Origin of the sequence: Cupriavidus malaysiensis (genome assembly GCF_001854325.1) — a bacterium.
GTDB lineage: Bacteria > Pseudomonadota > Gammaproteobacteria > Burkholderiales > Burkholderiaceae > Cupriavidus > Cupriavidus malaysiensis.
In genome coordinates this window covers 2,779,129-2,834,804 of sequence record NZ_CP017754.1, presented here as the reverse complement: position 1 = coordinate 2,834,804, position 55,676 = coordinate 2,779,129, and the positions used below count along the sequence as shown (strand labels likewise).

56 protein-coding genes and 2 pseudogenes (2 of these 58 only partly in view) are annotated in these 55,676 nt (G+C 63.6%); 28 read left to right on the top strand and 30 right to left on the bottom strand.

The features are described 5' to 3' along the window. Window positions 1-550, top strand: partial view of a hypothetical protein gene (locus BKK80_RS12500; RefSeq protein ID WP_157903215.1) — the 3' portion only. Its footprint begins 74 nt before the window's first position; the window shows 550 of its 624 coding nt (coding positions 75-624); its start codon lies off the left edge, out of view; it ends in the stop codon at window positions 548-550. A gap of 20 nt (window positions 551-570) precedes the next feature. Here the strand turns inward: BKK80_RS12500 and BKK80_RS35585 are convergent. After that, a pseudogene (locus BKK80_RS35585) lies at window positions 571-1,808 on the bottom strand (DNA cytosine methyltransferase); the annotation flags it as partial. Here BKK80_RS35585 and BKK80_RS12490 point away from each other — a divergent pair. The 14 genes from BKK80_RS12490 to BKK80_RS12435 all read left to right on the top strand — a co-directional run bounded on the left by BKK80_RS12490 (window position 1,716) and on the right by BKK80_RS12435 (window position 12,789). Then, entirely contained in the window at window positions 1,716-2,786 is a 1,071-nt protein-coding gene (locus tag BKK80_RS12490) for a baseplate J/gp47 family protein (RefSeq protein WP_205683726.1), read from the top strand. The pseudogene BKK80_RS35585 and the gene BKK80_RS12490 overlap by 93 nt on opposite strands. 1 nt (window position 2,787) lies before the next feature. Beyond that, window positions 2,788-3,447, top strand: coding sequence for a DUF2612 domain-containing protein (locus BKK80_RS12485; protein ID WP_071069661.1), 660 nt, complete (start codon window positions 2,788-2,790; stop codon window positions 3,445-3,447). Between the two features lie 57 nt (window positions 3,448-3,504). After that, on the top strand, window positions 3,505-4,878 hold the full coding sequence (locus BKK80_RS36435; protein ID WP_157903214.1) for a hypothetical protein: 1,374 nt from the start codon (window positions 3,505-3,507) through the stop codon (window positions 4,876-4,878). A 53-nt stretch (window positions 4,879-4,931) separates the two neighbouring features. Then, window positions 4,932-5,114 carry a hypothetical protein gene (locus BKK80_RS12475; protein ID WP_071069659.1) on the top strand — a complete coding sequence of 61 codons (183 nt, stop codon included), beginning with the start codon at window positions 4,932-4,934 and terminating at the stop codon, window positions 5,112-5,114. Between the two features lie 56 nt (window positions 5,115-5,170). After that, entirely contained in the window at window positions 5,171-7,399 is a 2,229-nt protein-coding gene (locus tag BKK80_RS37195) for a hypothetical protein (RefSeq protein WP_205683696.1), read from the top strand. Between the two features lie 87 nt (window positions 7,400-7,486). After that, window positions 7,487-8,821, top strand: coding sequence for an O-antigen polymerase (locus tag BKK80_RS35575; protein ID WP_084545574.1), 1,335 nt, complete (start codon window positions 7,487-7,489; stop codon window positions 8,819-8,821). Between the two features lie 2 nt (window positions 8,822-8,823). Continuing rightward, window positions 8,824-10,167, top strand: a complete 1,344-nt coding sequence (locus tag BKK80_RS36425) for a hypothetical protein (RefSeq protein WP_157903212.1) — start codon at window positions 8,824-8,826, stop codon at window positions 10,165-10,167. Window positions 10,168-10,280: 113 nt separating this feature from the next. After that, complete coding sequence (locus tag BKK80_RS12460) at window positions 10,281-10,712, top strand: hypothetical protein (RefSeq protein WP_071069653.1); 432 nt, start codon at window positions 10,281-10,283, stop codon at window positions 10,710-10,712. Continuing rightward, on the top strand, window positions 10,709-10,984 hold the full coding sequence (locus BKK80_RS37405) for a hypothetical protein (RefSeq protein WP_236903672.1): 276 nt from the start codon (window positions 10,709-10,711) through the stop codon (window positions 10,982-10,984). The genes BKK80_RS12460 and BKK80_RS37405 overlap by 4 nt, the downstream gene beginning before the upstream one ends. After that, window positions 10,969-11,259 (top strand): hypothetical protein, encoded by a 291-nt coding sequence (locus tag BKK80_RS37400; protein WP_236903671.1) that lies wholly within the window; start codon window positions 10,969-10,971, stop codon window positions 11,257-11,259. Before BKK80_RS37405 ends, BKK80_RS37400 begins: the two co-directional genes overlap by 16 nt. Before the next feature lie 89 nt (window positions 11,260-11,348). Beyond that, complete coding sequence (locus tag BKK80_RS12450; RefSeq protein WP_071069651.1) at window positions 11,349-11,699, top strand: HNH endonuclease; 351 nt, start codon at window positions 11,349-11,351, stop codon at window positions 11,697-11,699. Next, window positions 11,696-11,896 carry a hypothetical protein gene (locus BKK80_RS12445; protein ID WP_071069649.1) on the top strand — a complete coding sequence of 67 codons (201 nt, stop codon included), beginning with the start codon at window positions 11,696-11,698 and terminating at the stop codon, window positions 11,894-11,896. Before BKK80_RS12450 ends, BKK80_RS12445 begins: the two co-directional genes overlap by 4 nt. Window positions 11,897-11,947: 51 nt before the next feature. Continuing rightward, complete coding sequence (locus BKK80_RS12440) at window positions 11,948-12,412, top strand: hypothetical protein (protein WP_071069646.1); 465 nt, start codon at window positions 11,948-11,950, stop codon at window positions 12,410-12,412. Then, complete coding sequence (locus tag BKK80_RS12435; protein WP_205683695.1) at window positions 12,409-12,789, top strand: DUF1353 domain-containing protein; 381 nt, start codon at window positions 12,409-12,411, stop codon at window positions 12,787-12,789. The genes BKK80_RS12440 and BKK80_RS12435 overlap by 4 nt, the downstream gene beginning before the upstream one ends. Here BKK80_RS12435 and BKK80_RS12430 read toward each other — a convergent pair. Genes BKK80_RS12430 through BKK80_RS12420 form a run of 3 tightly spaced genes read right to left on the bottom strand, consistent with a single transcriptional unit; the run spans window position 12,786 to window position 15,531 of the window. Then, on the bottom strand, window positions 12,786-14,492 hold the full coding sequence (locus BKK80_RS12430; protein WP_071069644.1) for a diguanylate cyclase domain-containing protein: 1,707 nt from the start codon (window positions 14,490-14,492) through the stop codon (window positions 12,786-12,788). The genes BKK80_RS12435 and BKK80_RS12430 overlap by 4 nt on opposite strands. Before the next feature lie 48 nt (window positions 14,493-14,540). Then, entirely contained in the window at window positions 14,541-14,741 is a 201-nt protein-coding gene (locus tag BKK80_RS12425) for a hypothetical protein (protein ID WP_071013168.1), read from the bottom strand. A gap of 13 nt (window positions 14,742-14,754) precedes the next feature. After that, window positions 14,755-15,531 carry a transcriptional regulator gene (locus BKK80_RS12420; protein WP_156811264.1) on the bottom strand — a complete coding sequence of 259 codons (777 nt, stop codon included), beginning with the start codon at window positions 15,529-15,531 and terminating at the stop codon, window positions 14,755-14,757. A 1,015-nt stretch (window positions 15,532-16,546) separates the two neighbouring features. On the opposite strand from BKK80_RS12420, the gene BKK80_RS12415 reads away from it, so the two are divergent. Then, window positions 16,547-17,254 (top strand): hypothetical protein, encoded by a 708-nt coding sequence (locus tag BKK80_RS12415; protein ID WP_071069642.1) that lies wholly within the window; start codon window positions 16,547-16,549, stop codon window positions 17,252-17,254. A gap of 100 nt (window positions 17,255-17,354) precedes the next feature. Here the strand turns inward: BKK80_RS12415 and BKK80_RS37025 are convergent, their stop codons facing one another. Together BKK80_RS37025 and BKK80_RS12405 are read right to left on the bottom strand one after the other, a co-directional pair. Beyond that, a complete protein-coding gene (locus BKK80_RS37025) occupies window positions 17,355-17,945 on the bottom strand; it encodes a helix-turn-helix domain-containing protein (RefSeq protein ID WP_232346237.1) in 591 nt (196 codons plus the stop codon). A gap of 584 nt (window positions 17,946-18,529) precedes the next feature. After that, on the bottom strand, window positions 18,530-19,045 hold the full coding sequence (locus BKK80_RS12405; protein WP_071069638.1) for an outer membrane protein: 516 nt from the start codon (window positions 19,043-19,045) through the stop codon (window positions 18,530-18,532). 1,370 nt (window positions 19,046-20,415) lie between these two features. Here BKK80_RS12405 and BKK80_RS12400 point away from each other — a divergent pair. Continuing rightward, the gene (locus BKK80_RS12400; RefSeq protein ID WP_071013152.1) at window positions 20,416-21,009 is read left to right on the top strand and encodes an excisionase family DNA-binding protein; all 594 of its coding nucleotides are present in this window, start codon (window positions 20,416-20,418) and stop codon (window positions 21,007-21,009) included. A gap of 278 nt (window positions 21,010-21,287) precedes the next feature. Here BKK80_RS12400 and BKK80_RS12395 read toward each other — a convergent pair whose 3' ends face one another. The 4 genes from BKK80_RS12395 to BKK80_RS12380 form a co-directional block, all read right to left on the bottom strand. After that, entirely contained in the window at window positions 21,288-21,776 is a 489-nt protein-coding gene (locus BKK80_RS12395; protein ID WP_071013149.1) for a VOC family protein, read from the bottom strand. A 298-nt stretch (window positions 21,777-22,074) separates the two neighbouring features. Further along, window positions 22,075-22,383 (bottom strand): pentapeptide MXKDX repeat protein, encoded by a 309-nt coding sequence (locus BKK80_RS12390; RefSeq protein WP_071013146.1) that lies wholly within the window; start codon window positions 22,381-22,383, stop codon window positions 22,075-22,077. Between the two features lie 64 nt (window positions 22,384-22,447). After that, window positions 22,448-23,221, bottom strand: coding sequence for a molybdopterin-dependent oxidoreductase (locus tag BKK80_RS12385; RefSeq protein WP_071069636.1), 774 nt, complete (start codon window positions 23,219-23,221; stop codon window positions 22,448-22,450). Window positions 23,222-23,258: 37 nt separating this feature from the next. Further along, a complete protein-coding gene (locus BKK80_RS12380; protein WP_071036678.1) occupies window positions 23,259-23,897 on the bottom strand; it encodes a cytochrome b/b6 domain-containing protein in 639 nt (212 codons plus the stop codon). 687 nt (window positions 23,898-24,584) lie between these two features. Between BKK80_RS12380 and BKK80_RS12375 the strand changes: the two genes are divergently transcribed. Both BKK80_RS12375 and BKK80_RS12370 read left to right on the top strand, forming a co-directional pair. After that, the gene (locus BKK80_RS12375) at window positions 24,585-25,937 is read left to right on the top strand and encodes a porin (protein WP_236903670.1); all 1,353 of its coding nucleotides are present in this window, start codon (window positions 24,585-24,587) and stop codon (window positions 25,935-25,937) included. Window positions 25,938-25,960: 23 nt separating this feature from the next. After that, window positions 25,961-27,622, top strand: a complete 1,662-nt coding sequence (locus BKK80_RS12370; protein WP_084545571.1) for a sulfatase-like hydrolase/transferase — start codon at window positions 25,961-25,963, stop codon at window positions 27,620-27,622. A gap of 118 nt (window positions 27,623-27,740) precedes the next feature. Here the strand turns inward: BKK80_RS12370 and BKK80_RS12365 are convergent, their stop codons facing one another. Then, window positions 27,741-28,688: a LysR family transcriptional regulator gene (locus BKK80_RS12365; RefSeq protein ID WP_084545570.1), complete on the bottom strand. Its 948-nt coding sequence runs from the start codon at window positions 28,686-28,688 to the stop codon at window positions 27,741-27,743. Window positions 28,689-28,831: 143 nt separating this feature from the next. Between BKK80_RS12365 and BKK80_RS12360 the strand changes: the two genes are divergently transcribed. Both BKK80_RS12360 and BKK80_RS12355 read left to right on the top strand, forming a co-directional pair. Further along, window positions 28,832-29,806, top strand: a complete 975-nt coding sequence (locus BKK80_RS12360; RefSeq protein WP_236903669.1) for a Bug family tripartite tricarboxylate transporter substrate binding protein — start codon at window positions 28,832-28,834, stop codon at window positions 29,804-29,806. A gap of 85 nt (window positions 29,807-29,891) precedes the next feature. After that, window positions 29,892-31,079: a M20 aminoacylase family protein gene (locus BKK80_RS12355; protein ID WP_071070818.1), complete on the top strand. Its 1,188-nt coding sequence runs from the start codon at window positions 29,892-29,894 to the stop codon at window positions 31,077-31,079. A gap of 141 nt (window positions 31,080-31,220) precedes the next feature. Here BKK80_RS12355 and ilvD read toward each other — a convergent pair whose 3' ends face one another. From ilvD to BKK80_RS12310, 9 genes are all read right to left on the bottom strand, one after another. Beyond that, window positions 31,221-33,083, bottom strand: coding sequence for a dihydroxy-acid dehydratase (gene ilvD, locus BKK80_RS12350; protein ID WP_071036680.1), 1,863 nt, complete (start codon window positions 33,081-33,083; stop codon window positions 31,221-31,223). 314 nt (window positions 33,084-33,397) lie between these two features. After that, window positions 33,398-34,042, bottom strand: a complete 645-nt coding sequence (locus tag BKK80_RS12345) for a trimeric intracellular cation channel family protein (protein ID WP_071070816.1) — start codon at window positions 34,040-34,042, stop codon at window positions 33,398-33,400. An 11-nt stretch (window positions 34,043-34,053) separates the two neighbouring features. Next, window positions 34,054-35,307 carry a M20 family metallopeptidase gene (locus BKK80_RS12340; protein ID WP_071013127.1) on the bottom strand — a complete coding sequence of 418 codons (1,254 nt, stop codon included), beginning with the start codon at window positions 35,305-35,307 and terminating at the stop codon, window positions 34,054-34,056. 55 nt (window positions 35,308-35,362) lie between these two features. Further along, window positions 35,363-35,809, bottom strand: coding sequence for a MarR family winged helix-turn-helix transcriptional regulator (locus BKK80_RS12335; RefSeq protein WP_071013125.1), 447 nt, complete (start codon window positions 35,807-35,809; stop codon window positions 35,363-35,365). A 132-nt stretch (window positions 35,810-35,941) separates the two neighbouring features. Beyond that, window positions 35,942-36,412 (bottom strand): DUF2269 family protein, encoded by a 471-nt coding sequence (locus tag BKK80_RS12330; protein WP_071013122.1) that lies wholly within the window; start codon window positions 36,410-36,412, stop codon window positions 35,942-35,944. Then, the gene (locus tag BKK80_RS12325) at window positions 36,409-37,659 is read right to left on the bottom strand and encodes an SDR family oxidoreductase (protein ID WP_071069632.1); all 1,251 of its coding nucleotides are present in this window, start codon (window positions 37,657-37,659) and stop codon (window positions 36,409-36,411) included. The genes BKK80_RS12330 and BKK80_RS12325 overlap by 4 nt, the downstream gene beginning before the upstream one ends. Further along, the gene (locus BKK80_RS12320) at window positions 37,656-38,066 is read right to left on the bottom strand and encodes a hypothetical protein (protein WP_071069629.1); all 411 of its coding nucleotides are present in this window, start codon (window positions 38,064-38,066) and stop codon (window positions 37,656-37,658) included. Before BKK80_RS12320 ends, BKK80_RS12325 begins: the two co-directional genes overlap by 4 nt. An 82-nt stretch (window positions 38,067-38,148) precedes the next feature. Next, window positions 38,149-38,679 carry a GbsR/MarR family transcriptional regulator gene (locus BKK80_RS12315; RefSeq protein ID WP_071013115.1) on the bottom strand — a complete coding sequence of 177 codons (531 nt, stop codon included), beginning with the start codon at window positions 38,677-38,679 and terminating at the stop codon, window positions 38,149-38,151. A gap of 125 nt (window positions 38,680-38,804) precedes the next feature. Next, a complete protein-coding gene (locus BKK80_RS12310) occupies window positions 38,805-39,272 on the bottom strand; it encodes a cupin domain-containing protein (RefSeq protein ID WP_071013113.1) in 468 nt (155 codons plus the stop codon). Between the two features lie 362 nt (window positions 39,273-39,634). Here BKK80_RS12310 and BKK80_RS12305 point away from each other — a divergent pair, with 362 nt between their 5' ends. Then, on the top strand, window positions 39,635-39,976 hold the full coding sequence (locus BKK80_RS12305) for a zinc ribbon domain-containing protein YjdM (RefSeq protein WP_071013110.1): 342 nt from the start codon (window positions 39,635-39,637) through the stop codon (window positions 39,974-39,976). Between the two features lie 149 nt (window positions 39,977-40,125). Continuing rightward, the gene (locus tag BKK80_RS12300; protein WP_071013106.1) at window positions 40,126-40,797 is read left to right on the top strand and encodes an NAD(P)H-binding protein; all 672 of its coding nucleotides are present in this window, start codon (window positions 40,126-40,128) and stop codon (window positions 40,795-40,797) included. Between the two features lie 232 nt (window positions 40,798-41,029). Here BKK80_RS12300 and BKK80_RS12295 read toward each other — a convergent pair. Further along, window positions 41,030-41,403, bottom strand: a pseudogene (locus BKK80_RS12295) (aminoacyl-tRNA deacylase); the annotation flags it as partial. Window positions 41,404-41,659: 256 nt separating this feature from the next. On the opposite strand from BKK80_RS12295, the gene katG reads away from it, so the two are divergent. Then, on the top strand, window positions 41,660-43,840 hold the full coding sequence (katG, locus tag BKK80_RS12290) for a catalase/peroxidase HPI (protein WP_071069627.1): 2,181 nt from the start codon (window positions 41,660-41,662) through the stop codon (window positions 43,838-43,840). A 277-nt stretch (window positions 43,841-44,117) separates the two neighbouring features. Here the strand turns inward: katG and BKK80_RS12285 are convergent, their stop codons facing one another. From BKK80_RS12285 to BKK80_RS12275, 3 genes are all read right to left on the bottom strand, one after another. Beyond that, the gene (locus BKK80_RS12285) at window positions 44,118-44,717 is read right to left on the bottom strand and encodes a TMEM175 family protein (RefSeq protein ID WP_071013100.1); all 600 of its coding nucleotides are present in this window, start codon (window positions 44,715-44,717) and stop codon (window positions 44,118-44,120) included. Window positions 44,718-44,729: 12 nt separating this feature from the next. Continuing rightward, on the bottom strand, window positions 44,730-45,449 hold the full coding sequence (locus tag BKK80_RS12280; RefSeq protein ID WP_071036694.1) for a YoaK family protein: 720 nt from the start codon (window positions 45,447-45,449) through the stop codon (window positions 44,730-44,732). 326 nt (window positions 45,450-45,775) lie between these two features. Further along, window positions 45,776-46,474, bottom strand: a complete 699-nt coding sequence (locus BKK80_RS12275; RefSeq protein WP_071069625.1) for a hydrolase — start codon at window positions 46,472-46,474, stop codon at window positions 45,776-45,778. A 360-nt stretch (window positions 46,475-46,834) separates the two neighbouring features. Here BKK80_RS12275 and BKK80_RS12270 point away from each other — a divergent pair, with 360 nt between their 5' ends. Then, window positions 46,835-47,854: an FUSC family protein gene (locus BKK80_RS12270; RefSeq protein WP_071069623.1), complete on the top strand. Its 1,020-nt coding sequence runs from the start codon at window positions 46,835-46,837 to the stop codon at window positions 47,852-47,854. On the opposite strand, the gene BKK80_RS12265 is transcribed toward BKK80_RS12270, so the two are convergent. Next, a complete protein-coding gene (locus tag BKK80_RS12265) occupies window positions 47,851-48,423 on the bottom strand; it encodes a TetR/AcrR family transcriptional regulator (protein WP_157903211.1) in 573 nt (190 codons plus the stop codon). The two genes, BKK80_RS12270 and BKK80_RS12265, sit on opposite strands and share 4 nt — an antisense overlap. Before the next feature lie 168 nt (window positions 48,424-48,591). Between BKK80_RS12265 and BKK80_RS12260 the strand changes: the two genes are divergently transcribed. After that, window positions 48,592-50,007: a DUF1254 domain-containing protein gene (locus tag BKK80_RS12260; RefSeq protein ID WP_071069621.1), complete on the top strand. Its 1,416-nt coding sequence runs from the start codon at window positions 48,592-48,594 to the stop codon at window positions 50,005-50,007. Window positions 50,008-50,087: 80 nt separating this feature from the next. Here BKK80_RS12260 and BKK80_RS12255 read toward each other — a convergent pair whose 3' ends face one another. Further along, on the bottom strand, window positions 50,088-50,465 hold the full coding sequence (locus tag BKK80_RS12255) for a RidA family protein (protein ID WP_071013082.1): 378 nt from the start codon (window positions 50,463-50,465) through the stop codon (window positions 50,088-50,090). Between the two features lie 636 nt (window positions 50,466-51,101). On the opposite strand from BKK80_RS12255, the gene BKK80_RS12250 reads away from it, so the two are divergent. Together BKK80_RS12250 and BKK80_RS12245 are read left to right on the top strand one after the other, a co-directional pair. Beyond that, window positions 51,102-51,413, top strand: coding sequence for a hypothetical protein (locus BKK80_RS12250; protein ID WP_071069618.1), 312 nt, complete (start codon window positions 51,102-51,104; stop codon window positions 51,411-51,413). A 125-nt stretch (window positions 51,414-51,538) separates the two neighbouring features. Further along, window positions 51,539-52,216, top strand: coding sequence for a nitroreductase (locus BKK80_RS12245; protein WP_071069616.1), 678 nt, complete (start codon window positions 51,539-51,541; stop codon window positions 52,214-52,216). Between the two features lie 162 nt (window positions 52,217-52,378). On the opposite strand, the gene BKK80_RS12240 is transcribed toward BKK80_RS12245, so the two are convergent. The 4 genes from BKK80_RS12240 to BKK80_RS12220 all read right to left on the bottom strand — a co-directional run. After that, window positions 52,379-53,566 (bottom strand): hypothetical protein, encoded by a 1,188-nt coding sequence (locus tag BKK80_RS12240; protein ID WP_071069614.1) that lies wholly within the window; start codon window positions 53,564-53,566, stop codon window positions 52,379-52,381. A 68-nt stretch (window positions 53,567-53,634) separates the two neighbouring features. Beyond that, window positions 53,635-53,895 (bottom strand): hypothetical protein, encoded by a 261-nt coding sequence (locus BKK80_RS12235; protein WP_071069612.1) that lies wholly within the window; start codon window positions 53,893-53,895, stop codon window positions 53,635-53,637. Next, window positions 53,892-55,076 (bottom strand): hypothetical protein, encoded by a 1,185-nt coding sequence (locus BKK80_RS12230; RefSeq protein WP_071069610.1) that lies wholly within the window; start codon window positions 55,074-55,076, stop codon window positions 53,892-53,894. The genes BKK80_RS12235 and BKK80_RS12230 overlap by 4 nt, the downstream gene beginning before the upstream one ends. A 328-nt stretch (window positions 55,077-55,404) precedes the next feature. Continuing rightward, window positions 55,405-55,676, bottom strand: the 3' portion of a protein-coding gene (locus BKK80_RS12220; protein WP_071069608.1) for a hypothetical protein. It continues 919 nt past the right edge of the window; the window shows 272 of its 1,191 coding nt (coding positions 920-1,191); its start codon lies off the right edge, out of view; the stop codon is at window positions 55,405-55,407.

Here is a 55,676-nt window from a genome sequence, read left to right as displayed (position 1 = left end):
GATTTTTCCGCCCAAGAGTGCATCGGACTGGGCTGCTTGGATTCAGGCAGTAGGTTCGATTGGCGCAATCGTTGGCGCATACACAATTGGCCAACGGCAGGCGCGCGCCTCCCTCGATCAGGCAATTCACTTGCGTGACATGGAGATCAAAGCAAAAGGACAGGCCATGACTGCCGTGGTTGAAGCGGCCACTAAGCACGCTGCCTCGATCCGGGGATTGGCCGAGCGTATGCCCTTCGTGCCGTTCTACGGATACTGGCGACTTCTTGGAAAGGAAGAGACGGAGGCGGTGATTCGGTCTATCGAAGCGCTTCCGCTTCATGAACTTGCTAGTGCCGATAAGGTGATTGCCGTAACTGGCATAAGAAGCTCTCTCGCGCGCGTACGTAGCGAATGCGCAAAGCTTGACGAGATGGAAAACAGCCCACTCCTCCAGCTTGGATACCAGAAGCTTGCGGAGAGCCTTGCTGCGGAAGGGAAGTTTGTGGAATTCCATATGAACAAGTACAGGGGCGAGGTTCCTCCGGCTCACAGCGCATCTTCCGCCTAGCATCATTCTTGGGGAGTTGCTCATACGGCCTCCATTTGCTGCGTGACCGTCAGCGCAATCGCCACTGGCCGCACCCATACCGGCGTGTCCGACAGTTGGAACGTCTCGCCAGTCTCGGCCAGCAGCAGCGTGGTGCCCATCACTTCAGCGATCGCTTGAGCGGCATCCGGTGGTACCGCGTTGCCGATGCGCTCGCGCCAGGCCTGGTCGCTCTCGCCGTCCAACTTGAAGGCCTTGGGGCCAAGCAGGGCGGCGCGGTTGTGCGAGTCGAAGGTATCGATTTCCCGCTGTACCTTCGGATCAGGCGACCACATCTCCTCCGGATCGATAAGGCTTTGCAGGGCCGCCAGCTCCAGCGTGGTGAAGGGGCGGTGCCAGGTTCCATCCAGGGCACGGATGACGGCTACCAGCTTGTCGTTGGCCAGGGGCAACCGCGGGTCAGCGACCGACCATCGCCCGTTGTCATGACCGGCAGCTGCCGAAACAGCGCCGCTGTGCTGATCCCAGCCGACCACGCCGTAGTGACCGCCGGTCAGGTAGGCATCGCCGCGCTCGCGGCGCATGCCCGGGCGCGGGTCGGCCCCAGCAAATGCACCCTGGCCGGTGTCGCTGCGCGCGATGACCGTGCCGGCCGGCTCGCCGTAGCCGGTGACTCGGTACTTGCCAGCGCCTTCGAAGCCGGTCGAAGCGCGCGGATCCTGGACGCACTGCCCGGTGCCGTGTGCACTGGTAACGGCGCCAGCAGCCTGCTGCCAAGGCACGATCCGGAATTCGTTCTTCGGTGTGCCGCCATGGCGCGGATCCGCGACGCTGAACGTGCCCTGACCGGGATTGGTGCCAGCCGTGATGGCACCGGACGCTTCACCCCAGCGGAGAACCTGTTCAGGCTGCGCCAGTCGCTGCCGGCCTCGACAAAGGCCAAGCGCACCCACGTCTTCCACTGCAACGCTGGCACGCGGTGCATCGGGCCGCCGGCGGTCGCACCGGGCAGCGGCATGTGGCCCAGCACAGTACCTACGCCCTGCAGGCGTCGCACAGGTGGCTCGTACAGGAACGCCTGCACCTTCGCGGTGTGCCGTGCGACCAGGAGGAACCGCTTGCGGCTCTGCGCCAGCCCGCCGATCACACCACAGTCGTGCGTGGTCTCGTTCACCACGTAGCCGTAGTGCCTCAGGATCTGGCCAATCTGGTCGAGCAGGTGCCGGCCGCGCGTGGCCAACCGTGGCACGTTCTCGAAGACGATCAGCTCGGGCGGGTCGACGACGCCTTCTCGCCGGCCACGGCGCAGGGCGCGAACCTGTCCAGCGTAGTCAAGATCAACGGCCTGCGGCGCAATACGCCGAGCAACTCGACGGTCGACCAGATCATCGTCGGCGTGGCGGGCACCGTGATCACCAATGGCGTGACGCAAGACGCCAATGGCAACAAGTGGGCGCTGCCGACGGCGGTCACGATCCCGCCGAGCGGCACCATCACCGTGACGGCGACCTGCCAGACGGCCGGCGCGGTGCAGGCTGGGGTCGGCGCGGTCAACCAGATCGCGACGCCGACACTGGGTTGGCAGTCGGTCACCAACGCGAGTGCCGCCCAAGCCGGCGAGCCAGTCGAAACCGATTCCCAGCTGAAGGCGCGACAGGCCACGTCGACGGCGCTGCCGTCGCGGACGGTCCTGGAGGGGACGGTCGGGGCGGTGTGGGCGGTGCCAGGCGTGACCCGCATGACGCCCTATGAGAACGACACGAGCGTCGTCGATGCCAATGGCATCCCCGCCAACAAGATCTACCTGGTGGTGGAGGGCGGCGACGCCACGGCAATCGCCCAGGCCATCGCCGCCAAGAAGGGGCCTGGCTGTGGCACCTACGGTACGACGACCATCTACGTGACGGATGCCTACGGCATCGCCCACCCGATCAGCTTCTACCGGCCGACGTACGACGCCATCACCTGCGCGATCACGTTGAAGGCGCTGGCCGGCTACACGTCGACCGTCGGCGCGGCGATCCAGGCCGCGGTGGCCGCATACATCAACTCGGTGGTGATCGGCAGCGCGCCAAGTGGCTTCGTCGAATGGGATTCCGCTCTGGCGGCCGCGAAGACCGTGGCTGGCAGCAGCACGTTCCGCATCACGTCGCTGACGCTGAGCGGGCCCGGCGGCGTCGGCGCGCCGGACGTGCCGCTGGCCTTCAACCACGCCGGCCAGGCGACACCTGCGAGCGCGACGATCACGGCGACATGACATGGCACAGGCATCCGACTACACCGCGCTGATCACCACGCAGCACGCGGACAAGCCGAAGTTCATGGCCATGGTGGCCGTGGTCGCGCAGTGCTTTTCCGACCAGATCAATGTCATGCAGTCGATCCCGGCAGCGTTTGACCTGGACAACGCCGTTGGCGTGCAGCTCGACGCCGTCGGCCTGTGGGCCGGCATCAGGCGGCAGGTCCGGACGCCGCTGAACGTCTACTTCTCGCTCGACACCGTCGGCCTCGGTTTCGACCAGGGAAATTGGCAGGGGCCGTTCGATCCCAGCACCGGCCTGACGTCGCTCGACGACGGGACGTACAGGACGCTGATCCGCGCCAAGATCGCGGCGAATAGCTGGGACGGAACGGTGCCCGGCGCCGCTGGCGCCTACGCGAACCTGTTCGCTGGGTCGGCCAGCAACATCTTCATCCAGGACAACCAGGACATGACGATGACGGTGGGTGTGTCGGGGGAGATCCCGAGCGCGCTGCTGCGCGCACTGTTCTCCGGCGGCTACCTACCGCTCAAGCCGGAAGGGGTGCTTGCCAACTACGTCGTGCCATCGGTCAACAACACGCCGCTCTTCGGATTCGACGTCTCCAACCAGTACATCGCCGGCCTCGACGCCGGCTCGTGGGCGGTCCCCGCCTGATCCTTCGCACTTCGCCACAGGCCGCCTTCGCGCGGCTTTTCTCTTTTCGGAACACCCATGCCCATCCAGAACGACTTCCTGACCTTCGCTGCCGGGTCGGGTGCCAACGTGCTGACGCAAGCCCAGTATGCAGCACTGACGTCGCTGCTCGCCAATGGCTTTTCTGCCGGCGTTGCGCCGTCGGCGCAGCTCAACAAGGTCTGGCGCCAGAGCAGCATCATGACGGCGGTCCTGGCGCAGTTCATCGTTGCCAACACCGGCCAGACGGCCATCGACGATGGCACGACCGCGACGCTGCTGGCCAATCTGGCGACGGCGATCTCGGTGACCGCGCGCCAGAATCCAGTTCTGGCCGACACCGGCGCCGCGAACGCCTATGTGGTGGCCAACTTGGCCGCCTTCGGGGCCTACCCGACGGTGTCTGGTCTGACGCTGGATGTGGCGATAGCCAACACCAATACCGGCGCGTCGACGCTCAACGTCGACGGACTGGGCACGAAGCCGATTCTGGGGCTCGGTCTGCAGCCACTTCAGGGCGGCGAGCTGCCTGCGAAGGGCGTCGCATGCCTGCTGTACGTCGTCGCGTCGACCGTCAATGGTGGGAACGGCGCCTGGGTCGTGATGGAGTGCACGGGCGGCGCGCAACAGGTGGCCCAGGGGACGCAGAGTAATCACGCTGTGACCGTGGCGCAAGCGGCCGGCGTCGTTGGCCAGGCGCGCAATCTGAAGGTGAACAATGCCGTGGCCTCTGCGACGGCGGCGCTCACGGCCGACGAGATCATCGTCGAGACCGCACTCGGCGGCGCGCGCTACTGCCTGCCGAACTTCAATAAGACCATCAACCTAGCCGCCACCGGCGCCGGCGGCATGGACACTGGCACTGCGCCGGCCAATGGGTACGTGGCGCTCTACGCGATCTACAACCCCGCGACGGGAGGTAGCGCGCTGCTGGCGAGCAATGCTACGGCCGCTGCCGCCCCCAATGTCTACGGGGGTGCCAACATGCCCGCCGGATACACGGCATCGGCGCTGGTATCCGTTTGGCCGACGAACGCGGGCGGACAGTTCGCAGCCGCTGCACAGATAGATCGCAGCGTGTATTTCGCGCCGATCCAGGTGCTCAGCACGACTGCGACCGTGTCGACGCCTGCCGCGCTGAACATTGCCGCGGCAGTCCCTGCGAATGCACGTACTTGGACGGGTACTGGAACGACTTCCAATGTGACTGCTGGGGTCGGTTCATTCCTTACTGTCGCTGCCAATACCGGACAAGTTGGGCAACGTTTCATCAGTCAGACGTCGCCGGCAAACGGCGCCGGAATTAACGTGTCACTTAGCGACGTGCTCATTCAGACTCCTCAGACCACCTATTACACCAATACTGGAAGCGGTGCGATTGGCGCGGTCAACATCACGCAGTACACCTTCTGATTATGAGCACATCAAATGAGACTGCGGCCACATCTGCCGCAAATGGGGCAGCCATGCTCAACGTCCAGTTCTCCGACAGCACTCAGTTGACGATCGTGTCTTACTTCGCGTCCCCGCAAGCCGATTCGGTGTTCGCCAACCTGGGCGAGATCGATGAGAGCGACGCGCGGTGGGCCGCATTCTACGAGTCGCTGCCAGAGTTGGCGCGGTCTGGGATGCCGGTGCCGACCAAGTAGCCAGCGGATTCGAACAACACAAGCCGCCTCCGGGCGGCTTTTTCTTTGCCTGAGATATGACCTACGCTAGCCTTGCAGAAGCGGTAGACGGGTTCAAGCAGGATGCTGATCGCACACGCACGTTCAGTAACGGCGGCCCGACCGACACCTATACGACGGTGGATGGCACTCAGGTGCCGTCCGTGCAGAAGTTCCTGGCAGACAAGGATGCGGAGATCAACGTTGCGGCAAACGGCATCCTGGCGCAGGCGACCACTCAGGCTGGCATTGCCACCACGGAGGCGGGGAATGCTGCGGACAGCGCTAACAGCGCATCGACCTATGCAACAACCGCATCTACCAGCGCAACCAACGCATCGGACAGCGCCGCCGCCGCAGCAACGAGCGCCTCAAATGCAGCCGCTACGCTGGCAGGAGCGGCAAAGAGTGCGGACCTTGCGAATAACAGAGACACCGCGAAAGGGGCCGCACTGATCGGATCAGCCATACCGCAAAGCAGTAGCGGTATTACGCTGCCGTCATCTTTTGATGTGCTGATTAAGTCAGCGCCAATCAATCTGCTGCGGGCTCTCCCTGGTGGATATGTTGCTGATGGAAGTGTCGACTACTCGTCATATGTACAGCGCGTTTACGACTACCTGCGCGATTTCGGAGGTGGTGAGGTTATCGTGCCGCACAACATGTCGATTCTGGTAGGCAATCTAGTAACTTATCAGAATATCCATACTCGGGGATATGATCCGTCCGCAGTGCTGCTGGTGAAGCCCGGCTCATATGGCATCAGCCTCAACCCGGGCAGCGGCGGATCATCGGACCCGAGCACGAACGCACGAAATGTTCGCTTCAGCGGGTTCACTCTGCAGGGGCAAGTTGCTACCGCAGGGTTCTCCGAGCAAGTTCACCTTCTGAATTTGAATGCGTTCTCGTATCTCGAAATGGAAGACCTGATCATTGCCGGCTTTCAGGGTGATGGCGTCTACTGCGGCAGTTCCAATGTAGCAGCTACCGAGCGTCATAATCTCCGTTTTTCTGCTACCCGCGTGCTGTTCAACGGGGTCAACAATCAGAACCGAAATGGCATATCATTCATCGACATTGACGGCGCCCTGGTAGACGACTGCGAGTTTCAAAACTGCACGCGCTACAATATGCCTGGCGCAATCGATATGGAGCCAAACGGAGATGCATGGGGAATTATTCGAAATGTGACGATCCGAAAGAGAAAATTCCTCAATAATGGGGGAAATGTAGGAGAGGTTAGTGTTCTGGTGCCCGCAACTGTAACGAGTGCACCAAAGAATGTAACGATGGAGGACTGCACCTCGTACAATTATGTGGGTACAGGGTCTGTCTTTTCATTCGTAGCTAATAGGCAGCCTACATCCACAAGCGAGGATGCAAGCTTTTCCGTGATTCGTGTCACGGGGAAGACCGGGTATCAGCCATACTCGATTATGGGCGCAAAGCGTGGGCGGATACAGGGCTGCGATTTCACTGACTATACGCAGTCGGCGATCATGGGTTACACAACGGCAGTGCAGGGGGTTCGTGATATTGAGTCGGAATGTAATAGGCTAACCAGGGTTGGTTCTGTGCAAGGAACAGGTTTGCGTGTTGGTTATGCCGACTATTTTCGTTCGACACGGGACAAGCTGATCGACTGCGGGACTGGAACTGCCGGCTTGTCGAACGGTATCGACTTTATCAGTGGGTTATCTTCCTATGTATCATTTGATGGGCTGGAGGTCTCGGCGCCCACTGGGAAAACCCTTGTGGCAATTCAGAAGGAGGCGGCCCACGCGTTCAGCGCGAACACCAACCGGCTGATGGCGGCAAATCTGAACTCTCTGGCGAGCAACTTCCAGGCGGAAGAGTCGGACCTGTACGTCAGCGCCTATCTGCCTGTGGTGGTTGGCGCAAGCACGGCTGGGGCTGGCACCTATACCGTGCAGAACGGGCGCTACTACCGCATCAGCAAGCGAGTTTTCTTTAAGGTGAGGCTCTCTGTAGCGGCGGGACACACTGGGACTGGGCTGATCCAGGTTAGCCTACCGTTGCCGGCTGCAGCGGTTGGTGGTGACAACATCGTTACTCTCGGAGCAACCACGGTGAATGGCCTATCGGTCAGCGGCGGCTGTACAGCAAGACTCAACTCCGCGGCCACTGCCAACGGAGTCCAGGGCGCCGCGCGCATCTACTATGGGGCGACGGGGAGCTATGCGCAAGCTACGATCCCTGCGACAGCCTTTGAGGTCGAGTTCTCCGGGGAGTACACGACAACCTAAGACGGGCGTAAGGCAAGTGTCCAGGCACCCCGCCTTGTTGGGGAAGGGGGGCGATTCATCCTCGTGATAGAATGCCGAATTTGGTGTATGTGTCAGATTTGGCAATTTGTCAAGTCGCGCAGCAACAGACGTCTATGCGAGGGTGAATTGCTATTTTTATGCGTGCTGATAAATATAGCTGGAATTGCTATTAGCTTCTCTCCAAAGATGGGGCCGGGAAACCCATTTCAGGTTTTCTTCCCTATTTGGTTGGTTATATGTACTGGTCTTCTGACGCTCGGATCGTTCTTCTACCCGACGTCCGTTGAGTATGATTTGATGGTGCTTGCATACTGTATCGTGTACTTTGCGGTTGCTGTTTGCATGTGGGTAACTCCAGATTCTATGAGGATGCGTGGAATTAGGACCATGCACGTCATGGAGTACAGAAAGAAGCCGCTTATGTTAGCGCAAATTGCTTGTGTATTGATTATTCCATTGGTCTACAAGCAGGCTAATTCTCTCGCGGATGGTAATATTTTCTCGGTAACTGGTTACGTTGCCCTAAGGCGCGCAATGACCGAGGATATGACAGGCTATGGTGCGCTATCGTATTTTTTGCCGATTTCATATGTTTTGACGGCTATAAATACATCAAGGTTTCTTAGCGGTCAGATAGGATTTCTGCATTTTGCTGTCTCGGTTGGTGTCTCGTGTTCTTTCGCTTATCTTTCTACTGGAAGAACATTCTTTTTGATGCTGGCCTGCATGGTCATGTTCCCGCTCATTGTGACGAAGCAGATTAGGCTAAAAGGCTTCATAATTTTCAGCATTATTGTTGCATGCGCATTCGCTCTTGTTGCAACGATGACGGCGAAAGGGGTTAGCGCTGAGGCTAGTAGTTCTGATAACCTCACTTCTGCGCTAAGAGAATTGAGAATATATATATTCTCCCCGGCCGTGGCCATGAGTTATCTTATCGAAACACTAAGGCAGCACACGTTCGGCGACTATACATTTCGTTTTATTTTTGCCGCAATGAATAAGGTCGGCTTCGATCTAAAAGTGCATCCATTAATTCGGGATTTTGTTTCTATTCCAGAGCCAACAAACGTCTTTACCGTGATGGACCCATATTATCGTGATTTTTCAGGTTATGGGGTTATGGTGTTTGCGGTTGTGTCCTCTGTTCTTCATGCCTATCTATATATTAAGATGCGTAAGAAGAGCGGGGCATATGTGTACATATATTCTGCGTTTATGTTTGCCCTGGTTATGCAGTTCTTCCAGGATATGTACATGTCTCTTCTTTCGACGTGGCTGCAGATAACGTTCTGGTATTGGTTCTTCGTAAAAAGGGGATTCGTTGCGTACTATGTCCCAAATACGAGGAGAAGAAAGAGGTTCGTGTTCCGCAGAAGAACGATCGTCGCCCATAGGTAATCATGAGTGATCGTAGGCGAAGTTTCATTGCCGGCGCAGCGTCAAGCGCAAGCGCTTTGTTCGCTGCACTAATCTCTGGCAGGGTGGCTGGACAGACCTCTGCCCCGGCGCAGGAAAGTAGCGGCGAGATAGTTAGCGCAAAAAAACTTGGCGCAAAGGTCGATGGCGTTTCCGATGATTCCGATGCCATCCAGCGTGCGCGCAGAGCTGTGGCAGCCGCTGGTGGCGCCGTTACATATGGCGGGAAAGCGCGTGCGAGCGGGAAATGGGAAAATTTGACGCCCCTTGGTCAGGAATGGATCAAGGGGCTACCGTCTGCCTACGCGACAGATATGGTGCCCAACCATCCTGTTGTAGGTGGAAAGCTGTTCAATGGGACCCTGCAGGGCGGTGCAGGATATGCGGCATACTTGACTCGTTACGACGCCTTCACAAAAGCTGGGGTGGATGTCGGAAGTACTGTGGCTGGCATCTTTACGATGCAATCGTCGTCGACTAATTCATCCGGCAAGAATTTCAACAATACCAATCAGGTAGCGCTCGTCGCGAATGCCTCCGCAATGGACGAGGGATCGTCGGCGTCTGTAGAGGCGATCAATGCTATAGCCGCAACGGCATATACTGGCCCATTGGCACAAATTGTGGCTGGTGTCGAGGCAGATCTTGTGCTGTCCGGTCGCGGCGCCGGTTGGTACGGTGAGGCTGGCAAGAACTATGGGATCGGCTTCTCGGCTGTCATTAGCGGAGTTAGCGCTGGGGATGGTACCGTCGCCTTCACTTGCGACTCGTCGCATCAACAAAATACATGGCTGCACGGCGCTGTTTTATCCGGCACAAGTAAAACCGGCCTTACGGTAGCTAGGCGGCAGACTATGAGGCCAGAGACTGCCGTATGGATCTCCGCGGCAAAGTCTTTCGGGCTATACGTGGGCAGCAAACCAAAGCATCCACTAAACCCAGGTCGTGGTGCAGACTTTTCCTATCGCCCAGAGGTGGGAGTTTGTCTTGGGCAGGAGGGGCAGAGAAATTCTCCTAGCCATAGAATCCGTTTTGTCTCGACGGACAAGATGGGGGCTGAGGTAGCAGTGGACGTCTATGCGAATGCAGCTGGCGCTATTGTGATAAGTTTCAATGGGGTTGAGAAAGTCAAAATAGACCCTTCAAGTGGCGCGATTCTAGTGCAGGATCGCCAAGTCCTCGGGGCGCGCGATACGGGCTGGGGTCAAAATTCTGGGGCAACATCAAAATCTGGATTCAACACTGAGACTGTCACTCTTCAGCAACTTGCGCAGAATGTCGCTGCATTGCAGCAGGCGCTGAAAGGTCACGGACTGATTGGATCCTGAGTTGCTACTGCCAAGTCGGTAAGGCGCCCTAATTAGGTTGCAAAGAGTAAAGCCCGCCCGCGCGGGTTTTTTTATGCCCGCCTCGCGCGGGCTTTTTCATTTCCGGGGGTCAAATGTCCGAACCAATTAGCGGCAGCGCCGCAGCGGGAGCCGCCGGCACGGCGATCGCAAAGTACTTCGGCGTTCAGTTGGGTGCCGGTGCGATCGCTGCGGCGCTCGGCTTCATGGTGCTGTGGCCGAAGACAAAGCGGGAAGGGTTCGCCCGCCTCGCGTCCTCGATCATGGCGTCGATCGTCTTCGGGCCGGCGGTTGTTGCATTCGCTCATGCTCGGATGCCCGATATGTTCAATTCCGCCCGGGCAATGGGGGCCTCCCTGGGGATGGCGCCGGAGTTCGGGATGCTCTACGCGAGTGCGCCGTTCCTGGTCATCGCCGGCCTGCCGGCCTGGTGGGTGATCGGCGCCGTCGTGCGGTGGTTCGAGAAGCGCCGGGGCAAGGACATCGCCGAGTTGATGGCTGATGCCAAGAAGGGGCTTACGCCATGATCACGCCCGCGATCATCCGCGCGGTTATGCCGGCGGCCGGCCGGCGCGCCGACATCTACGGTCTGCTGTTGGCCGACGCAGCGGCGCGGTTCGACATCGGCACGCCGGTGCGCGCGGCCGCATACCTGGCCCAGGTCGCGCACGAGTCCGGCCAGCTCGCGTACACGCGCGAGGTCTGGGGCCCGCGCCAGCGCAGTTGCGGTACGAGGGCAGGGCGGATCTTGGGAATACCCAGGCCGGCGACGGGAAGCGGTTCATGGGGCGCGGGCTGATCCAGATCACCGGCCGCAAGAACTACCTGCTGTGCGGGTTCGACCTGCACCTGGATCTGATCGCCATGCCCGGGTTACTCGAGCAGCCGGAAGCTGCGGCGGCCTCGGCCGGCTGGTACTGGCACACGAAGAGCCTGAACCGGTTCGCGGATGCCGGCGACTTCCTGGGCCTGAGTATCGCCATCAATGGGAAGAACAAGGACACCGGTCTGCCGAATGGGTGGGCCGACCGGCAGGAATTCTGGGCGCGCGCCAAGGCGGCGCTCGGCGCCTGACCTGCGCCACCTGCAGGTTTTCGCCGGACCTGCACCACCTGCACCCCAGGGCCCCGCCGCGCGCGGGGCTTTGCATTTCTGGAGGGCCTATGCCGATAGTCCAACACCTCATCGACGCCGCGAAGGGCAAGCACCCCATCTCAGCCGCGCGCTCTGGCCACTGGCCGGCGGTGCGCGAGCAGCACCTGAAGGCGCAGCCGGCCTGCGCGGTGTGCGGCGGAAAGACGAAGCTGCAGGTGCATCACATCCGGCCGTTCCACCTGCATCCGGATCTGGAGCTCGACCCGAGCAACCTGATCACGCTCTGCGAGTCGGGGGAGGGCGGCGTCTCCTGCCACCTGCACTTCGGCCACCTCGGGAACTTCCGCAGCTTCAACGTGGACGTGGTGACCGACTCGGCCGAGTGGCGCGACAAGATCCAGCATCGCCCGCGGCCATGATCCGGGCCGCCGCGCTCGCCGTCCTGCTGCTGCCCGGCTGCGCGGTAGTCGAGCACGTCCAAGTCGTGCCGCTGGTCGACCAGAGCCTGCACGTCAGCTGCTGCCGCGCCTTCGTCGAGATCCCGCCCTCCACCCAGATCACTGCCACCTTCGACCGCGCCGGCCGCCTCATGGTCGGCGCCAGCTGGAATTTCTGAGCAGTCCCATCCCGCCGCGTCCGCGGCATTCATCCGTAAGAGGAACGTCACATGAAGAAGCTGATGCTGCTGTGCGCGGCAGGTATCGTCGCGCTCGTCTCCCTGGCCGGCTGCTCCGGCGTGCCCCAGGCCGCCACCACCTTCCAGGCTCAGGTCGTGAAGGCCTGCGCGGTCGTGCAGCCGACCCTGCAGTCGGTCCAGGCCATGACGGTCGACGACCCGGCCAAGCAGGCCATCCTGGCGCAGCTGGTGAAGGACAATGGCGCCGTGTGTGCCGCCGGCGCGTCGGTCGACGCCTCGAGCGTGCAATCGCTGGTGAACACGTCGGTGCCGGCCGCCATCCAGGTAGTGGGCCTGCTGCCGCTCGACCCGGCTGCGCGCAGCGGCGTGCAGATCGGGCTGATGGCGTTCCAGGTGGCCCTGGCTGCCGCGCTCGCGCAGTACGCTGCGCCGGCGGAGAGTTCGACCCCGGTGCCGGCCAGTGCTCCGGCCGTGGCCGGCGGGGCGACGTCGTGAGCCAGTTCCTGACCAGGCTGGTCATGGAGAACGCCACGGGCCAGGACGATGGCCTGTGGCGGCTGGTCGAGCCACTGGTCTACCAGTCGGACGTGGCCGGGCAGACCTTCGTGGTGCCGCCCGGGTTCGAAACCGACCTGGCATCGGTGCCGCGGCTGCCGGTGGTCTTCCTGCTGGCCGGCGGGACGTCCAACGAAGCGGCCGTGGTGCACGACTTCCTGTACACCAGGCACACGGTGTCGCGCGCCGTGGCAGATGCCGTGCTGCGTGAGGCCTCGTCCGTCACTGGTGTGCCGGCCTGGCGGCGGTGGCTGATATACTGGGGCGTGCGGCTGGGCGGTGGGTCGCACTGGCGGCCGGACCAGGCGCGGGCCTAGGGCTCAGGACGCATCTTCCGGTACGGTAGCACGCGCCGCGCCTTTTCCAGCACGCGCCGGTGCTTGTCCTGGGCCTCTTCCCAGGTGGGCGAGCAGAGAATCCTCAGGTCGGTGCCTTGCTGAATGCAGGTCCAGAACTGTGGTGGCCCGGGCTGCATGGGCGACGGATGCATACCGTGACGCGATGAGGTGCCGGAGCCGAAATCGTCGAGGGCGACGCCGCATCCCCGTTGCCGCACCTGGTCGATGAAGGCGGTGGCATCGGCCAGGTTGGTAATGGCGGCGGTCTCGGTGATCTCGAAGCAGAGGCGCCGGCTGATCTGCGGGCCGGCACTGTCGAGCAGTTCCAGGGCCTCGCGGTGGAAGGCGCGGTCGCCGATCGACTGCCCGGAGAGGTTCACGTGGAGAATGCTGCGCGGCGCTGCGTGCGCGAACGTCGCGAGTGCTTCGATGGCGAGCCGCAGCACGCGGCGGTCGATGCGGCAGGCGATCTGGAAGCGCTCGGCCGCCGGCAGGAAGGCGCCCGGCAGCACGATGGCGCCGTCGCGTTCGATCAACCTGACCAGGACTTCGATCTGCGTTGTCCTGGCATGGGCCTGCAGGTCGTCGTCGATCGGGACGATGCGCTGTCCGTAAAGCACCAGCCGGCGGTCGTCCAGTGCGTGTTCGAGCCGCGCCGCCCATTGCATGTCGCCGCGGCGAGCGTGCAGCGCTTTGTCCGAATCGAGCCAGACGTGGACCCGGTTGCGCCCGGCTTCCTTGGCGGCATAGCAGCTGGCATCCGCGGCCTGCAGGACGGTGGCCAGGTCGTACGAATCGCGATCGATCGGCACCAGCCCTATGCTGGCGCCGATACGAAAGCGCCGTTCCTCGTGCAGGAAGCGGAAAGTGTCCATGCTGGCGCAGAGGCGATCCGCCATTTCCCGCGCATGGGCCAGCGGGCAGTTCTCCAGCAGGATGCCGAATTCGTCGCCGCCCAGCCTGGCGACCGTGTCGCCGGGCCGGGCCTGCGCCTGGAAGATGCGGCCTACCTGCTGCAGCAATTGGTCGCCGACGCGATGGCCGCAGGCATCGTTGACCAGCTTGAACTGATCCAGGTCGATGTACAGCAGGGCATGCTCGCTGCGGTCCCTGGATGCCCTGTCGATCCGTTGCTGGACGGTCGACTCGAACTCGCTGCGATTCAGCAGCCCGGTCAGCGGGTCGTGCGTGGCTCGGTAGGCAATCTCTTCGCTCAGCCGGCGTTGTTCGGCCACGTCGCGGAATACCAGGACGTTGCCGATCGCCTCGCCGGCCTGGTTGCGAACGGGAGCCTCGGAATGCTCGACGCCGCGCTCCACGCCATGGCGCGCTATCAGGACGCTCTGGCGGGGAGGGTCGCCGCGCGCGCGCTCGCGCCAGCTTGGCGACGCCATCTCCTGAGCGCTTGCCAGGCTGGGGGCGGGCGCGATGTGGAAGACGTCGGCCAGGCGCAGCCCGACGGCTTCCGCCAGCCGCCAGCCGGTGATGCGTTCGGCGACCGGATTCAGCCACGTGACCCGTTCTGCATTGTCCGTGGTGATCACGGCGTCTCCGACGGCATCCAGCGCGACACGCAGCAGCACATGCTGCCGCGCCAGTTCGTCGTACAGGCGATGCCATTCCCGATGCCATGCGTCGCGCGGCGAGGAGCGGGCAGGCGCATCGGGTCGAGAGTTCTTCATTGGCATGGGGCGGGCGGCGGCCGCCCGCCGCCCGCCCGCGCGAAGACGTCAGTCGAACAGTCGGTTCAGTCTGCGACGCGTCGGCCATTTGCCGAATGCCACGACAAAGAGGCAGAGCATCGGGCCGAAGAAAGGAATGATCAGGAAGGAATAGAGCCAGATCCTCATATGTGCCCGGCGCATGATCCTGTAGACGGGATAGGAGAACGCAAGGAACAGGCCGAGCAGAAAGCAAGCGATTGCCAACATGGTCGCTCCGGTTTTACATGACAGTGGCAGGCGCCGGCTCGCGGCACCAGTTCGCAAGCAGTTCGCCGAAGCTGCTGAGCTGGCTATCCGATGACATCCCGACAGGCCCGGCCAGGGGCGGGCACAGTACCCAGCGTGTCTGCGCATCCTGGTAGACGATCAGCTTGACCGTCAGGTCGGCGGGCTGCAGCACCTCGACCGCTGGCCTGAGCGGTGCCAGCCCGAAGGCATCGATGTACTGGCTCGAATAGGTCTTGTTGATGCAGACGACGACGCGCGGTGCCCAGTTCCTGGTGATGGCCTTGAGAAAGGCGAAGCGACCGCCGAAATGGCAGACGTCGATGAACTGCGCCTTGCGCACCAGCAAGGGATCGTGGCCATAGGCGTCGCGCCAGGAGATATCCATGCGCGGTCGCAGCGGCAACGGATACAGATTGATCTTGAACTCGTTCCCTTCCGGGCGATACAGCGAAGCCCGGAAGTAGTCCTCCCATTCCCGCGGCCCGGCATGCCGTCCCTGCAGCGCGCTGACGCAGGCAGTCATGACCTTTGCGATGCGCTGATGCCCGAGCCATTTCCCCATCTGCGCGCCATGGCTTTTCCTGAAACTGTCATTCCAGGACGGGGGAGCGAATGCCGGCTCGAGGGGCCGCTGCAGGCCGGGCATGGCAGGATGCGGGGCCACGTCGCAAAACCAGATCTTGCTGCGTGGATTGCCACCCTCCATTCCCACATAGGAGGCGAAGTATTTCTCGAGATCCTGTCCCCCGGTTTGCGTCGTGCCCATCATGATGTGACCCTGCATCGATGTAATTGTTGACTCCATTTGCCTTCGAAAGAACCTGGCCAGTGCGCGCCGCGCTTGCCATGGCGCCCAACCCGCCGGCGTACTGGCCGATGGTGGATCGATACGCGCAGCTGAGTGGCCGTGTTGATTGCTTTCCTCCCGATGGCGCAGGCCGGCTGGCGGACCGATGGCGATCCTGGCGGAAGCTTCTGCTGGTGAGCCGGGTCGGTACGCATGTCAGATTGCCGTGAGCGCCTTGCCGGTGACGGCGTCGGCACTGCGGGCAGGGAGGGCCGCGCGGCCACGCGCCGCTAGCCATTTCTACGAGTTTACTTTGTATCATTTTGGTGTTTCGTTTTGATGCTTTTTGGACCCGACCAACGGGGGGATGAATGCGACTCACTATCAACAGTGACTCGCATTTGGAGTAACTTTGAGCGTATTCGGCCGAACTGCGCTGCAAGTCGAGCATTTCTGGCGCGAAGGGCATGGTCGGAAGAGGAATTGCGATCCCCATCTGAGGCCCCGTGCATCGATTTGCGGGTGCGTCAGCTCGTGTCCTGATTCGGGATCGAGAAAAAATGAAACTACCCGTCAGCCGGATTCGTCCAGTCCGGTGCCGCGACGGGCGTCGGCCATCTGTGAGTCCGCCTGTCGCTCAGATGGCTCGACGGCTCGGCGCGGGCCCTGCCGCGCGATGCAGCCGGCTGCGCGGTTCCTGGGCGCTCGCGATGTCTGCAGGGACTTGCGCATCTCCATGGTCAAGGGATGCGTGGTATCGCTGGTGGCGTGTCGCGGCGAGCCGAAGCGAGTTGCCGACGGCGGGGCCCGGCGCTGCGCCAAGCGGGTCGATGTGCCGAGGCAAGGGGGGGGGGCGGCATGCGCCGCTGGCGCACGGATGCGAGCTGTGGTCGGACGGGAATCAGGGGTGTCAATGGATGCAACAGAGTCAACAAGAAGATCAATGAAAAGCCCGCAGGAATTCAGTTCCAGCCAACCGGCTTGCGGCGGAGAAGCCATGGTGAAGATCAACAAGCTGTTGAGGGCGGTGTATGACCTGACGGCACAGGAGGCGAAAGACAAGCTGGCCATCATCGCCGCCAGTGTCGACGGCCTTGCCCATTGCGTGAGCGCCGGCGCGGTTCATCCGCGCGATGGCACGAGTCATGCCATTCAATGGTGCGTGAGTGCGCTGGAAACCTGGCGGGATATGGTGGGCGCCGACTACCTCACGCTTGCACAGGTTCCCGCGCAAACGTTCATGCAAGGCCTTGCGGAAGAAATTGCCAGGTTCCTCTCCATGGAGGTCCGGTTGCGCTCCAGCCTGGAGTCCGGCGATGCGGCGATTGCCATCAACGGGCAGCGATTCCGCCTGGTCATGATCCATCTGTCCTGGCTGCTCCGGCGTTGGCTCCCATGCTCGGAAATCGTGATGCACATCTCCGACGCCGAATCCCCGCCGACGCCGGGGCACCTGTGCGCCGGCACGGGCAGCCGGCGCTCGCTGGAGATCGAGGTCTTCGCGCGCTCCAATGCCATCATCGCCTGGCATCTGGTGCCGGAGCGGCTGAGACACCTGGCCGGATCGCGGGCCTACGCGAACAGGCTGGACGTGGGCCTCAGGGAGGTCGGTGATGCCATCGCCGGGTGCGGAGGAATTGTCCAGCTGAGAGGCGCGGAGAACGGGGCATTCCGCATGTCGATCCTGCTGCCGGCGATGGAGTAGGCGCCAGAGGAAGCCAGCATGGCGATGTACGGCGCTGCCGGCGAGCCGGGCCCCCCCGCTACGCGGCGCGCGGGGCATCGGCCCCGGAGGGGATATCCCGTCAGCGGTGCACAGGCAACAGGCCGGAAAGGATCTCGCGGCGGTCGTGTGCGGCCAGCACGATATCGGGCATCGTGGAAAGCAGCTCAGAGCGGGTGCCGACACCGAGACGGCGGAAGATCTCCGAGACATGCTCCTTGACCGTGTTGTCACGCAGGCCCAGGCGCGCCGCGATCTCCTTGTTGGGCAATCCTTCGAGCAGGAATGAGAGAACGCTGCCCTGACGGACGGTCAGGCCCAGCTGCCGCGGGGTGATGGCGCGATGCGCCACTGCGCCTTTCGCATCCCCTTCACCGTGGGCGTGGTGCATGGGGGGAGACAAGCTCACCAGGAATTTCCTCATGGCCGGGGAATTCAGTTCGCGGATGATCCGCGTCCTGCTGCGGATGCCGAGCCGGGTCATGATGACCTTGACGTGATCCTTGACCGTGTATTCGGCCAGGTTCAGTTCGGCGGCAATGAGCCGGTTGGATCGGCCCAGAAGCATCAGGTACAGCACCGAGCGGTGCCGGCTGGAGAGCCTGCACAAACGCAGGTGGAGGTCATCGGTCGCGGGCCCGCCGGGGCCGCCATCCGGACTGCCTGCCTGCATGTCCTGGCCGCACAATGGGGGCGCTGGAGCGGCAAGGCCTTCGGATCCGGGGGCGGCCTCGTGCCTTGCGGAGTGACTCGGGTCATGCGGAGGTTTTGGCATGTCGGTGGATCCTTGGCGGACGAAACTCACGCGCGATATCGGGCGGCAGGGGAAGCGCGCTCCGGACGACGGTCCAAGCGTGGCGGATGGTGTGCGTGCCGGAGTCCGCTGCGGCGGTGCGTGGCGCGGTGCGAACGGCTGTCGGCTGGTCCGCGACGAGCGGGCTTCTGCGGCCAGCGCAGCTTGCGTTGCGGGAGGAAAAAGATCCCACCCTCGCACTTGGGGTGCAAGGGTGGGGCAGGAGCGGAATGTCAATGGGGAATCCCATGGCATCCCTGCAAACGAGATTCAATTTTATCCTTTTAAGATTTCTTATATACACTTATTGGCTACCCCTGACGAAGGGGCTGCTGCCTGAGCGGTGCCCCCCCGGGGAAACTGGCGCGGAGCGGAAGCGGATCTCTTTCGCGTGCGCCGGAGACTTCCGCAGGGCCTGCGCAAGCGCCGCGAGCGGGGGGTGGCCGGGCGCGCTCCTCGCTCCTTTAGCGGAGCCGGTAGTTGACGCCAATGGTGAAGCTGCTATTGACCCAGCGGCTGCCCCCTGCCCGGTCGGTGTCGCCGGTCCATTCCGAGAACACGCTGATGTTCCTGGTGGCCATGTACTCCACACCGGCACCATAGTGGATGCGGTACGACGGAGAGGTCCCGGTGACCCCCACCCGGCCATAGGGCATGAAGCTGCCGATCGGATAGCCGAGCTTCGCGTCGATCCCGATGTCCTTGTTGGTGGCCGAGCCGAAATGCAGGTCGGCAAAGATCTCGGCGCCGATCACGGCCGGGCCGACGCCGAAGCCGTAGCCGGCGACGAAACCGGGGAAGATGGTCGTATGCGAGGATCGGTTGGTCGCGCCGGAAACGCTGGAGATGTTGGCGCCGACCTTGGTGCCGATATAGGGGCCGGTGAAGGCCTCGATATTTCCCGGGTTGTCCGACTGGGCGGCAGCGTGGCCGCAGAAGGCGAGGGCCGCGAAGGTGAGAGCGATCTTGCCGATATTCATGAATGACTTTGATTCTCTGGCAGAGGGATGGTTAATGGTTATCGGAGCAGGCGCGTCGCGGAGAATGCGCTGCCCTGTGGCACTGGCTGGATTGCGGCGCCGGATCGGCGCGGGTGCGGCTTTTGTACGGTGTGCCGCAAGGGCGTTCCCGCATTGGGCGCGCATCCGTATCGGGACGCGCGTAAGTGCCCGGTTGCTGTGGCCTGAGATCGGCTTGCCCCGATGCTGGCGCACTCCGTGCGCCAGCTGAATAGCGGCAGTGGCTGCCGGCTGCGCGCGTGACCGGGAAGAGATCCCGGCTATTCCGGCGATTCCGGCTATTCCAATCGGCGCACCTGGCTCTTGAATCTCGGCCAGTGACAGAGAGCGGCAAACCAGATGGCAATAAATGGCCCGAATAGCGGGAAGAGCAGGATCAACTGGCTCAAGGCGGAAAATCCCGCTCGCCGCAGCAGAAACGAGGTGGGAATGGCCCAGGCAATGTGAATGATCAATAGCGATAACGGCGGTACTAGGCCTTGCATGATCTCGGGGACATCGTTGATGGATTGGCGAGGGCGTTGGCGGCAGGCTGCGCTTCAGGCCAAGGGAGGCCATGGGCCCGGGATGGATTCGTCGCTCTCGAAGTGGTTTTCATTTTATCAATTTGAAATTCGTATTTTGCACGTTTACATCCCCCTGCTCGCGGGGAAGCGGGATCGGAGCAAGGGACTGGACGAGTCTGCGCGGCAGTGGCGAAAGACGCATGGACGGGTTCACCCGGCGGCACGCTGGATGTAGTGGTGAGGCGAGCGGAGCCGCCATCGATCGTGGCCGTGCCAGCGCTGGGAGTTGTCAATCCCGACGGCGCGCGCGGCGGCCAAGAGGATGACGCACGGATGGCAAAGGATCGTTTGCGCATGCTGGAGATGGGGGTTTCAACAGGCGCAAGCGATCGACGGAAAAGAATGGCGCTGCGATGGTTCAGATAAACATGGCACCCCCCCGTCCCTTGCGTTTGCAAAGGTTTGATTTTCAAGCGGACTTTTAATCCCTTTGGGTGAAGGAAAGTGCAGGAATAGCTGATAGACTACGCATCAAGATATGCTTTCACGGAGGGAGAAAGCATCCCTGTCTCTTATTTGCCGACCCTGGGGAACTGGTCTTTGCGGTTTGCGGTGCCCGTCCGGTTGATGCCGTCCGTGCAGGCCGGATATGCTGCGCAGGCCACGCGCCAGGAAGCCGGAGCGGCGTGGTTGAGGCCTAGAACGGTGGCGGTGCGCTGGCAAAGCGCGAGCGGGGCGACGCTCGACAGACCGACCCGGATTTCAAGGTTCCTAGCGGGATAAGAGGGAATTAATCTTCAGATAAAAATATCTGATCATAATGATATGAGCAAGAATTTTGAATTCTACTCAACCCAAGAAGCCGCGGAACGGCTCGGGGTTTCTCGTCGGACGGTGCAGATGTGGGTTGAGACCGGCAAGTTGCCGGCATGGAAGACCGATGGCGGCCACCGCCGGATTCCGAAGGAAGCCGTCGATACCCTGGTTCTCCAGCAGCAGCGGGTGCAGGATGGCAGTTTGCTGCGTTCCAGGCGTCTCATGATCATCGAAAGCGATCCCTATTTGAGGGATCTCTATGCGAGTGGAATCAGGACGAGATTCCCGGACCTGAAAATTGAATCAGTGGGGAACGGGATCGAAGGCCTGATCGCGATAGGCCGGTGTGAGCCTGATATTCTTATTCTGGATCTTGTGATGCCGGGAGTCGATGGCTTTCGCCTGTTGCATACGCTCAAGACAAATGAAATCTACGAGAAAATCGCGATAATCATCGTCACCGGACTGTCGGATGATGTGATCGAATCGAATGGCGGGCTGCCCGAGCATATCTGCCTTTTGAAAAAACCGATCGGGGTCAAGGAGCTTCCGATTGCCGTCAATAATGCCTTGACGAGCCGGCAGGTTCACCTTGCCGCCTAGTTGATGTTGCCGGCCGATTGATATTTCAGTCCGCGCGTGGCGGTTTCAATCCGCCAGTCGCAGGGTGCGCTGCATCGCAAATCAAAAGGCCTGCGGCCCTGCCGTGGAGCATGGCTGAAGCGCTGCCAGGCGGACGTCCACGCTGCTCCCGTCCGGCGTGATGGCGGCGGCTGACGCGAGGGCGACACACCGCGGCGTCCCCCGGCGATGGCCCTGAGACCTCGCCGCGGAATGCCGGGGCCGGTCCGGCGTCATTCCCCCCCAAAGCGGCAGCAGCCTCAGCCGGCGGCCCCCGCATGAGCCGCCTTCAGGGCCCCGATGTCGAGCTTGACCATCTTCATCATGGCATCCGCCGTGCGCCGGGCCCTGAGCGGATCGGGATCCGACATCCACTCGCCGAGGGCCGCCGGAACGATCTGCCACGAGAGCCCGAAGCGGTCTTTCAACCAGCCGCATTGCTCGGGCGCGCCGCCGTCGAGCAGCCCATTCCAGTAGCGGTCCAGTTCCTCCTGGTCTTCGCACTGCACCACGAAGGAGATCGCATGGTTGAACGGATCGAGCGGTCCGGCACTCATGGCAGTGAACGGCTGTCCGCACAGCACGAATTCGACGATCTTGACGGAACCCGGCGGGCCGCTCGGCGAATCGCTGGGCATTGCCGTGACCCGCACGACACGTGAATCGGGAAAGATCGAAGCGTAGAACCTGGCGGCTTCCTCCGCCTCTTTCGCGTACCAGAGGAAGGGGGTGATCTTCTGCATTTTCATGGCAAAGCTCCTGTCGGGGCGGGGTGATCGCGCCGCGCATCGGGATCGCAATCGGGGCGACCAAGGAAGGGCAGCAGCGAGAGAAAGCCCGCACGATGGCGGGCTCGGGCCGGGGATGCTGCGCCCCGGGAGGCGCTCGCTCTCACAAAGGGGACGTGGGAGCGCCCGGACGCGCCCGCCAATGTCCGCGTCGGTCCGCGTGAAGCCGGAACGCTGCCGCGGGGCACGACCGGCTGCGATTCATGCAATGACCGGAGCCGGGCACTCTCACCAGCGCCGGATCGCTTGATGCAGCCCGCTATTCCTTCGTATCGCCCTTGCCCATGGAGTCCTTGTCCATCGAGTCCTTGCCCATCGAGTCCTTGTCCATGGAGCCTTTCCCCATGGAATCCTTGCTCATGCCTCGCTTCGCCGGAGCCTTCTTGGCGTGGCCTTTGCTCATATGGCCTTTCGACATATCGTCCTTGCCCATGGTGTCCTTCGCCATGCTGCCGCTTTGTCCCATCGCATCCTTTCCCATCTCGTCTTTCTTCATGGTGTCCTGTGCCAGCGCATTGCCGGCCAGCAGCATTGCAGCGGAAATCAGCAAAGCCAGACGCTTTTTCATGGTGTTCTCCTTGGTCAGATAAGCAGGAAACCGGCGAACCCGCCGGTCAGGTACGGGTGATCGCTCAGGAACCGCCGAACCAGTTGTAGCCCTGGTCCTCCCAGTAGCCGCCCGGATACTTGTTGGTCACGAAGATGGCGACGATGTGCTTCGGGTTCTTGTACCCGAGTTTTGTCGGCATGCGCAGCTTCATGGGGAATCCATACTTTGGCGGCAGGCGTTCGCCGTCGTAGGTGAACGTCAGCAGCGTTTGCGGATGCAATGCCGTGGGCATGTCGATGCTGGAGTAGTAGTCGTCGGCGCAGCGGAAACCCACATACTTTGCCGTCACGTCCGCTCCGATGCGCTGGAGGAAGTCGGAGAAGCGCGTGCCGCCCCACTTGCCGATCGCGCTCCACCCTTCGACGCAGATATGCCGCGTGACCTGGGACGTCTGCGGCAAGGCATACAACTGGTCGAGCGTCCATGGCGTCTTGCGTGAGACCAGGCCTCCGATCTCGAGCCGGAAGCCGTCGGCGTCCACCTCCGGCACTTCATCGATGCCGTAGTAGGCGTTGAAGGGGAACGGCCGCGTCAGCATGGACTCAGGATAGGTCGGCGCCAGCCGCCGCGGATCGAACAGCCAGGCTTGCGCCCGATCATTGAAGCGTGAAACCGCCATCAGGAAGGACTCTACTGACGGCTCGTCGGTGATGCGGCATCCAGTCAGCAGCAGCAATCCGCCGAGCGTGATGGCGCGCTTGCCGAACAGCCGGCGGGACGGCATGCTCAACTCCCGGGTGGCATCGCGCAGGATCAGCTGGCGGTCGACTCGGACGATTTTCTCGGGTGTGCTCACGGCAATTCCCCTGTTCAGCCTGTTTAGCTGCCTCAGCCTAGCGGCCGCGCAGCATGATGATGAGCGTGCGCGGCACCAGTACCGTCATCACCACATGGACGACGATGAAGAGTGCGATCGCACTCATGCCGGCGAAGTGGATCCAGCGAGCCGTGTCATAGCCCCCCATCAGCATGCGCAGCAGCGGAAACTGCACTGATTTCCAGATGGCGAGACCGGATAGCACCGTGACCACGATGACGGCGACCACCCCGAGATAGAGCAGCTTCTGGGCGGCGTTGTATTCAGCGAGATTGGCGTGCGAGAGCTTCCCGCGCAGCGCCGCGGCCATGTCTTGCAGCGCGCCGGAAATGGAAAGTGGCAGGAAGCGCCTCTGGAAGCGGCCGGTGAGCACATTCATGGCCAGGTAAAACAGGCCGTTGGCCACCAGCAGCCACATGGCGGCGAAGTGCCATTGCAGCGCGCCGGCCAGCCACCCGCCGAGCGTGATGCCGTTGGGGAAATGGAAGGCAAACAGCGGGGAAGCGTTGTAGATGCGCCAGCCGCTGAGCATCATGATGATCACGGCGATGGCATTGAGCCAGTGCGTGATGCGCAGCCACGCCGGCTGAATCGTGGTGGACGGGCTTGTGCGAGGCTCTGGCCTGATCGCCGCGAATCGCTCTGCAGTCTTCACGTTTCCCTCCGATGGCAGTCGTCAAGCGGCAACCGCCGCCCATGCCACGTTAGTCGTGCCTCGCGGCACAACCTTACACAGTCCCATCGCATCCTCGTCAGGTCTCGTCAGGCGCGGATCGTGGCATCGCCAGCGTGGCGCCTACGGCATATCGCGGTGCTGAGAAAGATCGAGTGGCTTGCCGCCATGATTCGATTGCAGAAATGAAGCGGCATGCACCTTGACGATAGAACCAATCGACCGGAAGGCAAGGAACTGCCTTCCGGTTGTTGCGTGGTGGCAGGGCCCGGCGAAAAAAGTGCCCGCGTAGTGGCGGCCTCAGGAGGAGGGGTGCCCGGCTATCGGAAGCTGAATGCCAGGGCCGCTTCGCAATGGGCGCCGACTGTGTTTTCGCGTACTGCGCCGATCTCGCGCACCTATGTCTTCTCAGCGGTGAGCCGCTACGGAAGCTGGAGCGATAGCCATTATCCCGGCGCGAGTTTGTCCGCTCCTTACCTGCTGGGTTTGCCTGGCGACGTGCATCTTCCATTTCCCCCGAGGGCCACGCGAACGGTGCGACGACGCCGGCATTTTCACGATCCAACCACCTCGCGGGATCAGGGATTCTACTGAGATGAGCGGGGCGTGTGCCGCGCTTGACACTGCCAGATCGACGTTGATAAATTATCCGATCGGATAATTTTATCGGTGCGCGCGTTGCTGGTGCGCGCGCGAATGGCAGCTGGCAGCTGGCCTTGTCCGTTGCTGCCGTTGTTGCGCATCCGGATCCAGACCAGCGTATCCGTAACGCCGAGGCGCGCCTCGGACGACGAGCGCGAAAGAAAAACAAGGAGGAGGAGAGCTGTGGGGAGGAAAAAGCATCTTGCGTGCCATGCCGTCTTGAGTCTCGCTGCGGGCGGCACGGGCGTGGCGCATGCACAGTCTGGCGTGACGATCTATGGCGTCATCGATGTGCCGTTCGAGTATGTCAACAACCAGGCGCAGGTCGCGCCGGTCATCAATCCCGTCACCGGCGCGGTGACACGGCAAGCGGGGGGCAACAAATTCTCCCTGGAGGCGGCTGGCGGCATGTCGGGCTCGCGTTGGGGCATACGCGGCGTGGAAGACCTGGGGGCGGGCATGAAGGCGTTGTTTGTCCTCGAGAGTGGTTTCGCCGCCGACTCGGGGCAGATATCGCGAGCGGGCACCATATTCGGCAGATTGGCGTTCGTCGGCTTGCAAAGCGACCGGCTCGGCCAGATCACGCTCGGCCGGCAGAACACCAGCATGTATGAAACGCTGGGGAACTTCATGCCGGCCAAGTTCGCTCCCTTGTTCGAGCCAACGGTAGCTTTGCTTGGCGGGACGGCTAGCGGCGGTGGCCTGGACAATGCGGTGAAGTACACCGCAGTCGCGGGGCCGCTCACGATGAAGGCGCACTACAGTTTCGGGGCGGGGCTGAGCAAGTTCGGCCTGACTCCCGTTGCCGGGCAGGGCGCGGGGGAAGTGCCCGGGCATGCCAAGGACAATACCGCTTATGGCGCCGGCCTGATGTACCTGGGGGCAGGCCTTGGCCTCGCCGTCACCTATGACCAGTGGAACCCTGCGGTCGTGCCCGGCAGTACCGGCACGTCGAAGAAGCTGGCGCTGGCTGCAAGCTATGAGCTGGGCCGGACCAAGTGGATGGCCGGCTATCGCTGGGGACAAAACAAGGACGCTGCAGGCGGCACCTTGGTGCGGGACAATTTCTGGTGGACCGGTTTCAACTACAGCGCCACGTCTGCGCTGACGCTCACGCTGGGCTACTACTACGATGATCGCAGGACGTTGAAGACCAACGCCGCACAGCCGGACGTCAACCCGGTCAACCCCTGGCAGTTGAGTTTCATCGCCGACTACGCATTATCCAGGCGCACCGACGTCTATTTCACGGTTGGCTATGCACGGAACTCTGGACTGAACCTCGACTCGCCGGCAATCGGATTCGCGAATGGTGCATTCCTTGGCGAAGGGAAGAACAGCCAGACGGGGATCGCAACCGGCATACGTCACAAGTTCTGATGGGTTGAGAGGAGATGAAGCAAATGGATCAAAGCGCGATCGGAGGACGTCGCGCGGCGGAGCCGCAGGAGCGGTCGCCAGCGCCAGCGCAATTGGCTGTGGCGCGCGCCAGGCGCGTCGCGTGTCGATGGGCACTGCCTATCATCGGGGCCGTGGCACTAACTGTGCCGCCCCTCATGGCGCGGGCGGCGCCCGCTGCCGGCCCGAATGGGTCGCCCGATACCCGCCCGAACATCATCCTGCTGATCGCCGACGACCTGGGCTGGGGCGATCTCGGCAGTTACGGCCATCCCGTGTTCCGCACGCCGAACCTGGACCGGATGGCGGCCGAAGGCCAGCGCTGGACCAACTTCTATGTCAGCTCTCCGATCTGCTCGCCCAGCCGCGGCGCCATGCTGACCGGGCGGGTCGAGACCCGCTCGGGCTTGTATGGAGCACTCAACAGCGTGCAGGTCGAAGGCGATCCCTACGGATTTCCCGACCGCGAAGCGACGGTCGCCAGCGTGCTGGGCGACGCCGGCTATGCCACCGCCCTGTTCGGCAAATGGCATCTGGGCGACGCCCCGCGCGCTTACCCGACACGGCACGGTTTCGACTCCTGGTGGGGCATGCCGATGTCGAACGATGCGTACTTCACCGGCATCCCCGGCGGCGTCAGCATCGAGGAACTGCGGCAGCGCTTCGCCAAGGGTGAGTCGCCCAAGGAACTGTTCGCCCTGTACTACCGGCAGGCGGTGACTGCCTTCCGCGATCCCAAGAACGCGTACTGGAACTCACCGCTGATCTCGAGCGAGCGGATTGTCGTCAACGGCAAGACCGACTACCGCGACCAGGTGGTCGAGCAGCCGGTGGATCAGCCCGGCTACAACAAGCGCCTGACCGACCGGGTCGTCGATTTCATCGGTGGCAAGCACGACAAGCCCTACCTGGCCTGGGTGGGGTATGAGAAGCCTCACCTGCCGCATATGCCGGCGCCCGAGTTCGTCGGCAGCAGCAAGGGGGGGCCGGTGGGCGACGCCATTGCCGAGCTCGATCACAGTGTGGGGCGGGTGATGGAAGCCGTGCGGCGCAGCCCGGATGCCAAGAGGACGCTGGTCGTATTCGTCAGCGACAACGGCCCCTGGATCCTGTATGAGGAGCTGGTCGGGTCGGCCGGCATGCTGCGCGACGGCAAGGCTTCCACCTATGAGGGTGGCGCACGCGTGCCCGCCCTGTTCTGGTGGCCTGGCACCATCCGTCCCGCGGTCGTGGACGGCATCGGCGCCACTTACGATCTGCTGCCCACCTTCGCGGCGCTGGCCAAGGCCCGGCTGCCCGATGCCGTCCTCGACGGGGTCGACCTGGGCAAGACGCTGCGCGAGCAGGCGCCAAGCCCGCGCCAGGTGATGCCCTATTTCTACCGTGGCCGCCTGCAGGCCTGGCGCGAAGGGGAATGGAAGGTCAACTTCTACGACGTCACCGGGCGCAAACCGGAGGAGAGCCTGCAAGTCCGCATGGCTAAGCCAACGCTGTACAACCTGGGGCGGGATCCCGGGGAGAAGTTCGACAAGGCTGCGAGCGAGCCCGCGATCCTGCAGCGCCTGCAGCAGGATGCCCAGGCCTTCGAACGCTCGATCACGAAAGCGGCGCCGGAGTTCGACCGGGTGACGATCGAACGCGGTATGGCGGGGCGAGGCGGCAACTGACCCGCGCCAGTGGTACGCCGGGCGAGCAGGCGTCTCGCGGTGTCGGTGCCGGCCGCTGGCTCGGTCGGCACCCCGGCCTCGGCGTTCGCGTGGGTCCGCCGGACCTTCACGCCAAGGCTCAAGCGGCCACCCTATCCGCAGGCACGATCGCCGCGGCGCTCTGTTCGATCCTGTCGCGCAACCACATGTGCGCACGATCTTCCTGGCTCCGCGCGTGCCAGATGAGTTCGACCGGAAAGGACGGGAACGGGAAGGGGAGCGCACTGGCCACCAGTCCGAACAGCGGGGCGTAGTGCCGGGCGATGATGGCCGGGACGGTCGCCACCAGCGGGGCGCGTGCCACGGTCGACAAGAGCGTCAGGAAGTTCGGGGCGGCCAGGACGGGCTCGATCTTCACGCCAGCCTCGTGCAGCGCGTCCTCGAGGTAGCCCAGCATGCTGTTCTTGGCGGAGATCAAGGCGTGGCGGCTGGCCAGGTACTGATCCGGCCGGATCGGCGCCTGGTAGGGGAGCAGGGCGGGATGGAAGCAGCACACCACGCCCAGGTCGAAGAGTTCCGTGCGGCGGTGCCAGCCGCTGCCTCCCGGAAGGTAGCCGATGGCGAAGTCGATCTGTTCGGCATCGAGCGCGTCGTAGGCGCGCTCGCGGTTGGTCTGGCTGAGCAGCAGCTTCACTCGGGGCGCGGACAGTGCCAGGTCCGCGAACAACTCCGACACCAGCAGTGACTCCGACTGGATGGACAGCCCGATGCGGAAGGTCCTTTCGTCGGCAGCGGGATCGAAGCTGGCGTTCGCCAGCAGCAGCTTCTGGGTCGCATCCAGCAGGGCGCGGATCGGCGCCTGCAGCTCGCGCGCCCTGAGCGTCGGCTCCATCTGGTAACCCACCCGCACGAAGAGTTCGTCGCCGAGCAATACGCGCAGCGTCGCCAAGGCATGGCTCATGGCTGGTTGCTTGATGCGCAGGCAGGCTGCGGCACGCGTGACGCTGCGCTCCTGCATGAGCGCATCGAAGGCCAGCAGCAGGTTGAGATCAAAGGACTTTAAATTCAAATGATCGATGCGAGTCATCGGCCGTATCGATTTGTTGAATGGAAGTCCCGAGCATACACTGCTCCCGACTCGAACGGCCGGCATCGCAAACCACAACGTCCCCGAAGGGGCGCGTGCGCGCATGACCACAGAGCCGAAGATCCCGACCAAGGAGATTGCCTGTGAACATCAAGAGCATCACGCTGCTGGGCCTGGTGGGGGCGTTGGCGGCCGCCCCGGGTTTTGCCCAGGACCAACGCTTTCCCAGCCAGCCGATCCAGATCGTCGTGGGCTTCACGCCCGGTGGCTCCGCCGACACCACGGCCCGCATCGTAGGCGATGGCATCAGCCGCGAACTGGGGCAGCCCGTGGTCATCGTGAACAAGCCGGGGGCCGGCACCAATATCGCCGCCCAGTTCGTCGCGAAGGCGCCCGCCGACGGCTATACCTTGCTCTTCGGTGGCACCTCGCTGGTCTACAGCCCAGGCCTGCTGTACCCCTCGATGAAGGCGAACCTCGCCAAGGATTTCACGCCGGTCGGCGGTGTGGTCAAGGTGCCGCTCCTCCTCATCGTCAAGCAGGATTCGCCGGTGCGCGACGTCAAACAACTGATGGCAGCCGCCAGGAGCAAGCCCGGGCAGGTCAACTACGGCTCGACCGGCGCCGGCGTCAGTCCGCAGATCGCCACCGAGATGCTGAACGCCAGGGCGGGGGTGGTGATGACGCATATCCCCTACAAGGGTACGGCGCCGATGCTGACGGCGATGCTGGCGGGAGACATCGACGTGGCCTTCGACGTCGCGTCGTCATCGGGCCCGATGATCCAGGCCGGCAAGCTGCGGGGCCTGGCCGTGTCCGGTGCCGCGCGCCTGAGGATGTTCCCGGACATTCCCACGATCGCCGAATCCGGCTACCCGGGCTTCGATGTCGCCACCTGGTATGGACTGGTGGCGCCGCAGGGGACGCCTGCGGCAGTCGCGCAGAAGATCAATGCAGCGCTGCAGAAGGTGCTCGCCAATCCGGAGATCGGGAAAACGCTTGCCGACAATGGCAACGAGGTCATGCCCGGCACGCCGGCCGCCTTCCAGTCGTTCCTGAACAGCGAGTACAGGAAGTGGAACGATACCGTCAAGGCATTGAATATCAAGCTGGATTGAGTTGACGGAGTTGACGGAGTTGACGGAATTGATGGACTCAATGGAATCGATGGAGTCGACTGACTTGAACGAGCCGGCCAAGAACATGTTTCCCACACATCAGAGAATCGAGCAGCTGGCGCAAGACCTTGTCGAGATCACCGCCATCCGTCACCAGATCCACAGCCATCCGGAGCTGGCATTCGAAGAGGTGGCCACAGCGGATCTGGTGGCGCGCAAGCTCGGCGAATGGGGATTCGAGGTTGCCACGGGCGTGGGCACGACGGGCGTCGTCGGCACGCTCCGCGTCGGCTCGGGTGCCAGGCGGATCGGCATCCGTGCCGACATGGACGCGCTGGCGATGGAGGAAAGGACGGGGTTGCCCTATGCCAGCACGCAGGCCGGCAAGATGCATGCGTGCGGCCATGACGGCCACACCTCGATGCTGCTCGGTGCCGCCAAGTACCTGGGCCGGACCCGCAACTTCTCCGGCACGCTGCACCTGTATTTCCAGCCTGCCGAAGAACGCGGCCACGACAGCGGCGCCGAACGCATGATCGCGGACGGGCTGTTCGAGCGCTTTCCCTGCGATGCCGTGTTCGGCCTGCACAATCACCCGGGCGCCGAGGTGGGTACGTTCATGATGCGCAAGGGCGCGTTCCAGCCCGCGACGGACAAGGTACGCATCCGCGTGATCGGTCGAGGCGGGCACGTGGCGCGCCCGCACCTCACCGTGGATCCCGCGGTGGTCTCGGCGAGCATCGTGATGGCGCTGCAGACCATCGTGTCGCGCAACGTCGATCCCACGCAGACCGCGGTGCTGTCGGTGTGCTCGCTGCAGTCGGGCGGCGCCTACGGCGTGATTCCGAACGAAGCCAGCATCGAACTGAGCGTGCGTTGCTTCGACGCGGAGGTGCGCGCGCGGCTGCGGCAGCGTATCGAGGCCACCGTGCATGGGCAGGCGCAGAGCTATGGCGCCCAGGCGGAGATCGAATACCAGCCGGGATATCCCGTGCTGGTGAACACCGCCGAGGAGGTCGACTTCGCGGTGGCGGTCGCGCGCGAGCTGGTGGGGCCGGAGCGGGTGGACCCGGACTTCGGGCTGGTCACTCCGGGAGAGGATTTCGCCTTCATGCTGCAGCGGCGGCCCGGCTGCTACCTGCGCCTGGGCAATGGCCTGTTCCATGCCCGCAGCCACCCGGTCCATCATCCGCAATACGACTTCAATGACGACAACCTGCCCATCGGGGCCGCGTTCTGGAGCCTGCTGGCGGAGCGCTACCTGACAGACTGAGAGGCGGTCCGGCAGACCTTGCGCAACCTGTTGCCGCGAGCATCCGCGGGGAGGCGATCCGAAACAAGAAAGCCGGCGCGGTCCAGGACCGTGCCGGCTTTCCTTTTTTCACGCCCGGTCGCACCCGGGCGCAGGCGAGGCTCAGCCGCGCTTGAGCTGCGACAGGTCGCGCACCGCGCCGCGATCGGCCGAGGTGGCCAGCGCCGCGTAGGCCTGCAGCGCGGCCGAGACCACGCGCTCGCGGTGCTCCGGCTGCCAGGCGCGCGCGCCGCGCGCTTGCATGGCGGCGCGGCGGCTGGCCAGCTCCGCCTCGGAGACGTCGAGGTGGATCCGGCGCTTGGGGATGTCGATGTGGATGGTGTCGCCATCGTTGACCAGCGCCACCGTGCCGCCTTCCGCCGCTTCCGGCGAGGCATGGCCGATCACCAGCCCCGAGGAGCCGCCCGAGAAGCGCCCGTCGGTGAACAGCGCGCAGGTCTTGCCCAGGCCCTTGGACTTCAGGTACGAGGTCGGGTACAGCATCTCCTGCATGCCGGGGCCGCCCTTGGGGCCTTCGTAGCGGATGATGACCACGTCGCCGGCCTGCACCTGGTCGCCCAGGATGCCGGCCACGGCGTCGTCCTGGCTCTCGAACACGCGCGCGCGGCCGCTGAACACCCACTGCGACTCATCCACGCCCGCGGTCTTGACGATGCAGCCCTTCTCGGCCAGGTTGCCGTACAGCACGGCCAGGCCGCCATCCTTGGAATACGCGTGCTCCTTGCTGCGGATGCAGCCGCGCTCGCGGTCGAGGTCCAGCGTGTCGAAGGTGGCTTCCTGGCTGAAGGCGACCTGGGTCGGGATGCCGCCCGGCGCGGCGCGGTAGAACTTGTGCGCGGCATCCTCGCCGCTGCCCGCCACGTCCCAGCGCGCGATCGCGGCGCCCAGCGTGCCGCTGTGCACGTTGCCGCAGCTGGGGTCGATCAGGTCGGCGCGCAGCAGCTCGCCGAGGATGCCGAGGATGCCGCCGGCGCGGTGCACGTCCTCGATGTGGTACTTGTCGGTGGCCGGCGCGGCCTTGCACAGGCAGGGCACCTTGCGCGAGATGCGGTCGATGTCGGACATGGTGAAGTCCACGCCCGCCTCCTGCGCCGCGGCCAGCAGGTGCAGCACGGTGTTGGTGGAGCCGCCCATGGCCACGTCCAGCGCCATGGCGTTCTCGAAGGCGCGCTTGGTGGCGATCTGGCGCGGCAGCACCGAGGCGTCTTCTTCCTGGTAGTAGCGGCGGCACAGGTCGACGATCAGGCGGCCGGCCTGCTCGAACAGGCCCTGGCGCCAGGCGTGCGTGGCCACGATGGTGCCGTTGCCCGGCAGCGCCAGGCCGATCGCCTCGGTCAGGCAGTTCATCGAGTTGGCGGTGAACATGCCGGAGCAGGAGCCGCAGGTGGGGCAGGCGCTGCGCTCGACTTCCTCGGCCTCGGCATCGCTGACCTTGGGATCGGCGGCCTTGATCATGGCGTCGATCAGGTCGATCTTGGCGATCACCTGGCCATCGGTGGGCGACTTGATCTTGCCGGCCTCCATCGGGCCGCCGGAGACGAACACGACGGGGATGTTCAGGCGCATGGCGGCCATCAGCATGCCCGGGGTGATCTTGTCGCAGTTGGAGATGCAGACCATGGCATCGGCGCAGTGCGCGTTGACCATGTACTCGACCGAATCGGCGATCAGTTCGCGCGAGGGCAGCGAATAGAGCATGCCGCCGTGGCCCATGGCGATGCCGTCGTCGACCGCGATGGTGTTGAATTCCTTGGCCACGCCGCCGGCGGCTTCGATCTCGCGCGCCACCAGGGCGCCGAGGTCGCGCAGGTGCACGTGTCCCGGCACGAACTGGGTGAAGGAGTTGACCACGGCGATGATGGGCTTGCCGAAGTCGCCGTCCTTCATGCCGGTGGCGCGCCACAGGGCGCGCGCCCCGGCCATGTTGCGGCCATGGGTGGAAGTTCGCGATCGATAGTCAGGCATCCGTGTCCTCGGGGATTATGTTGTACTAGTCGAGGCTCGGTGTGCGGCTTGAGCCTCCTGGCGCGCCGTAACGGGGCGCACGGTCTGGGGGAAATGTGCAGTTGGTGCAGATGGTGCGGGAGATGCGCTAAGACGTCCAATATATTTTTCTGGCGTAATTAAGTCGAAAAATATATCAAGCGCGGCAGGGCAAGGGGCGAGGTGAAGGGCGCGCCCTCGTCGCGCCGGGGCAGCATCACGCCGAGCGATGGCCGGGACGCCGCGGGCTGCACAGCGCTTGCCGCATCCCGCCGGCCGGCTGCTCGGCAGCGGGCTTATTGGCCATCGCGGGCCAGGCATTCCCGCCGTCCCGCAAATGCCGGCAGGCGCCAGCCGAAGTAGAGAGACGCCAGCCGCAGCACCACGCATGCAAGCGTCGCCAGCCACGGCGCCCACCAGGCGGTCCAGCCCGCGTAGGTGAAACCGACCTGGACTGCCGCGCCGAGCAGCGCAGCGGACGCGTAGATCTCGCGCTCGAGTATGGCCGGCACGCGCGAGAGCAGCACGTCGCGCATCACGCCGCCGCCGACCGCGCTCACGATGCCCAGCAGGATCGCGAGCTCCGCGCTATGGCCATAAGCGAGCGACTTCTGCGCCCCCGCCACCGCGAACAGGCCGAGCCCGATGGCATCGAAGAGCAGCACAGGCTGGCGCAGGCGGCGGACTTGCGGATACGCGAGGAGGGTGACCCCGCACGCCGCCAGGGAGGTGGCCAGATAGGGCCAGTTCGAGAGCCCGGCGGGCGGGACGGCGCCGATGCAGACGTCGCGCACGATGCCGCCCCCGCAGGCCACCATGAAGGCGATCGAAGCGATGCCGAACAGGTCGAGCCGTTTCTGCCGGGCGGCGACGGCACCGCTGATGGCGAACGCGAAGGTGCCGACCAGGTCGAGGAAGGTGTAGGCCGCGTGGGAATTCACCATGGCCGTCCTCATTGGACAAGCCAGGCCCCGGCTGCGCACAGCATGGCTTCCAGGCCGGTACGCAACGTGGGGTGGAGGGTGGGCGCGAACTGGGGCGAGTGGTTGCTGGGCAGCCTGTTGAGTGTCTTTTCCGCTTGCGCCCTGGCATAGGTTGCGGCATCCGTGCCACCGACGAACCAGAAGGCGTACGGCACGTTCCATGCGCGGCCGAACACGCTGAAGTCCTCGCTCGCCGCGGCCGGCTGCGTCTCGTAGGCCCGCTCGCCGAACCAAGCCTCGAACGCTGCACGCAGGCGTTGCGTGGTGGCGTCATCGTTGACCGTCAGCGGGTAGCTGCTGAGCGTGGTGAACTCCGGCTCGCGCGGTGCATTCGATGCCATGCACTCGGCGCAGCAGATGCGGCGGATCGCGCCCAGCATGTATTCGCGCACGTCCTCGTCGAAGGTGCGCATATTGAGCTTGAGGGTGGCGTCGTCGGGAATGATGTTCTCTTTGGTGCCGGCCTGCAGCGCGCCGACCGTCAGCACCGCGCTCTCCCGCGGCGAGATCTCGCGCGACACGATGGTCTGCAGGCGCAAGGTGGTCGACGCGGCCATGATGACGGGGTCGATCGACGTCTGCGGTTGCGAGCCGTGCGAGCCGCGCCCGAACAGCCGCACCTTGAGGCTGTCGCCCGCCGAGAGGATGGTGCCGGAGCGATAGCCTACCGTGCCCGCGGGGCCGACCATCACGTGCTGGCCCAGGATGACATCGGGCTTGGGGAAGCGGGACATCATGCCATCGTCGATCATGCTGCGCGCGCCGCGCCCCACCTCCTCGCCGGGCTGGAAGACGGCCAGCAGCGTACCGCGCCACGCAGCGCGATGCTCGGCCATCAGGCGCGCCACGCCCATCAGCCAGGTGACGTGCAGGTCGTGCCCGCACGAATGCGCCACGCTCACCTCGACGCCGTCTTCATCCGTCATCTTGACCGTGCTGGCGTAGGGCAGTCCGGTGGCTTCCGCCATCGGCAGGGCATCCATGTCGGCGCGCAGCATCACCGTGGGGCCGTCGCCATTGCGCAGCACGGCAACCACACCGGTGACGCCGACGTTGCGCGTGACCTCGTAGCCGAGCCCGGCGACATAGTCCGCCGCGATCGATGCCGTGCGGACCTCCTGCATGGACAATTCCGGATGCCGATGCAGATCCTGGTAGATCGCTTCCAGTCCGGGCAGGAGCGCGTCGATCGCGCTTCCCATCGCTTCGATCCAGTTCGGCATGGGAGACTCCTCGTCGTTACCGTGCGCGCCGCAGGTGGGGCGGCAGGCGGCACACTCAGTCGGGGGCGCCGGCGGATCCGGCGCTCAACAGGTCGTGCGAAAGCTTGTCCAGCAGTCGCTCCAGGGTGCGGCGCTCGCTGGCGCTCAGTGCCTTGGCCAGTTCGACCTCCAGCGCCGATCCCAGCACCTCGGACTCCCTCGCCACTTCCAGGCCGCGCGCCGTCGCGCGCAGCATCACGCTGCGGCGATCCGATGGATGCGTGGTGCGGCGCATCAGGCCCCGCCCTTCCAGGTCGGCAAGGACCTTGGATAGCAAGGTCTTCTCGACCAGTGTACGCCGCGACACTTCCTTGGGTGTCGTGTCCGGTTCAGCGCACACCAGGCGCAGCACACGCAGCGCGCGCACATCGAGATCCCAGTGCTCGCGGTAGGCCACGTTGGCCCGCTCGATCAGCAAGGCACTGGTCAGGTCGAGCTTGAACGTCAGGAAGTCCGAGTACACCACCACTCCAAGGTCGCGGGCATGCCCCGCATGCCCTTGGGGCGATTATAGGCAGATAGTTGAAAAATTCAACTATGTGGGGAGAGGGGCAGGGATGTGGACTATCCCCGGCACGTGCCACGTGCCGGTCGATCAGGCCGGCTTGAACACCATCAGGAAATAGACCGCGATCATCGCCAGGAACGCTGGATATCCCAGCCATTCCCATCGCATGGAGAAGCGCCAGTAGCGGTCCGGCAATGCCGTCGATCCGGCGGCATGAGCGACGCGCGCCATCTTTGCCATTTCAAGCTGCAGCCAGACCACCGGCAGCCAGCAGGCCCCCGCGACGGCATAAAGCACCGCCGCGGCGACGAGCCATGAACTCGTCCATGGCCATCCTGCCTGATGTGCCAGCCAGGCACCGGAGATCGGCTGGAACAGTACCGCTGGCGTGGTGAACCACCAATCGGCGCGCACCACCAGCCGGGTCACCGCGGCAATGACAGGAACCGATCGCGTGCGGTGGGCGAAGTAGAGGTAGAACGCGGACCCGAAGCCGGTTCCGACCAGCAATACCGAAGAGAGGATATGGAGCGCCTTGATCGTGAGGTAGGTGTTCATCGCGAGTTGTCCTCGCTAAGCAGGATGAGCAGGATCGCCAGAATCGGGAGATTCTTGAGAATCGCGCCAAACGGGTCCCAGAGGGTTTCCGGCATCGTGACGGCGATGATCGACGTGTAGGCCGCGATCAGCGCCGCCTGTGATAGCCACAGGCGGCGCCCCGGCTTCACGATCGTCATGACGCCGAAAGCGAAGTCCAGGCACACCGCTGCATAGAATGCCGATACCGCGCTGGTGTCATGCAGATGCACGCGCGCGAGCAGTGCCATGGTGGCGTCGCGGGGAAAGCGCAGGCTGGCCGCCGAGGTCCAGAGCCAGACAAAGGCCAGCACGCCCCTCAGCAGCGCGGACTGCCACGTGCGAAGAGCCCGGTAGCGCAGCGCAAGCGCATCGGGGCCGATGAAGGCGCGAAGACTCTGCGCCGGGCGTCCGAGCAGGCTTGCCGTCGCGGCGCCATCGCCGGTGCTGCCGGCCTGCAGCATTCGCCAGGTATCGCGGGTCAGCATCGACCCGGGCACGCGGTCGAGCAGTGCCGCGCCGGTGCCGATCAAGCCGCCTGGAATCGACATCGGCAAGGCGGGGGAGAAGCCGAGCGATTGGCGGTAGATGGCCAGCATCTCGCGATACTCGACCTCTTCGCCGCCAACCACGTCGATGACGCCGCGGTCGCCGGCGTCCGCATCGAGCAAGCGTTCGATGACTTCAGCCAGTTCCTCCACGTGGACGGGGCGAAGGCGCTGATGGCCGCCTGCCGGCAAGGCGTGGATGGGCAGGCTCGCGAGCATCCGGAAGAAGGCGGCCGATGCGCCCAACGGTCCATAGACAAGTGCCGGCCTGACGATGGAATGGCTGACCGGCAGCGACTGCAGATGATGGTCGGCGGCGAGTTTGCTCTGGAAATAGGGCGTGAGGCCGCTTGGAACGCCAAGCGCGGAAACCTGGATCACGCGCTGGATACCTTGCCGCTGGCAAGCATCGAACAAGGCGATCGGTGCTCTGGTGTGGACGCTGTCGAAGGTCTGCCGACCCTTCTCGATCAGGATTCCCACCGCGTTGATCACGACGTCGATGCCTTGCAGCAGGGCATCCCATGCATCGGGGCCAAGGGCGCCGGCGTAGTCGATCGCGCGCTCATCTTCCGCCGTGGCATGCCGTACGCCCTTCACCACGCGATGGCCGCCGCGCTCGAGCCTGTTGCACAAGGCCGCGCCGATGAAACCGTGTGCGCCGCAGACGAGGATGTTCATGCTGCCTCCGCGGTCGATTGCGCGGTCGCTTGCGCGGACGCTGCCACGGGTTGCTTCGTGGACGCCTGCGGCTGGGGAAGGTAGCGCGCGATCATGCAGGCCACGGCAGCGACCGAAAGCAGTGAACCGAGCAGCGTGAAGAGGAACGTTTGCCGGACCACGAGTTCTTCGCAGACCGGATCGCCGGAGAGGCATTTGACGGGACTCGTCGCAGCCAGAAGAACCAGCGAGAGCGGCATGCATACCGTCAGCACCGCCGAAACGCGCACCCAGAACTCGGCGCGATCGCGCGTTCCGCACACATCCGTCAGCAGTCGCAATGTCACCGCGCGCAGATAGCAGGTGATGGCCAGCCCGATCGACACCGGGCCGGCAAGCTGGAATGCAAGCAACAGGATCGTTTCCATGGTTTCCTCCGTTTCTGAAATTTCTGTATGGACAGAAATAAAAGGTCAAAAAATACGGACCCTAGGTCCGTTACCGCGTGCCTCAGTTCGCCTTCCGCCTGACTGCGCGACTGATCTTTGCCCCTACGCCCAATGTCTTCATCAGGGTATCGGGCCGCAGCCGCAACATCTCATCCGACCAGGTGGTGAGGGTTTCGAGAAACTCCAGCGTGTCGCGCATGCGCTGTTCCACCTCCTTGCTTTCCTTTCCCAGACCGGGATCCATGAGGCTGTCCCGCAGCATGGTCAGCGTGGGATCGATTTCCCGCTGGCGCCTGCCTTCGACAATCAGCTTGAACAGTTCCCAGATATCCGTGGAGGTCTCGAAGTGGTCCCGCCGATCGCCCATCACGTGAACCACTTTCGCGAGGCGCCAGGCCTGGAGTTCCTTCAGGCTCGTGCTGACGTTCGAGCGCGCGACACCAAGTGTTTCAGCGATCTCATCGGCGGCGACCGGACGCCCGAGCAGATACAGCAAGGCGTGGATCTGGGCCACGGTGCGATTGACGCCCCATCTTGAGCCCATTTCGCCCCAGTGGAGGATGAACCGTTCAGCGAGAGGTGTAAGTTCCATGAGGGGCAATCTAGTTCCTTCAGTTATTTCTGTCAAGACTGAAATAACTGAAGCCGCGCGCAAGGGGAGCGAGAGCAGGGAAGGGCCTGGTGCCCCTCCCCGGGGGGCTGCGATCGCGGCGTCCTTCAGGGCAGCAGGTGCGTATCGCCCGCGGCCTGCGGCGGCAGCTTGATGGCCAGCGCCTTGAATTCGCCGGTGGTGGCCACCGAACCCGCGTGCGCGATGCTCTTCGGAATGATGATGAGGTCGCCGGGGCCGACCTCGCGCTGTTCATTGCCCAGCCAGAAGGTGCCCTTGCCCGAGATGATGTACTGGATCTCGTCGGCGCTGGTGTGATAGTGCTTGGGAACGTTGCCCGATTGCACCGCGATGGTTCCCGACGGCGTTGCCACCAGTCCTTTGGTACGCAGGGTGCCCATATTGGGCACCTGCGGCCCGATGTCTTCGTCGGTCATCGCCGCCACGTGGACGATCTGCGGCGCCAGCGTGGCCGGTGGGGTCTGGGCGTGGGCGGGTGGCAGCCCTGTGTGGGCGGCAAGGTAGCCGCATGCAAAAGCAACGGGGATAGCGGCAAGAGAAGCAAAACGATGCATATGTCCCTCCCTTCGGTTGGCCTGCGCATGGTGCGTCGTGCGGGCGCTTGAGCCCTGCGGTACCGCGGGATTCTCTCATCGCGATCCGTGCCCGGCAGTGGGGGAAACCCGCAAGCCGAAGACGGCTCGGCCTTGGCGGGTGGCCGGGCGCAGGGAAGGAGGGGGCGACGAATGGAACCGGCCGGAGAATGCGGGCACAGCCGAGGCCTGCCGGTCCGCCGACCCCGTAGCGCCGCGGGCGCTCGCCTGACTTGGGAAGCGGGCGCCGGTTTCCCGTTTGCAGGATGGCATCCTGCAAAGGAGCTTGCCATTTGGGCGGGGCAGTATACTTCCGGCATTCTCCACACACATAGAAGTTAGCCATGAGCGCATTGCCGTCCTGTCCGAAATGTCATTCCGAGTTCACCTATGAAGACGGTGGCCTCTATATCTGCCCGGAATGCGCGCATGAATGGTCGGCGCAGGCCTCGGCACCTGTGGAGGCAGAAGCCAGGGTCTATCGCGATGCCGCGGGCAACGTGCTGCAGGATGGGGATACGGTCACGGTCATCAAGGATCTCAAGCTGAAGGGTTCGGCCGGCGTGGTCAAGATGGGCACCAAGGTCAAGAACATCCGCCTGGTCGACAGTGACCACGACATCGACTGCAAGATCGACGGCTTTGGTGCCATGAGCCTGAAATCGGAATTCGTCAGGAAGGTGTGACGAGGTTCGCGGGCAAGCGTCCGCGGCGTCGATCGGTCGACATCGGCTTCGAAGTTCCCGACGCTTTCTATCGCGCCGTCCGGGCATGGAGCGGGCAGACCCCTGAGAGCGCCCGTCACGCCATGCGCCTGCATTGAGGAGAATCGCTCATGTCTTCGCCAGACCATCAGAGACGGGTCCTGCTCGCCGGTGCGACCGGCCTGGTCGGCGGCCAGATACTGCAGGCCCTGCTGGTCGACCCGGACGTTTCGGCGGTGCATGCGCTGAGCCGGCGGCCATTGAGTGTCAGCCATCCCAAGCTCGAGGTCCGCCTGGTGGATTTCAGCCGGCTGCCAGCGCTGCCCCAGGCCGACGAGGTGTACCTGGCGCTCGGCACGACCATCAGGGTGGCCGGCAGCCAGGCGGCGTTCCGCGCGGTGGACCTGGCGGCCAACCTCGCCGTGGCCGAGGCCGCGCTGGCGGCAGGCGCCCGGCGCGTGGGGCTGGTCAGCGCGGTCGGCGCCAGCGCGCGCTCCTCGGTGTTCTACAACCGCGTCAAGGGCGAGCTGGAGGATGCGCTCAAGGCGATGGATCTCACCGCACTGGTGATCGCCCAGCCGTCGCTGCTGCTGGACTACCGGGAGGGCTTGCAGCAACCGCCGCGGCTCGGTGAGACGATCGCGATCCCGATCGCGAAGCTGCTCGCGCCGCTGATTCCCGGCGCCTACCGGCCGGTGCAGGCACGGGCGGTGGCGCAGGCGCTGGTCAAGACCGTTCCCTCGGCGCAGGGCGTGGTCGTGCTGGCTTCGGATGTGATGGCCAGGAGCGGCGCTGAGGGCTGAGGGCCGGGCGGTCGCCGAGGCCGCCCGCTCGGCTGGTCGTTCGCTCGACGGATAGATTGATAGATCGATAGATCGATAGATCGATAGATCGATCGGCGCTTCGTCGCCCCGCACAAGGGCAGAGCCGACCCGGCAGCCATGGCCCCGGCCGCACGAACCCGTACGAACCGGACAACCTCGACCTGGTGGTGGCAAGGCGCCGCAGGCAGACGGTTCTGCCTGCGTTTCTACCCTACATGTCGCGGTGCGCAAAATGTCCGCGCCGTGCGTCGGCCATCAGGTCGACGAATTGCGCGAGGTTCATGTGCACCAGTTCCTGGTGGTCGCCCGCTTCGAAGTAGACATCGGGATGCGCCAGCAGACTGTCGTCCAACCAGGTCTGCGTGCCATACGCCATGCCGACCGGCGGGGCAGATCCGGGGTCGCAATCCTTGAAGACTTCGCGCACGCCGTCTTCGCGCGCGCGAGCGTAAGCCTGCGGCCGGTCTGCTCGCGCAGCTCTGACAGTTTCAGGTGGTGCGTGGAAGGGATGACGGCCGTGACATAGCCGCGGCTGTCTTCCAGCAGGACGGTCTTGGCCAGCCGGTCTCCGGGAACGCACACCGCTAACCACTATAGACCCTCCCTGAGCGGCAGGAGCCGGCCCCAACGCAATGGCGGCCATAGCTGGAATCAATGGAACAGGGGCGGCATCGCGTTCTAGGATGGTAGAGCGACTGTGACGTCCCAATCGGCAGAAATCCGAACACTGTTCCTTTGGACCCTTCCCTCACTGACGGCGTGACGGCGTGACGGCGACGAGTTGCTGCAAGGCGGTACGTTGAGTTTCGAGTTTCGAGTTCAAGCGACCAAGGAGACACGCATGACGACTGAAGCGAAGTGCCCGTTTCTTCATCCCGCAGGTGCCGGCCGATCTCTGCAGGAGTGGTGGCCGGAGCGGCTCAATCTGCATATCCTTCGTCAGAATTCCCCGCAGTCGGATCCGATGGGCAAGGATTTCAACTATGCGAAGGAATTCAACAGCCTGGATCTTGCGGCCGTGAAGAAGGATCTGGAGGCGCTGATGACCGACTCGCAGCCCTGGTGGCCCGCGGACTTCGGTCACTATGGTCCGCTGTTCATCCGCATGGCATGGCATGCCGCAGGTACGTACCGCATCGGCGACGGGCGCGGTGGCGTCGGGACCGCCCAGCAGCGCTTCGCACCCACCAATAGCTGGCCGGACAACGTCAGCCTCGACAAGGCGCGCAGGCTGATCTGGCCGATCAAGCAAAAGTACGGTCGGAAGCTCTCGTGGGGCGACCTCATCGTCCTGACCGGCAACGTCGCGCTGGAGTCGATGGGGTTCAAGACCTTCGGGTTCGGCGGTGGACGGGAGGACGTCTACGAGCCGGACGAATCCGTCTACTGGGGCAACGAAACCCAGTGGCTGGCCGACAAGCGCTACAGCGGCAAGCGGGATCTCGAAAATCCGCTGGCCGCGGTGCAGATGGGCTTGATCTACGTGAATCCGGAAGGCCCGAACGGCAACCCGGACCCGCTTGCGGCAGCCATCGACATCCGCGAGACGTTCCGCCGCATGGCGATGAACGACGAAGAAACCGTTGCGCTGATCGCCGGTGGCCACGCCTTCGGCAAGACGCATGGCGCCGGTCCGGCTTCTCACGTGGGACCCGAGCCCGAAGCTGCCGGCCTGGAAGAACAGGGTCTCGGCTGGCGCAGCAGCTTCGGCACGGGCAAGGGCGGTGACACCATCACCAGCGGGCTGGAAGTCATCTGGACCACCACGCCGACGAAGTGGAGCAACGACTACTTCAAGCACCTGTTCGAATATGAATGGGAACTGACGAAGAGCCCGGCCGGCGCGAATCAATGGAAGCCGAAGGGCGACGCGGGCGCCGGCACCGTGCCCGACCCTGCCGATCCGTCGAAGCGCCGTTCGCCGTCCATGCTGACGACCGACCTCTCGCTGCGCTTCGACCCGGTCTACGAAAAGATCTCGCGGCGCTTCTACGAGCATCCGGAGCAACTGGCCGATGCATTTGCCCGGGCGTGGTTCAAGCTGACCCACCGCGACATGGGGCCGCGCGCACGCTATCTCGGTCCGGAAGTCCCGAAAGAAGAGCTTCTCTGGCAGGACCCGATCCCGCCGGTCGACCATCCGCTGATCGATGCGCAGGATGTGGCGGCGCTCAAGGCCACGGTGCTGGCATCCGGGTTGACCATCCCGCAACTCGTATCGACAGCGTGGGCATCGGCCTCGACATTCCGCGGATCGGACAAGCGTGGCGGGGCCAATGGCGCCCGCATCCGCCTTGCCCCGCAGAAGGACTGGGACGCCAACCAGCCTGCCGAGCTGGCAAAGGTCCTGGCCACGCTGGAGGGCATCCAGGGCGAGTTCAACAAGGCACAGTCGGGCGGCAAGAAAGTCTCGCTGGCCGACCTCATCGTGCTGGCCGGGTGCGCGGGAGTCGAGCAGGCGGCGAAGCAGGCCGGCCACCCTGTCACGGTGCCCTTCTCGCCGGGACGCATGGACGCCTCGCAGCAGCAGACCGACCTCGATGCCATGGCCGTGCTCGAACCGGTCGCGGACGGCTTCCGCAACTACCTGCAGGGCAAGTTCTCGATCCCGTCCGAGGCGCTGCTGGTCGACAAGGCGCAACTGCTGACGCTGACGGTTCCGGAGATGACCGTGCTGGTGGGCGGCATGCGGGTGCTGGACGTCAACTTCGGCAAGTCCCAGCATGGCGTTCTCACCAAGCGCCCAGGCATGCTGACCAACGACTTCTTCGTGAACCTGCTCGACATGGGCACGGAATGGCAGCCGCTGTCGGATGAAAAGGACGTGTTCGAAGGACGCGACCGCAAGTCAGGCGCGCCGAAATGGACCGGCACGCGGGTCGATCTGGTCTTCGGTTCCAACTCTGAATTGCGGGCAGTCTGCGAAGTCTATGGCGGGGCGGACGCACAGGAGAAGTTCGTCCAGGACTTCGTGGCAGCCTGGAACAAGGTGATGAACCTGGACCGCTTCGACTTGAGGTGACACCGGTGGCAAGACGGCGGTAGCGATGGGGCCGGCCGGGAGGCAGGCCCCGGCTTTCCGGAGGCCCGCCGTCTCGCAAGACGTCGGTTTCGCGCGCCGGAGCAATGCTGCACCAGGGCAATCCGGCAGGCGATGCCCCTGGATAGGACGTCATCGTCGAAGCCATAGAAGGGGGGGCACGCGCCAGCCGATACCCCTGCGCCGCCGGATGTATCGGACCGAGTGCCGGCGCCGGCCGAGCGAGTGAGCCTCGGGTCCGATCCCGAGCCTCATGCCCTCAGAGCTCGTGGGTCTTGTCCGCGAGCAGGTATTTTTCGATCCGCGAATCCGGAAAGAACCATACGCCAGCCATCACGGTCAGGATGGAGAACGAGGCTGCGCTGCTGAAAAAGCTGGCCGCGATCGCCACGGCGTAGATCGGGATGGAGAGCTTCCCCTTGAGGTCGCTGCCGATGGCCTGCCGGAGTTCCGAGTGTTCGCCGCCGGATCTCAGGATCAGCCTCGTGAGCAAGGAGTAGGAGACGGAACACATGAACAGGACGAAGGCATACATCGCTGTCGGCGTCTGCGCGAAGTCGGACTTCCAGGTCCAGGTGGTGGTGAACGGCACCATGGTCAGCCAGAACAGCAGGTTCAGGTTCGCCCACATGATCCTGCCGTTGATGCCGCGCGCGACCTTGAACAGGTGATGATGGTTGTTCCAATAGATGCCGACGTAGATAAAGCTCAGTACGTAGCCAAAGAAGTTATAGGCGTTGCCGAGGATGTCCTTCAGTGCGAATCCTTCCGGCACCTGCAGCTGGAACAGCATCAGTGTCAGGCTGACGGCAATGACGCCATCGCTGAAGGATTCCACCCGGTTCTTGCTGATGCTCATGACGTCATCCACTCATTTGAATTCGTTGCGAAAGGCCAGCCGCGCCAGGTAGGCGATGGGAAGCATAAAGGGAAAGACGCTCCAGAAGCCGATCGTCACATAGAGGGTCGCGCCAAGGAAAGCGCCGCTCACGAAGCCGAGCACGACACTGGCGCTCTTGAGAAGATCCTGGAAACCGGCGCGTGTCCTGGCACGCAGGAAATTCGACAGGTCGATGCCCAGTTGCGTGGTGTTCCCGGTCATCATGGTGCTGGGGCTGATGTGCTTGATCAGGGTCTTGCTGGCGGTATTGCGCACGGCAAGCGCGACGAGGCCGAGGCCCCCGGTCAGGGCGAGGTCCACGCCATCCGGGTTGTCGAACGGTGCGAGCGACAGGCCGGCGACCATGAAGCCCAGCAGGAAGACGGCTTCCGCAACGAACAGCCAGCCCAGGGTCCGGTGGGTCTGCCGGTTGCGGTCAATCAGCATCTTGCTGATGACGACCGTGGCGATAAAGAGCGGGATGGCGCCCAGCTTGATCCATAAGCCGGCCCCGCCTTTGACGAAGGCCGCTCCCGCGAGCACCAGGTTTCCGGTGACGTGCGCGGTGAAGAAGCCCACCAGCGCGATAAAGCCGATCGTGTCGATGGCGCCGCCCACGATGGTAAGGAGAATCGGCGCCCGGCACAGTTCCCAGAGGCTGGGCTCCTGGCTCGCTGCTGTTGGGCTGGATGCGTTGACGTTCGCGCTCATGGTTGAGATCCCTCCGGTAAATGGGCGCTGCGGCCCGCGTAAGCGCCCGATCCCGGGCGCTTGGCCGATGCGGCAATGCCGAGGGGTGGCAGACACCCGCCGGCAGCATGGCCGTCGATTGCTTGTCGTGCAGGGACATGTCCGCGGGGAAGGGGGTTCCCGCGGACGGCGCGATCAGACGAGCAGCGTGGTGGCAACGATCGCTGCCGCCGCCACGCTGGAGGCGCTGATGGCCAGCCAGCATCCCAGGGGGAGGGCGATGCTGGCCACGCTTCGACCTGGAATCATGGTGTGTGCTCCGAGGGATGACTGGCGGCGGGCGGGCATCAGCGCTCGATCACCGGCGCGTGCACGGGAGCCAGCGATTCGTGCACGGTTGCCGTGCGTTGCGCGGCCTTGTGGACCATCGTGTAAGCATAGTCGATGCCCATGCCATAGGCGCCCGAGTGCTCCTTGGCCACGGCCATCACCCCGTCGTAGGTTTCGCGGTTCTTCCAGTCGCGCTGCCATTCCAGCATGACCTGTTGCCAGGTCACGGGCACCACGCCGGCCTGCACCATGCGCTGCATGGCGTAGTCATGCGCTTCCTTGCTCGTGCCGCCCGAAGCGTCGGCCACCATATAGATCTCGTAGTCGCCTTCCAGCATCGCGCACAGCGCAAAGGTGGTGTTGCAGACCTCGGTCCACAGGCCGGCCACGACAACCTTCTTGCGGCCATTGGCGGCCAGCGCGTCGCGCACCTTCTGGTCGTCCCAGGAGTTCATCGAGGTACGCTCCAGCGTCTGCTTGCCGGGGAAGACATCGAGCAGTTCCGGATAGGTATAGCCCGAGAAGGATTCGCTCTCGACCGTGGTGATGGTGGTCGGCACGTCGAAGATCTTCGCCGCCTTGGCCAGGCCCACGACATTGTTCTTCATGGTCTGGCGGTCCATCGACTGCACGCCGAAGGCCATCTGCGGCTGGTGGTCGATGATGATGAACTGGCTGTTGTGCGGGGTCAGGACTTCAAGTTTCGCGTTCGACATGGGGGCTCTCCGATGGTTTCTTGATTCAATGAATTTGAGTGCTTGGACAGCGGCGCTGCTTTCGCTTCGTTGCGCCGTTGCGCTGTCCATGGGCAGAACTATAGCTAGGCGAAGTGCTCTGTCAGGCAGTCGCGATTGTCATTGTCATTCAAAAAATTTGATATACGGGGGCTGGGGCTGGGGCTGGGGCTTAGCTGGGGCTGGGCGGATCCGAGCGAGGTCCGATCGCACGATCGTCACGATCCCGGGCCTCGCGCTCGGGGGGAGGCAGGAGCCCCGGACGCCCGGCGGCCGCGGCGCCTGAGCGGCCGCCCCCGGCTTACACTTGAGCACCGTCAAGCCGACCCCGGCCATGCGAACATGCTCGATATCCTGCGCAAGACCACCGATGTCCTTTTTGATTCGAACCGGCGCTTCCGGCAGGCCAGGCTGTTCCACGCGACGCGCGTTGCGCTCGCCTTGCTGGTGTCGATTGCGTTGACCACCGGCATTCGGATCCCGCATGGAGAATGGGCCACCATCACGGTACTGGTGGTGATCGGCGGGATCCAGCATCACGGCAATATCCGGCGCCGCGCCGCCGAGCGCGGGGTCGGCACCTTGATCGGCGCGGTGGTCGGGCTGGCGTTGATCGTGCAGCAGTCCTATTTCGGCGCGCCGATGCTGACCTATCTGCTGATGGCCGTGATCTGCGGCTATTGCGCCTACCACGCGATCGGCAAGGGCGGCTATATTGCGCTGCTGGCGGCGATCACCGTGGTCATCACCGCCGGGCATGGCAACCAGAACGTCTATGACGCCCTCTGGCGCACGGTGGACGTGTTCATCGGTACGGCGATCGCGCTGGTGTTCTCCTTCGCGTTGCCGGCCTATGCCTCGTACTCGTGGCGCGTCAGGCTTGCCGCGCTGCTGCGGGCCAGCGCCGCCGTCCATGTGAAGATGCGGCACGGCTTCGCCGACGCGGCGGAACAGCGCGCGGCGATGCTGGACCTGGGGGCGAAGCTCATTCCCCTGCGCGGGCTGATTCCCTCGGTCGCCAAGGAGACCGGCGTGCCGGCCGCCGAGTTCGAGGAGATCCAGCATGCTGCGCGTGTGTGCGTCAGCGCGCTGGAACTGATGGCCGCGATCGAGCAGGAGAGCGGGCCGGGCGATGGCGATGACCCCGGCATCGCTTCCGCGTTGCTGGCATTGGCCGATGCCCTCGAGACCGGCCGGGCACCGGCGCCCGCTGTGTCCCCAGCGCAGCCGGCCGTCGTACCGGCTCCCGAGACGGGGCCGCTGGCGTTCATGGCGTCGCAGCTGGCCGCCGAGATCGGCCGCCTGCGGGCGCGGCTTGACCGGATGAGCGAGAAGTCCGGCTTTCCCTATGCTGCGCGCTAGCGCGCAGCCGCAGGCGCTGCCGCCTTGCCGGCACACTCGCGCAGAAAGCCGCGCACCAAGCTGAACAGACTGTCTTCGAACGCCGGGCTGGCAAGCCATTGCTCGTCATACGTCAGCGCGCTGCCGATGGCACCCATGATCGAGCGGGTCAGCACGAAGGCCTGGATGGGGGAGAGCGCCACGACCCGCCCGTCGACGTCGCGGATGCCGGCCGAGCTCAGGAAGGTCGACACATGCCCGGGCGTGACCAGCGGATTACCGCCGCGCGCGATGGCTTGTTCGAGCACGAAGCGGCGCGCCCGGTGCCGTCCGCCGAAGGCGCCGAGCAAGGTGCGCACGACCTGCCGCAGCCGCTGGTCCGGCGACTGTCCATCCGGCTCGCTCAAGACCGCCAGCAGTTCCGCCGTCAGGCGATCGCTTTCGCGCTGCGCCAGTTCCTCCAGTACCTGCCGCTTGTTGGGGAAATACTGGTAGAGCGTGCCGATGCTGATGCCGGCCACCTCGGCAATCCGGTTGGTGGTCAGCGCGTCCGGCCCCTCCTGGTCGAGAATCTGCAGCGTCGCCTCCAAGATGAGTTCGACCTTCTCGCGCGAGCGCGCCTGGCGTGGCTGGCGTCGGGCAAGTGACTGATCTGTATGCGGTTTTTCCTTTGCTGGCGAGGCCATGGAACGCGAGTGGCAGGATGTGAGCAATGCTCATATTATCGGCGCAAGCCGATATACATGAGGAGGAGACCCATGTCGTCCAGCCAACGACGCCCCACCGTGGCCAAGCACCTGCTGGCCTTCGCTGCCGCATGCCTGTGCACCAACCTTGCCGCCGCGGCCGCGCAGGACTGGAGCCCGGCGCCTGCCGCGCCGTCGCAGGAAGCCACGCTGCACCAGGCCTTCGACTATGCCTTTCCGCTGGTCGCGATGGGGCGCCTGCGCGCCCGCATGCTGGGTGCGGATGCCAGGCCTGGCGCGTCGCAACTGAACACCTGGCTGCACCAGCACAAGCTGTCCGGCCCGGATGACCGCTGGGTGACCACGCCCAACAACGACACGGCGTACTCCACGCTGTGGCTGGACCTGCGGCAAGGGCCGGTGGCGCTGTCGGTGCCGGACATGGCCGGCCGCTACTACTCGCTGGCCTTCCTCGACATGGCGACCAACAATTTCGAGCTGCTCGGCCGGCGCGCCAACGGCACGCGCGGCGGCACCTTCGTCGTGGTCGGGCCGGACACCACGCAGCCGCTGCCGCCCAATGCGCAGGTGATCCGCGCGCCGGCCAACGACGTGCTCGTGCTGGCGCGCATTCTCGTCAACGGCGACGCCGACATGCCCGCCGTGACGGCTCTGCAAGACCAGTTCAAGGTGCAGCCACTGGGCGCCGGCAAGACGCCGCCCCTGTGGCAGGCTGCGCCTCCGGTGGAGCAGAGCCCGCAGGCCTTCGTCGACATGGCCAACCTGATGCTGGCGCGCAACCCCGCGCCCCGCTATGAAGACGCGCTGATCCAGCGCCTGGCATCGGTCGGCATCTGCGGCGCGGCCTGCCGTTGGGATGCCTTGTCGCCGGAGGTCAAGGCGCTGTGGGCGCAGCAACTGCCGGCCATGCTGGCCTCGCTCAAGGGTGGACTGTCTGCCACCGGGGCCACCGGGGCCACCGGGGCCAAGAGCGAGGGCTGGTCCTATTCGAAGGACAACCTCGGCGATTTCGGCACCGACTATGCGTACCGCGCGCAAGTCGCCCTGGGCGGGCTGCTGGCGCTCAAGACTGTCGAAGCCATGTATCCCGTCAGCTTCGTCGATCAACAGCAGCGCAAGCTCTCCGGCGCCCACCGCTATCGCCTGCGCCTGCCGGCGGGCGCGCTGCCGGTCAACGGGTTCTGGTCACTGTCGATGTACGAGGTGGAGCCGGACGGCAAGCTGTTCTTCACGCCCAACCCGATCGGACGCTACGCCATCGGCGACCGCACCGCCGGCCTCAAGGCCGGCCCGGATGGCGCCATCGACATCGTGATGCAGCGCGACGCGCCGGCCGATCCGGCCCAGCGCGCCAACTGGCTGCCGACCCCGGCCGGCGACTTCGCCCTGGTACTGCGCGCCTACGAGCCCAAGGCCGAACTGCGCAACGGCCGCGTGCGCGTGCCCGCCGTCGAGCGGCTGGACTGAGCGCGGCGTCTCCCTGGGCGGCCAGGCGGAGGAAATCGGCGCTGACCGCCAGGAATGCAATGGTCGGGCACGCTCCGGCTTCATGCCTTATAGGCGACGGCCTCGATTTCTACCTTGCTCCCGACCATATTCCTGGTCTGCAGAGTCGAGCGCGATGGCTTGTGGAGAGGAAAGAATTCGCCGTAGACGCGATTGAATTCAGCGAAGTCATGGGCGTCTTCGAGCCAGACGGTCACCTTGACAACATCCTCGAGCGCGCAACCCGCCAGCGCGAGCACCTGTGCGACGTTCTCCAAGGTCTGGCGGGCATGCGCCTCGATCCCCCCGGGGATGATGTGCCCGTCTCCGTCCCTGGCGACCTGGCCGGACACGAACACAAAGCCGCCTGCCTTCGTCGCCAGTGAGCGCGGCAAGCCACACGTAGCCGGGTTGATCTCTGCAAAGGACTCGATCGCCATTTTCGCCACCCTCGGGAAGAGAACTCATGGGCCCGTGCCAGCGATGAAGATCGCGCAGGGCCCTTCACGGAAAACCATCGGCTTCCTGCTCTTCTACGCCTGCCACGGCCGGCCGTCCAGCGACTTGGTCCGCGGTCTCGCGCGCTCGCCTTCACGTGCAGGGCGACGGACGGCCATGCAGGCGTTGCATGCTGAGGCTGCGAACAATTCATTTGAGCTTTAGAGTGCCCGTCGCTACTGTATGGCCTACCAATCCACTGCGTGACCCGGGTCCGGCCCGGGCGGGCGCCGGGCAGGCGCCGGTTCGCCGCGGGCCGCGCGGCATTTTGCAACAAGGCGTTCGCGTCACGTTCACCTGATGGCGTTCCGTTTGAAAGCGTTAAATCCGGCCGCCGTTCCAAACATGCTGCGCCACGGCGAATGTCCTATTGCGGTGCGGCATTGTCAGTTTGGCGCGCGCCATGGCCCCGCGCCACCACTGCGTGATCAACCCGCCGTAACAAAATCCGCTCGCCTTCCCGTCGGCACGGCGGCACACTGCGATCCAACGGCGCCGCGTCGTGCTACGGAACAGGCTTTCCGCCTCGTACGCCCCGCCTCGTCGCGCCGCGCTTCTACAACACTCGGGAAAACAACATGAAACGCTCACTGATCGCCCTTGCATTCGCCGGCGTCGGCTTCTCGCTGTCCGGCCTCGCCCATGCCGTGGACGTCAACGTGAACATCGGCGTGCCCGCGCCGGTCGTCGTCGCGCCGGCGCCGGTCATGGTCGCACCCGCGCCGGTCATGGTCGCCCCCGCGCCCGCCATCGTCATCGGCTGGCACGGCGACCGCTACTGGGACGGCCACCGCTACTGGCAGCGCCGCGAGTGGGAAGACGAGCAGCGACACCGTGGGCATGGCGGCTACCACTGCCCACCGGGACACGCGAAGAAGGGCGAGTGCTGAGCAACCAAGGCACTGACCGCCTCACGGCTTGATCGCGGCATGGACGCCCGAGACGCTTCGCCGCTCGGGCGGCCTTCCCGTTCCTTGCCGCCCCCCATCTACCGATAACAATCAGCGAGGAGACCATGAAATTCGATGAAGTGATTCAGCAACGCCGCAGCATCCGAGGTTACCTGGACAAGCCGGTTCCGAAAGAACTGGTGCGGGAGATCCTGGCGCTGGCCATGCGCGCCCCCACGTCATACAACACCCAGCCTTGGAACTTCTACGTGGTGGCCGGCAACGCCCTGGACCGCATCCGCGAAGGCAATGTGGAGCGCAACCTTGCCGGCGTACCGGATTCACGCGAATTCCGCATCGGGCCGGCCTATGACAGTACCCACCGTGAGCGTCAGATCGGCGTCGCCAAGCAACTGTTTGCCGCCATGGGCATCGCCCGCGACGACCAGCAAGGGCGGCGCGAATGGGTGCTGCGCGGCTTTCGCCAGTTCGACGCGCCGGTGTCCATCATCGTGACCTATGACCGCTCCATCCATGGCAGCGACGTCGCCCCGTTCGACTGCGGCGGCGTCGTCAACGCCATCGTCAACGTTGCCTGGTCGCGCGGGCTGGGCTGCGTCATCAACAGCCAGGGCATCATGCAGTCCCCGGTGGTTCGCGCGGAAGCGGCGATTCCGGACGATCAGGTGATCCAGACCTGCATTGCCATGGGGTGGCCGGACGAGACGTTTCCCGCCAATGCGGTGGTCTCGCATAGAAAGTCCGTGGAGGAAGCCGCCACGTTCATCGGGTTTGATGACTGACGAATGATCAGGCGCGGCCAGCAGCAGCCGTCGTCATGAGCAACAGGCATAGTCGAGGAGGGTGGGGCGGCAACGCTCCAATCGAACGCGTCGAGAATATCCTCGGCGTGTGCGTCTGTTTCCACCTTCTTCTCAATGACAGGTAGACACTGCTGGCCGCGCTCATAGCCTGACGTTGCTCCCCTCGGCCACGATTTCCTGGGTTGTATATCTGACCAACCCGCTGATCTGCTCAATGCGTGCCTTGGTGAAATCGATCTTGCGCACGATGCCTGTCCCGTTGAGTGTCAGCGAGCCGATCGTGCTTTCGGAGAAGTCCGCGGTCTGTGCGTCGACCTTCTCAATTGCCACGTTGTGGGCATTGATTGAGCGCAGTTTGATTTCTGGCACTTGGCACTCGCGGAGGACAATCTGCGAGACAATGGATGCTTCTCGGGGCAACCTTTCTCGTACCCCCGCACCGCTGAGTGCAATGGCGGTCTTATCCGACCGGCATCTCACGCGCTCCAGCACGATAGCGTTTGCACACATGCGCCCGGCATCCATGACGGTACGGGACCAGTCGTGAAGCCCATCTCCGGTAAGAACCACGTCGGACATCGTGAAGCTTCCCGCATCGATCCCATTGGCGGCGATCCCGTTGGCGGTGACGTTCTCAAAGCGGACAGCGCCGGTGGCTTTTGCAGACGATATATCGAGCAAGGAAAACTCACTGTTCCTCACCGTGAGCGACTTCCACGTTCCTTGTGCCATATCGGTTTTCCCGGTGCACTTCACATTGTTCATGACTACAGTTGCTCTGCGCCATTCTTTGGTGGGCGCGTCATACGTGCCGCAGTCGAGTTCTACTCGATCGAACTTGCAGCCCGTGTAAAGAACTGTTCCGACTCCGAATACGTTCGTAAAGCGCCCAGTACATTTCTCAAACGTTATATCCCCACCGAATGATCCAACTGCACCATAGTGATTGGGATCTTCTTGGGTTCCACCGAAATCGCACTCGACAAAACGAACCCGCTGACTACTATCACCACCCATGAGGTGGACTTCTCCGAGCGTATCGCAATGCACAAAAAGCACGTTATCCCAGCCGTAGGCCTGGAAGTTCGATCCCGGGAACTGGCATCGCTCGAAGACGCAATTCCTAAGCAGCTTCAGCCGTGTCATTCCGTAGAAGATGCAATTGTAGAAATGCACGTTCTCCCAGGTGGCTTCATAGAACGCTTCGAGCGTGATGAAGTCCGCCCCGCTGATCTTGAGCGGCTGATCGCCCAGCGTCGTTCTACGAAGCTCGGGGTCGGTGAGCATGGCAAATTCATGCGGCATCCGGTCAATATTCTTGGCTGTCATACGTTTGCATCCTGTCGGCATCAGACTGGTAAGGGCTAGCAATTGCAGAAGGCGGCGGCGAGATTTCATTACACGCGAACCTTGATGACGTCTTCAGGTTTGGGATAACGTCCTTTTCCATAGGTGCGCGCGAGCCACTTCCAATCCGGCACCTCCCCCTTCTCCCCCAGCCGCCGGGCAATCAGCCCATGCTGATAGTCAACGGGAAACACCCAGGAACTCGCCACATCGAACATGCCCTTGAGCTTCTCCGCGCCCTTGGGCCAGGTCGGCTCCTTCAGTAAAGCCTCGCGCTGTATGGCAGGTAGACCCCGCTCGCTTGCCCTCACAGCCTGACGTTGCTCCCCTCGGTCGCGATTTCCTGGGTTGTATATCTGACCAACCCGCTGATCTGCTCAATGCGTGCCTTGGTGAAATCGATCTTGCGCACGATGCCTGTCCCGTTGAGTGTCAGCGAGCCGATCGTGCTTTCGGAGAAGTCCGCGGTCTGTGCGTCGACCTTCTCAATTGCCACGTTGTGGGCATTGATTGAGCGCAGTTTGATTTCTGGCACTTGGCACTCGCGGAGGACAATCTGCGAGACAATGGATGCTTCTCGGGGCAACCTTTCTCGTACCCCCGCACCGCTGAGTGCAATGGCGGTCTTATCCGACCGGCATCTCACGCGCTCCAGCACGATAGCGTTTGCACACATGCGCCCGGCATCCATGACGGTACGGGACCAGTCGTGAAGCCCATCTCCGGTAAGAACCACGTCGGACATCGTGAAGCTCTCCGCATCGATCCCATTGGCGGCGATCCCGTTGGCGGTGACGTTCTCGAATCGAACGGCACCGGTCGCTTGAAGCTGGGCTATGTCGAGCAGCGCAAAGGCGCTGTTGCGGACGGTGAGGGACGTAACGTTATCTCCCAGCCGTAGTCTTCCATCGCTCTTGACGTTGTCGAGAGTAATGGTGGCTCGGTAGGTAGTGTTGTTCTTGTAGTCAAAGTCTCCGCACCGCATATCGATGCTTTCAAATCTACAATCCACATAAGCGACGACATCTCTGCCGAATACATCTGTGAACTTACCAGTGCATTTCTCGAAAGATATCTGACCAGACCAAGTCCCTACTGCTTCCCAGTGATTGGGATCTTCCTTGGTCCCTCCGAAATTGCATTCGACAAAGCGGACCTTCGTGCTCTTACGTCCCCCCATGAGATTGGCCTCGCCGAGCGTGTCGCATCGCACGAACAGCACGTTATCCCAGCCATAGCCCTGGAAGTTCGATCCCGGGAACTGGCATCGCTCGAAGACACAATTCTTGAGCAGGCTCAGCCGGGTCATCCCGTAGAAGATGCAGTCGTAGAAGTGCACGTTTTCCCAGGTGGCTTCATAGAACGCTTCGAGCGTGACGAAGTTTGCCCCGCTGATCTTGAGCGCTTGGTTGCCCAGCGTCCTTCTACGAAGCTCGGGGTCGGTGAGCATGGCAAATTCATGCGGCATCCGGTCGATGTTCTTGGCGGTCATGCGTTTGCATCCAGAGAGAGTCAGTCCAGCGGCGGCGAGCGATCGAAGAAATTGGCGGCGCAAGATCATTTGCTATCCACTCCAATGATCTTCTTTCTCAACGGATATCGCTTGGTATGTTTGTGTGTGTCATGAAGCCAATCCCAATCCGGCACCTCCCCCTGTTCCCCCAGCCGCCGGGCAATCAGCCCATGCTGATAGTCAACGGGAAACACCCAGGAACTCGCCACATCGAACATGCCCTTGAGCTTCTCCGCGCCCTTGGGCCAGGTCGGCTCCTTCAGTAAAGCCTCGCGCTGTATGGCAGGTAGACCCCGCTCGCTTGCCCTCACAGCCTGACGTTACTCCCCTCGGTCACGATTTCCTGGGTTGTATATCGAACCAGCCCGCTGATCTGCTCAATGCGTGCCTTGGTGAAATCGATCCTGCGCACGATGCCTGTCCCGTTGAGTGTCAGCGAGCCGATCGTGCTTTCGGAGAAGTCCGCGGTCTGTGCCTCCACGTTCTCCAACGATAGCGCCAGCGCGTTCAGTGACCAGAACCGGATCTTTGGTACGACACTACCGCGCAAGGTGAGTTGATGAATCGCGGTAAGCGCCT

Bases quoted from the DNA above. Each gene is read 5' to 3' on its own strand.
- BKK80_RS12315 (WP_071013115.1), bottom strand. From the start codon at position 38,679: ATGGAACTTACACCTCTCGCTGAACGGTTCATCCTCCACTGGGGCGAA.
- BKK80_RS12460 (WP_071069653.1), top strand. From the start codon at position 10,281: ATGTCCGAACCAATTAGCGGCAGCGCCGCAGCGGGAGCCGCCGGCACG.
- ilvD (WP_071036680.1), bottom strand. From the start codon at position 33,083: ATGCCTGACTATCGATCGCGAACTTCCACCCATGGCCGCAACATGGCC.
- BKK80_RS12400 (WP_071013152.1), top strand. From the start codon at position 20,416: ATGAGCAAGAATTTTGAATTCTACTCAACCCAAGAAGCCGCGGAACGG.
- BKK80_RS12255 (WP_071013082.1), bottom strand. From the start codon at position 50,465: ATGGCGATCGAGTCCTTTGCAGAGATCAACCCGGCTACGTGTGGCTTG.
- BKK80_RS12275 (WP_071069625.1), bottom strand. From the start codon at position 46,474: ATGTCGAACGCGAAACTTGAAGTCCTGACCCCGCACAACAGCCAGTTC.
- BKK80_RS12415 (WP_071069642.1), top strand. From the start codon at position 16,547: ATGGTGAAGATCAACAAGCTGTTGAGGGCGGTGTATGACCTGACGGCA.
- BKK80_RS12230 (WP_071069610.1), bottom strand. From the start codon at position 55,076: ATGACCGCCAAGAACATCGACCGGATGCCGCATGAATTTGCCATGCTC.
- BKK80_RS35575 (WP_084545574.1), top strand. From the start codon at position 7,487: ATGTGTCAGATTTGGCAATTTGTCAAGTCGCGCAGCAACAGACGTCTA.
- BKK80_RS12330 (WP_071013122.1), bottom strand. From the start codon at position 36,412: ATGAACACCTACCTCACGATCAAGGCGCTCCATATCCTCTCTTCGGTA.
- BKK80_RS12285 (WP_071013100.1), bottom strand. From the start codon at position 44,717: ATGAGCATCAGCAAGAACCGGGTGGAATCCTTCAGCGATGGCGTCATT.
- BKK80_RS12450 (WP_071069651.1), top strand. From the start codon at position 11,349: ATGCCGATAGTCCAACACCTCATCGACGCCGCGAAGGGCAAGCACCCC.
- BKK80_RS12445 (WP_071069649.1), top strand. From the start codon at position 11,696: ATGATCCGGGCCGCCGCGCTCGCCGTCCTGCTGCTGCCCGGCTGCGCG.
- BKK80_RS12405 (WP_071069638.1), bottom strand. From the start codon at position 19,045: ATGAATATCGGCAAGATCGCTCTCACCTTCGCGGCCCTCGCCTTCTGC.
- BKK80_RS12270 (WP_071069623.1), top strand. From the start codon at position 46,835: ATGCTCGATATCCTGCGCAAGACCACCGATGTCCTTTTTGATTCGAAC.
- BKK80_RS12320 (WP_071069629.1), bottom strand. From the start codon at position 38,066: ATGGAAACGATCCTGTTGCTTGCATTCCAGCTTGCCGGCCCGGTGTCG.
- BKK80_RS12325 (WP_071069632.1), bottom strand. From the start codon at position 37,659: ATGAACATCCTCGTCTGCGGCGCACACGGTTTCATCGGCGCGGCCTTG.
- BKK80_RS37025 (WP_232346237.1), bottom strand. From the start codon at position 17,945: ATGCAGGCAGGCAGTCCGGATGGCGGCCCCGGCGGGCCCGCGACCGAT.
- BKK80_RS12300 (WP_071013106.1), top strand. From the start codon at position 40,126: ATGTCTTCGCCAGACCATCAGAGACGGGTCCTGCTCGCCGGTGCGACC.
- BKK80_RS12305 (WP_071013110.1), top strand. From the start codon at position 39,635: ATGAGCGCATTGCCGTCCTGTCCGAAATGTCATTCCGAGTTCACCTAT.
- BKK80_RS12365 (WP_084545570.1), bottom strand. From the start codon at position 28,688: ATGACTCGCATCGATCATTTGAATTTAAAGTCCTTTGATCTCAACCTG.
- BKK80_RS12370 (WP_084545571.1), top strand. From the start codon at position 25,961: ATGGATCAAAGCGCGATCGGAGGACGTCGCGCGGCGGAGCCGCAGGAG.
- BKK80_RS12280 (WP_071036694.1), bottom strand. From the start codon at position 45,449: ATGAGCGCGAACGTCAACGCATCCAGCCCAACAGCAGCGAGCCAGGAG.
- katG (WP_071069627.1), top strand. From the start codon at position 41,660: ATGACGACTGAAGCGAAGTGCCCGTTTCTTCATCCCGCAGGTGCCGGC.
- BKK80_RS12420 (WP_156811264.1), bottom strand. From the start codon at position 15,531: ATGATGGGCACGACGCAAACCGGGGGACAGGATCTCGAGAAATACTTC.
- BKK80_RS37400 (WP_236903671.1), top strand. From the start codon at position 10,969: ATGGGGCGCGGGCTGATCCAGATCACCGGCCGCAAGAACTACCTGCTG.
- BKK80_RS12390 (WP_071013146.1), bottom strand. From the start codon at position 22,383: ATGAAAAAGCGTCTGGCTTTGCTGATTTCCGCTGCAATGCTGCTGGCC.
- BKK80_RS12355 (WP_071070818.1), top strand. From the start codon at position 29,892: ATGTTTCCCACACATCAGAGAATCGAGCAGCTGGCGCAAGACCTTGTC.
- BKK80_RS12475 (WP_071069659.1), top strand. From the start codon at position 4,932: ATGCTCAACGTCCAGTTCTCCGACAGCACTCAGTTGACGATCGTGTCT.
- BKK80_RS12260 (WP_071069621.1), top strand. From the start codon at position 48,592: ATGTCGTCCAGCCAACGACGCCCCACCGTGGCCAAGCACCTGCTGGCC.
- BKK80_RS12240 (WP_071069614.1), bottom strand. From the start codon at position 53,566: ATGACAGCCAAGAATATTGACCGGATGCCGCATGAATTTGCCATGCTC.
- BKK80_RS12250 (WP_071069618.1), top strand. From the start codon at position 51,102: ATGAAACGCTCACTGATCGCCCTTGCATTCGCCGGCGTCGGCTTCTCG.
- BKK80_RS12430 (WP_071069644.1), bottom strand. From the start codon at position 14,492: ATGAAGAACTCTCGACCCGATGCGCCTGCCCGCTCCTCGCCGCGCGAC.
- BKK80_RS12340 (WP_071013127.1), bottom strand. From the start codon at position 35,307: ATGCCGAACTGGATCGAAGCGATGGGAAGCGCGATCGACGCGCTCCTG.
- BKK80_RS12245 (WP_071069616.1), top strand. From the start codon at position 51,539: ATGAAATTCGATGAAGTGATTCAGCAACGCCGCAGCATCCGAGGTTAC.
- BKK80_RS37405 (WP_236903672.1), top strand. From the start codon at position 10,709: ATGATCACGCCCGCGATCATCCGCGCGGTTATGCCGGCGGCCGGCCGG.
- BKK80_RS12425 (WP_071013168.1), bottom strand. From the start codon at position 14,741: ATGTTGGCAATCGCTTGCTTTCTGCTCGGCCTGTTCCTTGCGTTCTCC.
- BKK80_RS36425 (WP_157903212.1), top strand. From the start codon at position 8,824: ATGAGTGATCGTAGGCGAAGTTTCATTGCCGGCGCAGCGTCAAGCGCA.
- BKK80_RS36435 (WP_157903214.1), top strand. From the start codon at position 3,505: ATGCCCATCCAGAACGACTTCCTGACCTTCGCTGCCGGGTCGGGTGCC.
- BKK80_RS12395 (WP_071013149.1), bottom strand. From the start codon at position 21,776: ATGAAAATGCAGAAGATCACCCCCTTCCTCTGGTACGCGAAAGAGGCG.
- BKK80_RS12485 (WP_071069661.1), top strand. From the start codon at position 2,788: ATGGCACAGGCATCCGACTACACCGCGCTGATCACCACGCAGCACGCG.
- BKK80_RS12310 (WP_071013113.1), bottom strand. From the start codon at position 39,272: ATGCATCGTTTTGCTTCTCTTGCCGCTATCCCCGTTGCTTTTGCATGC.
- BKK80_RS37195 (WP_205683696.1), top strand. From the start codon at position 5,171: ATGACCTACGCTAGCCTTGCAGAAGCGGTAGACGGGTTCAAGCAGGAT.
- BKK80_RS12440 (WP_071069646.1), top strand. From the start codon at position 11,948: ATGAAGAAGCTGATGCTGCTGTGCGCGGCAGGTATCGTCGCGCTCGTC.